55 protein-coding genes, 1 tRNA gene and 1 riboswitch are annotated in these 53520 nt (G+C 70.8%); of the genes, 33 read left to right on the top strand and 23 right to left on the bottom strand.

The features are described from left to right. Positions 1-245: 245 nt before the first annotated feature. Positions 246-830 carry an isochorismatase family protein gene (locus ACIQVL_RS43030; protein ID WP_403434675.1) on the bottom strand — a complete coding sequence of 195 codons (585 nt, stop codon included), beginning with the start codon at positions 828-830 and terminating at the stop codon, positions 246-248. 149 nt (positions 831-979) lie between these two features. After that, positions 980-2326, bottom strand: coding sequence for a nicotinate phosphoribosyltransferase (locus ACIQVL_RS43035; RefSeq protein WP_403434674.1), 1347 nt, complete (start codon positions 2324-2326; stop codon positions 980-982). Positions 2327-2489: 163 nt separating this feature from the next. On the opposite strand from ACIQVL_RS43035, the gene clpS reads away from it, so the two are divergent. The 9 genes from clpS (at position 2490) to ACIQVL_RS43080 (ending at position 10547) form a co-directional block, all read left to right on the top strand. Beyond that, positions 2490-2807: an ATP-dependent Clp protease adapter ClpS gene (gene clpS / locus ACIQVL_RS43040; RefSeq protein ID WP_351958189.1), complete on the top strand. Its 318-nt coding sequence runs from the start codon at positions 2490-2492 to the stop codon at positions 2805-2807. Positions 2808-2857: 50 nt separating this feature from the next. Next, positions 2858-3463 (top strand): DUF2017 domain-containing protein, encoded by a 606-nt coding sequence (locus ACIQVL_RS43045; protein ID WP_403434673.1) that lies wholly within the window; start codon positions 2858-2860, stop codon positions 3461-3463. 505 nt (positions 3464-3968) lie between these two features. Next, positions 3969-5417, top strand: a complete 1449-nt coding sequence (locus ACIQVL_RS43050) for an amino acid permease (RefSeq protein ID WP_403478197.1) — start codon at positions 3969-3971, stop codon at positions 5415-5417. Between the two features lie 132 nt (positions 5418-5549). Beyond that, positions 5550-5972: a Mov34/MPN/PAD-1 family protein gene (locus tag ACIQVL_RS43055; RefSeq protein ID WP_403434669.1), complete on the top strand. Its 423-nt coding sequence runs from the start codon at positions 5550-5552 to the stop codon at positions 5970-5972. 237 nt (positions 5973-6209) lie between these two features. Beyond that, positions 6210-6305 carry a putative leader peptide gene (locus tag ACIQVL_RS43060; RefSeq protein WP_403434667.1) on the top strand — a complete coding sequence of 32 codons (96 nt, stop codon included), beginning with the start codon at positions 6210-6212 and terminating at the stop codon, positions 6303-6305. A gap of 88 nt (positions 6306-6393) precedes the next feature. After that, positions 6394-6672: a MoaD/ThiS family protein gene (locus ACIQVL_RS43065; protein ID WP_089106666.1), complete on the top strand. Its 279-nt coding sequence runs from the start codon at positions 6394-6396 to the stop codon at positions 6670-6672. A 7-nt stretch (positions 6673-6679) separates the two neighbouring features. Further along, entirely contained in the window at positions 6680-7630 is a 951-nt protein-coding gene (locus tag ACIQVL_RS43070; protein ID WP_403478198.1) for a PLP-dependent cysteine synthase family protein, read from the top strand. 245 nt (positions 7631-7875) lie between these two features. Further along, on the top strand, positions 7876-9948 hold the full coding sequence (locus tag ACIQVL_RS43075) for a putative Ig domain-containing protein (RefSeq protein ID WP_403434663.1): 2073 nt from the start codon (positions 7876-7878) through the stop codon (positions 9946-9948). A 122-nt stretch (positions 9949-10070) separates the two neighbouring features. Further along, the gene (locus ACIQVL_RS43080; protein WP_403478199.1) at positions 10071-10547 is read left to right on the top strand and encodes a hypothetical protein; all 477 of its coding nucleotides are present in this window, start codon (positions 10071-10073) and stop codon (positions 10545-10547) included. Between the two features lie 15 nt (positions 10548-10562). Here ACIQVL_RS43080 and ACIQVL_RS43085 read toward each other — a convergent pair whose 3' ends face one another. Next, entirely contained in the window at positions 10563-11018 is a 456-nt protein-coding gene (locus tag ACIQVL_RS43085; protein WP_403434658.1) for a type II toxin-antitoxin system PemK/MazF family toxin, read from the bottom strand. Between the two features lie 237 nt (positions 11019-11255). Between ACIQVL_RS43085 and ACIQVL_RS43090 the strand changes: the two genes are divergently transcribed. Next, the gene (locus ACIQVL_RS43090; protein WP_403434656.1) at positions 11256-12008 is read left to right on the top strand and encodes an MBL fold metallo-hydrolase; all 753 of its coding nucleotides are present in this window, start codon (positions 11256-11258) and stop codon (positions 12006-12008) included. Between the two features lie 102 nt (positions 12009-12110). On the opposite strand, the gene ACIQVL_RS43095 is transcribed toward ACIQVL_RS43090, so the two are convergent. Both ACIQVL_RS43095 and ACIQVL_RS43100 read right to left on the bottom strand, forming a co-directional pair. After that, the gene (locus tag ACIQVL_RS43095; protein WP_403478200.1) at positions 12111-13358 is read right to left on the bottom strand and encodes a PTS transporter subunit EIIC; all 1248 of its coding nucleotides are present in this window, start codon (positions 13356-13358) and stop codon (positions 12111-12113) included. A 132-nt stretch (positions 13359-13490) separates the two neighbouring features. Beyond that, entirely contained in the window at positions 13491-14711 is a 1221-nt protein-coding gene (locus ACIQVL_RS43100; protein WP_403478226.1) for a PTS transporter subunit EIIC, read from the bottom strand. A gap of 247 nt (positions 14712-14958) precedes the next feature. Here ACIQVL_RS43100 and ACIQVL_RS43105 point away from each other — a divergent pair, with 247 nt between their 5' ends. From ACIQVL_RS43105 to rdgB, 4 genes are all read left to right on the top strand, one after another. Then, positions 14959-15192, top strand: a complete 234-nt coding sequence (locus ACIQVL_RS43105) for a glucose PTS transporter subunit EIIB (RefSeq protein ID WP_089106674.1) — start codon at positions 14959-14961, stop codon at positions 15190-15192. A gap of 78 nt (positions 15193-15270) precedes the next feature. Then, on the top strand, positions 15271-16008 hold the full coding sequence (gene rph / locus ACIQVL_RS43110) for a ribonuclease PH (RefSeq protein ID WP_403434651.1): 738 nt from the start codon (positions 15271-15273) through the stop codon (positions 16006-16008). A gap of 140 nt (positions 16009-16148) precedes the next feature. Further along, complete coding sequence (locus ACIQVL_RS43115; RefSeq protein WP_403478201.1) at positions 16149-16556, top strand: hypothetical protein; 408 nt, start codon at positions 16149-16151, stop codon at positions 16554-16556. A 33-nt stretch (positions 16557-16589) separates the two neighbouring features. Beyond that, on the top strand, positions 16590-17195 hold the full coding sequence (gene rdgB / locus ACIQVL_RS43120) for an RdgB/HAM1 family non-canonical purine NTP pyrophosphatase (RefSeq protein WP_403478202.1): 606 nt from the start codon (positions 16590-16592) through the stop codon (positions 17193-17195). A gap of 55 nt (positions 17196-17250) precedes the next feature. Here the strand turns inward: rdgB and ACIQVL_RS43125 are convergent. The 4 genes from ACIQVL_RS43125 to bcp form a co-directional block, all read right to left on the bottom strand. Beyond that, positions 17251-17326, bottom strand: a tRNA-Leu gene (locus ACIQVL_RS43125). Between the two features lie 7 nt (positions 17327-17333). Next, positions 17334-18191 carry an HNH endonuclease signature motif containing protein gene (locus ACIQVL_RS43130; RefSeq protein ID WP_403434641.1) on the bottom strand — a complete coding sequence of 286 codons (858 nt, stop codon included), beginning with the start codon at positions 18189-18191 and terminating at the stop codon, positions 17334-17336. After that, positions 18188-18814: an HNH endonuclease signature motif containing protein gene (locus ACIQVL_RS43135; protein WP_403478203.1), complete on the bottom strand. Its 627-nt coding sequence runs from the start codon at positions 18812-18814 to the stop codon at positions 18188-18190. The genes ACIQVL_RS43130 and ACIQVL_RS43135 overlap by 4 nt, the downstream gene beginning before the upstream one ends. Before the next feature lie 138 nt (positions 18815-18952). Continuing rightward, positions 18953-19420 (bottom strand): thioredoxin-dependent thiol peroxidase, encoded by a 468-nt coding sequence (bcp, locus tag ACIQVL_RS43140; RefSeq protein WP_403434636.1) that lies wholly within the window; start codon positions 19418-19420, stop codon positions 18953-18955. A 103-nt stretch (positions 19421-19523) separates the two neighbouring features. Here bcp and ACIQVL_RS43145 point away from each other — a divergent pair, with 103 nt between their 5' ends. The 3 genes from ACIQVL_RS43145 to sugE all read left to right on the top strand — a co-directional run bounded on the left by ACIQVL_RS43145 (position 19524) and on the right by sugE (position 20745). Beyond that, the gene (locus ACIQVL_RS43145) at positions 19524-19856 is read left to right on the top strand and encodes a DUF3618 domain-containing protein (RefSeq protein WP_403434633.1); all 333 of its coding nucleotides are present in this window, start codon (positions 19524-19526) and stop codon (positions 19854-19856) included. Between the two features lie 24 nt (positions 19857-19880). Then, complete coding sequence (locus tag ACIQVL_RS43150) at positions 19881-20237, top strand: co-chaperone GroES (RefSeq protein ID WP_046730549.1); 357 nt, start codon at positions 19881-19883, stop codon at positions 20235-20237. Positions 20238-20305: 68 nt separating this feature from the next. Next, positions 20306-20379: riboswitch (guanidine-III (ykkC-III) riboswitch) on the top strand. Between the two features lie 45 nt (positions 20380-20424). Next, positions 20425-20745: a quaternary ammonium compound efflux SMR transporter SugE gene (gene sugE, locus ACIQVL_RS43155; protein ID WP_366357139.1), complete on the top strand. Its 321-nt coding sequence runs from the start codon at positions 20425-20427 to the stop codon at positions 20743-20745. Between the two features lie 35 nt (positions 20746-20780). Here the strand turns inward: sugE and ACIQVL_RS43160 are convergent, their stop codons facing one another. Then, positions 20781-23102, bottom strand: a complete 2322-nt coding sequence (locus ACIQVL_RS43160; protein ID WP_403434938.1) for a transglycosylase domain-containing protein — start codon at positions 23100-23102, stop codon at positions 20781-20783. Between the two features lie 785 nt (positions 23103-23887). On the opposite strand from ACIQVL_RS43160, the gene ACIQVL_RS43165 reads away from it, so the two are divergent. From ACIQVL_RS43165 to ACIQVL_RS43190, 6 genes are all read left to right on the top strand, one after another. Further along, entirely contained in the window at positions 23888-24673 is a 786-nt protein-coding gene (locus ACIQVL_RS43165; RefSeq protein ID WP_403478227.1) for an ABC transporter permease, read from the top strand. A 76-nt stretch (positions 24674-24749) separates the two neighbouring features. Next, on the top strand, positions 24750-25514 hold the full coding sequence (locus tag ACIQVL_RS43170) for an ABC transporter permease (protein WP_403478228.1): 765 nt from the start codon (positions 24750-24752) through the stop codon (positions 25512-25514). Positions 25515-25518: 4 nt separating this feature from the next. Beyond that, the gene (locus ACIQVL_RS43175) at positions 25519-26565 is read left to right on the top strand and encodes an ATP-binding cassette domain-containing protein (RefSeq protein WP_403434629.1); all 1047 of its coding nucleotides are present in this window, start codon (positions 25519-25521) and stop codon (positions 26563-26565) included. Positions 26566-26616: 51 nt separating this feature from the next. Continuing rightward, entirely contained in the window at positions 26617-27360 is a 744-nt protein-coding gene (locus ACIQVL_RS43180) for a DUF1707 domain-containing protein (protein WP_403478204.1), read from the top strand. Between the two features lie 202 nt (positions 27361-27562). Then, the gene (locus ACIQVL_RS43185; protein ID WP_403478205.1) at positions 27563-28882 is read left to right on the top strand and encodes a DUF445 domain-containing protein; all 1320 of its coding nucleotides are present in this window, start codon (positions 27563-27565) and stop codon (positions 28880-28882) included. Positions 28883-28943: 61 nt separating this feature from the next. Beyond that, positions 28944-30470 (top strand): MFS transporter, encoded by a 1527-nt coding sequence (locus ACIQVL_RS43190; protein WP_403434621.1) that lies wholly within the window; start codon positions 28944-28946, stop codon positions 30468-30470. A gap of 96 nt (positions 30471-30566) precedes the next feature. Here ACIQVL_RS43190 and ACIQVL_RS43195 read toward each other — a convergent pair whose 3' ends face one another. Both ACIQVL_RS43195 and ctaD read right to left on the bottom strand, forming a co-directional pair. Further along, complete coding sequence (locus ACIQVL_RS43195) at positions 30567-30944, bottom strand: cytochrome C oxidase subunit I (protein WP_403434619.1); 378 nt, start codon at positions 30942-30944, stop codon at positions 30567-30569. Next, the gene (ctaD, locus tag ACIQVL_RS43200) at positions 30941-32635 is read right to left on the bottom strand and encodes a cytochrome c oxidase subunit I (protein WP_403478206.1); all 1695 of its coding nucleotides are present in this window, start codon (positions 32633-32635) and stop codon (positions 30941-30943) included. Before ctaD ends, ACIQVL_RS43195 begins: the two co-directional genes overlap by 4 nt. A 156-nt stretch (positions 32636-32791) precedes the next feature. Here ctaD and ACIQVL_RS43205 point away from each other — a divergent pair, with 156 nt between their 5' ends. Further along, the gene (locus ACIQVL_RS43205) at positions 32792-33412 is read left to right on the top strand and encodes a DedA family protein (RefSeq protein ID WP_403434613.1); all 621 of its coding nucleotides are present in this window, start codon (positions 32792-32794) and stop codon (positions 33410-33412) included. On the opposite strand, the gene ACIQVL_RS43210 is transcribed toward ACIQVL_RS43205, so the two are convergent. Beyond that, on the bottom strand, positions 33342-34535 hold the full coding sequence (locus ACIQVL_RS43210; protein ID WP_403478229.1) for an MFS transporter: 1194 nt from the start codon (positions 34533-34535) through the stop codon (positions 33342-33344). The two genes, ACIQVL_RS43205 and ACIQVL_RS43210, sit on opposite strands and share 71 nt — an antisense overlap. 275 nt (positions 34536-34810) lie before the next feature. On the opposite strand from ACIQVL_RS43210, the gene ACIQVL_RS43215 reads away from it, so the two are divergent. Next, positions 34811-35305, top strand: a complete 495-nt coding sequence (locus tag ACIQVL_RS43215; RefSeq protein WP_403478207.1) for a hypothetical protein — start codon at positions 34811-34813, stop codon at positions 35303-35305. A 46-nt stretch (positions 35306-35351) separates the two neighbouring features. On the opposite strand, the gene ACIQVL_RS43220 is transcribed toward ACIQVL_RS43215, so the two are convergent. Continuing rightward, the gene (locus ACIQVL_RS43220; protein ID WP_403478208.1) at positions 35352-38003 is read right to left on the bottom strand and encodes a glycosyl hydrolase; all 2652 of its coding nucleotides are present in this window, start codon (positions 38001-38003) and stop codon (positions 35352-35354) included. A 116-nt stretch (positions 38004-38119) separates the two neighbouring features. Between ACIQVL_RS43220 and ACIQVL_RS43225 the strand changes: the two genes are divergently transcribed. Further along, positions 38120-38275: a hypothetical protein gene (locus ACIQVL_RS43225; protein WP_403478209.1), complete on the top strand. Its 156-nt coding sequence runs from the start codon at positions 38120-38122 to the stop codon at positions 38273-38275. Between the two features lie 63 nt (positions 38276-38338). Here ACIQVL_RS43225 and ACIQVL_RS43230 read toward each other — a convergent pair whose 3' ends face one another. Beyond that, complete coding sequence (locus ACIQVL_RS43230; RefSeq protein ID WP_403478210.1) at positions 38339-39832, bottom strand: alginate lyase family protein; 1494 nt, start codon at positions 39830-39832, stop codon at positions 38339-38341. A gap of 94 nt (positions 39833-39926) precedes the next feature. Further along, positions 39927-40385, bottom strand: a complete 459-nt coding sequence (locus tag ACIQVL_RS43235) for a hypothetical protein (RefSeq protein ID WP_403478211.1) — start codon at positions 40383-40385, stop codon at positions 39927-39929. 145 nt (positions 40386-40530) lie between these two features. Here ACIQVL_RS43235 and ACIQVL_RS43240 point away from each other — a divergent pair, with 145 nt between their 5' ends. Then, positions 40531-41481, top strand: a complete 951-nt coding sequence (locus tag ACIQVL_RS43240) for a GlxA family transcriptional regulator (protein ID WP_403478212.1) — start codon at positions 40531-40533, stop codon at positions 41479-41481. A gap of 29 nt (positions 41482-41510) precedes the next feature. Here the strand turns inward: ACIQVL_RS43240 and ACIQVL_RS43245 are convergent, their stop codons facing one another. Continuing rightward, entirely contained in the window at positions 41511-42068 is a 558-nt protein-coding gene (locus tag ACIQVL_RS43245) for a hypothetical protein (protein WP_403434592.1), read from the bottom strand. A 4-nt stretch (positions 42069-42072) separates the two neighbouring features. On the opposite strand from ACIQVL_RS43245, the gene ACIQVL_RS43250 reads away from it, so the two are divergent. The 3 genes from ACIQVL_RS43250 (at position 42073) to ACIQVL_RS43260 (ending at position 44286) form a co-directional block, all read left to right on the top strand. Further along, a complete protein-coding gene (locus ACIQVL_RS43250) occupies positions 42073-42240 on the top strand; it encodes a hypothetical protein (protein WP_403478213.1) in 168 nt (55 codons plus the stop codon). A 205-nt stretch (positions 42241-42445) separates the two neighbouring features. After that, complete coding sequence (locus ACIQVL_RS43255) at positions 42446-43630, top strand: sensor histidine kinase (protein WP_403478214.1); 1185 nt, start codon at positions 42446-42448, stop codon at positions 43628-43630. Continuing rightward, positions 43627-44286: a response regulator gene (locus ACIQVL_RS43260; RefSeq protein ID WP_403478215.1), complete on the top strand. Its 660-nt coding sequence runs from the start codon at positions 43627-43629 to the stop codon at positions 44284-44286. Before ACIQVL_RS43255 ends, ACIQVL_RS43260 begins: the two co-directional genes overlap by 4 nt. A 136-nt stretch (positions 44287-44422) precedes the next feature. Here ACIQVL_RS43260 and ACIQVL_RS43265 read toward each other — a convergent pair whose 3' ends face one another. The 4 genes from ACIQVL_RS43265 to ACIQVL_RS43280 form a co-directional block, all read right to left on the bottom strand. Beyond that, positions 44423-44725 (bottom strand): hypothetical protein, encoded by a 303-nt coding sequence (locus ACIQVL_RS43265; RefSeq protein WP_403434580.1) that lies wholly within the window; start codon positions 44723-44725, stop codon positions 44423-44425. 86 nt (positions 44726-44811) lie between these two features. Next, complete coding sequence (locus ACIQVL_RS43270; RefSeq protein ID WP_403478216.1) at positions 44812-46095, bottom strand: hypothetical protein; 1284 nt, start codon at positions 46093-46095, stop codon at positions 44812-44814. 29 nt (positions 46096-46124) lie between these two features. After that, positions 46125-46646, bottom strand: a complete 522-nt coding sequence (locus tag ACIQVL_RS43275; protein ID WP_403478217.1) for a SigE family RNA polymerase sigma factor — start codon at positions 46644-46646, stop codon at positions 46125-46127. A 125-nt stretch (positions 46647-46771) separates the two neighbouring features. Next, positions 46772-47329, bottom strand: a complete 558-nt coding sequence (locus ACIQVL_RS43280; RefSeq protein WP_403434930.1) for a TetR/AcrR family transcriptional regulator — start codon at positions 47327-47329, stop codon at positions 46772-46774. Positions 47330-47486: 157 nt separating this feature from the next. Between ACIQVL_RS43280 and ACIQVL_RS43285 the strand changes: the two genes are divergently transcribed. Then, a complete protein-coding gene (locus tag ACIQVL_RS43285) occupies positions 47487-48416 on the top strand; it encodes an SDR family oxidoreductase (protein WP_403478218.1) in 930 nt (309 codons plus the stop codon). Between the two features lie 126 nt (positions 48417-48542). Here the strand turns inward: ACIQVL_RS43285 and ACIQVL_RS43290 are convergent, their stop codons facing one another. After that, a complete protein-coding gene (locus ACIQVL_RS43290; protein WP_403478219.1) occupies positions 48543-49712 on the bottom strand; it encodes a serine hydrolase domain-containing protein in 1170 nt (389 codons plus the stop codon). A gap of 144 nt (positions 49713-49856) precedes the next feature. Here ACIQVL_RS43290 and ACIQVL_RS43295 point away from each other — a divergent pair, with 144 nt between their 5' ends. After that, positions 49857-50561, top strand: a complete 705-nt coding sequence (locus tag ACIQVL_RS43295; RefSeq protein WP_403478220.1) for a Clp protease N-terminal domain-containing protein — start codon at positions 49857-49859, stop codon at positions 50559-50561. A 92-nt stretch (positions 50562-50653) separates the two neighbouring features. On the opposite strand, the gene ACIQVL_RS43300 is transcribed toward ACIQVL_RS43295, so the two are convergent. Continuing rightward, on the bottom strand, positions 50654-52576 hold the full coding sequence (locus ACIQVL_RS43300; RefSeq protein WP_403478221.1) for an N-acetylmuramoyl-L-alanine amidase: 1923 nt from the start codon (positions 52574-52576) through the stop codon (positions 50654-50656). 506 nt (positions 52577-53082) lie between these two features. Here ACIQVL_RS43300 and ACIQVL_RS43305 point away from each other — a divergent pair. Then, positions 53083-53415: a hypothetical protein gene (locus ACIQVL_RS43305; protein WP_403478222.1), complete on the top strand. Its 333-nt coding sequence runs from the start codon at positions 53083-53085 to the stop codon at positions 53413-53415. Positions 53416-53520 lie beyond the last annotated feature (105 nt).

Here is a 53520-nt window from a genome sequence, read left to right on the forward strand (position 1 = left end):
AAGGAGCAGCTGCCCCAGGGGCGTGGGGTTCTTCGGCGCCGGGTGGGGCGTCCCGCTGAGGCGTGCGGGCCTCTTCGGTGCGGGGCGGGGCAGCTCACCCAGGGGCGCGGGGAACTGCGCGAGCGGCCCCCGCCGGCCCGCGGGCATCCACCGGCCGGTTCGGCGCCGCCGGGTTCCGTCGTCGTGGTGGGGCGTCGTTGCGGCGGAAAGAGGGTGACCCGCGGGAAGAGCGGGCAGGGGCGGTGTCAGACCACTGGCTTGCCGGTGAGTTCTACGCCTGCTTCGCGGAGGTCTTCCAGGGCGCGTTCGGTCGTCGCCTCGGCCACGCCTGCCGTGAGGTCGAGGAGGACCTGGGTGCGGAAGCCCTCTTTCGCGGCGTCCAGGGCGGTAGCCCGCACGCAGTGGTCGGTCGCGATGCCGACCACGTCGACCTCGTCGATCTTCCGCGCCCGCAGCCACTCCGCCAGCTTGACCCCGTTCTCGTCGACGCCCTCGAAGCCGCTGTAGGCCGCGGAGTACGCCCCCTTGCTGAACACGGCGTCCACCGCGCCGGAGGCGACCGCCGGGGCGAAGTTCGGATGGAAGCCCACCCCCTCCGTGCCGGCGACACAGTGCGCCGGCCAGCTGTGCACGTAGTCGGGGTTGTCGGCGAAGTGGCCGCCCGGCGCGATGTGGTGGTCGCGGGTCGCCACCACGTGGCGGTAGCCGGCCGGCGCCTGCCCGATCAGCTCCGTGATCGCGGCGGCCACATCGGCGCCCCCTGCCACCGCGAGGCTGCCCCCCTCGCAGAAGTCGTTCTGCACATCGACGACGATCAAGGCGCGGCGCATGGTAGATGTCCTTCGCTATCGGTAGCGGGTCCGTCGACGGGGGAGACGCGGAAAGAAGGGGTGCGGGCCCGGCCTGAACCTCCGAGCGTAGAGACTTACGGGGGCGTAGGGGAGGGGGCCTGGCAGGGCGCGTACGCGGGGCACCCGCTCTAGCTACCCGAGCGCCCCTGCACGTACTCCGTCGGAATGACCGGTTCCCCGCGCGAGAGCTGGGTCGCGGACAGCGGCAGGTTCGCCATGGCCGCCTGGTGCCGGGCCCGGGGCGCGTCCAGCGGCTCGCGGGCGACGACCTCGCCGGACTTCACCAGTTCGACCAGGAGCTGCCGGTCGACCAGGCCGGCCGGGACCTCCCCGGTGCCGACGACCTCGGCCTCCGCCACCCCGTCGGCGTCCAGCCGCCGCGCCGCCCACTTGCGCCCGCCGACGGACGTCTTGCCGCCGGTCGACTTCTTGGCCACCGGCACCAGCGGCGCCCGCGGGTCCGCGGACTCGGCGCGGGCGACCAGCTTGTAGACCATGGAGCAGGTCGGGTGCCCGGAACCGGTGACCAGCTGGGTGCCGACCCCGTACGCGTCCACGGGCGCGGCGGCCAGCGAGGCGATGGCGTACTCGTCGAGGTCGGAGGTCACGGTGATCCTGGTGCGCGTCGCGCCCAGCTCGTCCAGCTGCTGGCGCACCCGGTGGGCGACCAGCAGCAGGTCGCCGGAGTCGATGCGGACGGCGCCCAGCTCGGGCCCGGCCACCTCCACGGCCGTACGGACGGCCTCGGCGACGTCGTAGGTGTCGACGAGCAGGGTGGTGCCCCGGCCCAGCGAGTCGACCTGGGCCCGGAAGGCGTCCCGCTCGTGGTCGTGGAGCAGGGTGAAGGCGTGGGCGCTCGTCCCCACCGTCGGGATGCCGTAGCGGAACCCGGCGGCGAGGTCGGAGGTGGTGGCGAAGCCGCCGACGTAGGCGGCGCGGGAGGCGGCGACGGCGGCCAGCTCGTGGGTGCGGCGGGCGCCCATCTCGATCAGCGGGCGGTCCCCGGCGGCCGAGGACATCCGGGAGGCGGCGGCCGCGATCGCCGAGTCGTGGTTGAGGATGGAGAGGATCACGGTCTCCAGGAGCACGCACTCGGCGAACGAGCCCTCGACCCGCATGATCGGCGAGCCCGGGAAGTAGACCTCGCCCTCGGGGTAGCCCCAGATGTCGCCGCTGAACCGGTAGCCGGCGAGCCACTCCAGGGTCGGCCCGTCGACGATGTTCCGCTCCGCCAGGAAGTCGAGGACGTCCCGGTCGAAGCGGAAGTTCTCGACCGCGTCCAGGACACGCCCGGTGCCCGCCACGACGCCGTAGCGGCGCCCTTCCGGCAGCCGCCGGGTGAAGACCTCGAAGACGCTGCGCCGCTCGGCCGTACCCGCCTTCAGGGCGGCCTGCAGCATCGTCAGCTCGTACTGGTCCGTGAAGAGCGCCGTCGACGGGACGTCCACCGGCAGCCCAAGGTCCGCTACATCCACGACAGCTCTCCTAGCTATGACTCTCGGGGTGTCCCCAGGCCGGCCGGGGGTTCGGCCCGCGGCGCAGCCGCTGTTGATTGGTGCGTCCCCCGATCTATGCAGCATGGCGACAGATGCTACACCCCTTCGCGTCAGTGTGACGATTTGTGGGGCCCGTGGCAGCATGGGCCTTGTGACGTCACCCGCTCCCGTAGAGATCGAACGCACCGAGTCGGCGGAGGAGACCTTCGCCGTCCCCGAGCCCGACGTCCCGTGGATCACGCTCGTGCACAACGATCCCGTCAACCTCATGAGCTACGTGACGTATGTCTTCCAGACGTACTTCGGCTATCCCAAGGACAAGGCCACCAAGCTCATGCTGGACGTCCATCACAAGGGCCGGGCGGTCGTCTCCAGCGGCACCCGCGAGGAGATGGAACGCGACGTACAGGCGATGCACGGCTACGGCCTGTGGGCCACCCTCCAGCAGGACCGGAAGTAGCCACCCACCCGACCGGTCCCGATCAGCTCCGGAAGCAGCGAATCCCCTCCATGCCAGGAATCTTCGAACCGCTCCCCGGCGGCGGCGCGGCCGTCGCCCTCGACGACGTCGAGATCTCCATCATCCGGTCGCTGGCCGTCCAGCTCCTGGAGCTCATCGGTCCAGGACCCGCCGAGGACGCCCCCGACGACCCGCTCGCCGAGCTGTTCGCCGAGGGCCCGAGCGAGGCGCCCGCCGATCCGGTGCTGCGCCGGCTCTTCCCGGACGCCTACGGGGACCCGGAGCGGCTCCCGCAGTCCCCGCAGGAGGCCGAGGAGCAGCAGGCGCACTCCGCCGAGTTCCGCCGCTACACCGAGAACGACCTCAGGGCCGGCAAGCGGGAGAGCGCCCTCGCGGTGATCCGCTGCCTGGACGCCCTCGCTCCGGGGGAGAAGGGCGACGCGGTCCTCAAGCTGTCGCCCGCGGAGTCCCGGCAGTGGCTCGGTGCCCTCACCGACCTGCGCCTCGCGATCGGCTGCCGCCTCGACATCACCGACGAGGACGACACCGACCTCCTCTACCGGCTGCCGGACGAGGACCCGCGCAAGCCGATGGTGATGGCGTACCTGTGGCTCGGCGGCCTCCAGGAGACCCTGGTCGCCACCCTTATGCCGTAGTCCGTCCCGATTGCGTCCCGGCTTCGCGTTCGCTCAGAGGACGCTCAAATCCGGATAACGATCCCGTCACCGTTGCGGCCTGCTATGGCCGTTTCGGTCGCGTTCTGTCCGGTTCTTCCAGTGGTGTGCGCCACAATCCCTCTCGGCGGAACCCGGTGATCAGTGTTGCGGCCGTGATAAATCTTCACGACCGCCCGGCGAGCACCACCCACGTGCACGCCGGGTGCGCCACCGAACCGGCCACCACCGGTCAGGCTTAGCGGACCCGGGGAAGCCCGAGCACGCCCCCACGCCGCCCGGCACGCACTCTCGCCGCACCGGCCAAAGGCCCACGTGGCTCCGCCACGAGGGCCTTCGTCCGGCACGCCGATGGCACGCACCGAACGACGCGGGAGCGCACCCGGACTTCCCCGAGCCCGCTCGCTCCAGCAATCCGGGGGGATCGAAACCCGATCCGAGGCCGACGAGAGGCCCGGGTCGGCATGGAGAAAGGCGCACACCACACATGACCTCCGCTCAGGTCGACACGTCGGGGAATTCCGCGAATTCCGCCGAAGGCTCCGAAGAGGGGTACGAGCGCGGGCTCGGCAGCCGCCAGGTCCAGATGATCGCCATCGGCGGCGCCATCGGCGTCGGGCTCTTCCTGGGCGCCGGGGCGAACATCGCAAAGGCCGGCCCCAGCCTCATCCTCATGTACGCCCTCGCCGGCGGCATCATCTTCTTCATCATGCGGGCCCTCGGTGAGCTCCTGCTCTACCGCCCGGTCTCCGGCTCCTTCGCCGAGTACTCCCGGGAGTTCCTCGGCCCGTTCTTCGGCTACTTCACCGGCTGGACGTACTGGCTGATGTGGGTCGTCACCGGCATGGCCGAGCTGACGGCCGCCGCGATCTACGTGAACTACTGGTTCCCGCAGGTCCCGCAGTGGGTGACGGCCCTGGTCTTCCTGGTGGTCCTCTTCGGGGTCAACCTGATCTCCGTGAAGGTCTTCGGAGAGCTGGAGTTCTGGTTCTCCATGGTCAAGGTCACCGCCCTGATCGGCATGATCGTGATCGGTCTCGGCGTCCTGACCTTCGGCTTCAGCGCCGCCGGTGACACCGCGTCGGTCGCGAACCTCTACCGGTTCGACGGCTTCTTCCCCAAGGGCGTCGGCTCCTCCCTGATGACCCTGCAGGGCGTCATGTTCGCCTACCTCGCGGTCGAGCTGGTCGGCGTCACCGCCGGCGAGTCGGAGAACCCGGAGAAGACCCTCCCCAAGGCGATCAACACCCTCCCCTGGCGCATCGCCCTCTTCTACGTCGGCGCGCTCACCGTCATCCTGTGCGTCGTCAAGTGGACGGAGTTCGCCCCCGGCGTCTCCCCGTTCGTGGCCGCCTTCGCGAAGATCGGCATCCCGGCAGGCGCCGGCATCGTCAACTTCGTCGTGCTGACCGCCGCGCTGTCCTCCTGCAACTCCGGCATGTACTCCACGGGCCGCATGCTGCGGAACCTGGCCGACAGCGGCGAGGCCCCGGCCGTCTTCCGCAAGCTGTCCGCGTCGAAGACCCCGGCGTTCGGCATCACCGTCTCGGTCCTCTTCATGGGCATCGGCGTGGTCCTCAACTACGTCGTCCCGGAGAAGGCGTTCGGCTACGTCACCTCCGTCGCCACCGCGGCCGGCATCTGGACCTGGCTGATGATCCTGATCAGCCACGTCCTCTACCGCCGCGCGGTCGACGCGGGCCGCCTGCCGGCCTCCGCCTTCCCGGCACCGGGCGGCGCGAAGTGCAGCTGGATCGCCATCGTCTTCCTCCTCTTCGTGACCGGCCTGATCGCGTACGACGGCGACTCCCGGGTCTGCCTCTACGTGATGGCCGGCTGGGCCGCCGCGCTCGGCGTCGGCTGGCTGGTCCTGAAGAACCGGAACCCCGAGGTCGCCGAGCGCCGCGAGCCGGCACCCCTGGAGAAAGTGAACTGACCACCCCTCCGGGACGCCCGCCGCGGGGAGCACTCGTGGCGCCCCTCGCGGCAGCCGCTCAGGGCGTCCGGCATCCGGGCCGTCCCGTACCAGCCTTCGGTACGGGACGGCCCCTTGCTTATCCTGGCCAGCATGCTGACCATCACCCAGGCCCTCGTCGACCAGATCGTCGCCCACGCGCGCAAGGACCACCCCGACGAGGCGTGCGGCGTCGTCGCCGGCCCGGCGGGCTCGGACCGCCCCGAGCGCTTCATCCCGATGCTGAACGCGGCCATGTCGCCCACGTTCTACGAGTTCGACTCCGGCGACCTGCTCAAGCTCTACCGGGAGATGGACGACCGCGACGAGGAGCCGGTGGTCGTCTACCACTCCCACACGGCGACGGAGGCGTACCCGTCCCGGACCGACATCTCGTACGCCAACGAGCCCGGCGCCCACTACGTCCTGGTGTCGACGGCGGACACCGACGGCCTCGGCGACTTCCAGTTCCGCTCCTACCGCATCGTGGAGGGCGAGGTGACGGAGGAGGAGGTGAGCATCGTCGGGGCGTACTAGGTCTTCGGCCGGTCACCAAGATCTTTCTCCGCCGCAGCGGCGCTCAGCCGCGACGGCGGATCTCGGCGGTGCCGGACCGGCCGGTGGGCACCTGCGCGCCGGTGGGGGCCGGTCGCGCAGTTCCCCGCGCCCCTTCACGTCGGCCGGCGGGACCCTTGTCTCAAAGTGCGGTCAGAATCCGTCCACCATCCGGAATCACACTCCGGAACCGGTACCGGGAATCGATACGATGACCCCATGGTTCTGAAGGACGTGAGCGAGAAGGCGCCGGGCAGCATGCTCGTGGCGCGGCTGCACGTCGACCTGTGCAGGCTGAACAGCGCCATCTGTTGACGTTTCCCTGCCGCCGTACGGCCATGAGCCGCGGCGTGCTGCTGTGCGCGCCCAACCACCCCAGACTTCCCGACAGGAGCCCGCGATCATGGCCATCGAGGTCCGCATCCCGACCATCCTCCGCCAGTACACCGACGGTCAGAAGGCGGTGGAGGGCAGCGGTGACACCATCGCCGACCTCTTCAACGACCTCGAGACCCGGCACGCGGGCATCCACGCCCGCATCGTGGACGACGGCAAGCTGCGCCGCTTCGTGAACGTGTACCTGAACGACGAGGACGTCCGTTTCGTCGACGGCATCAACACCAAGCTCACCGACGGCGACACCGTGACGATCCTGCCGGCCGTCGCCGGCGGCATGGCCTGAGATCGGCATGCGCTACGACTCCCCGTTGGCCGCGGTAGGCAACACCCCCCTGGTGCGCCTGCCGCGGCTCTCGCCGTCCGCCGAGGTCCGGATCTGGGCCAAGCTGGAGGACCGCAACCCGACCGGCTCGGTCAAGGACCGTCCCGCCCTGCACATGATCGAGCAGGCGGAGAAGGACGGCCGGCTCACCCCGGGCTGCACCATCCTGGAGCCGACCTCGGGCAACACCGGCATCTCGCTGGCGATGGCCGCCAAGCTCAAGGGCTACCGCATGGTCTGCGTGATGCCCGAGAACACCTCGCAGGAGCGCCGGGACCTGCTGGGGATGTGGGGCGCGGAGATCATCTCCAGCCCGGCCGCGGGCGGGTCCAACACCGCGGTGCGGGTGGCGAAGGAACTGTCCGCCGAGCATCCCGACTGGGTGATGCTCTACCAGTACGGCAACCCGGACAACGCGGGTGCGCACTACGCGACCACCGGTCCTGAGATCCTCGCCGACCTGCCGTCCGTGACGCACTTCGTGGCGGGGCTGGGGACCACCGGCACGCTGATGGGTGTCGGGCGGTACCTGCGGGAGCACAAGCCCGACGTCAGGATCGTCGCCGCCGAACCCCGGTACGACGACCTCGTCTACGGGCTCAGGAACCTCGACGAGGGCTTCGTGCCCGAGCTGTACGACGCCTCCGTGCTCACCACCCGGTACTCCGTCGGCTCCGCGGACGCCGTGACCCGGACCCGGGACCTCCTCCAGCAGGAGGGCATCTTCGCGGGCATCTCCACCGGCGCCGCGCTGCACGCCGCGATCGGCGTCGGGAAGAAGGCCGTACAGGCCGGCGAGAGCGCGGACATCGTGTTCGTCGTCGCCGACGGCGGCTGGAAGTACCTGTCGACCGGCGTGTACACCGCCGCGACGACCGAGGAAGCCATCGAGACCCTGCAGGGTCAGCTCTGGGCATAGCGCTCATCATGTACGCGCCAACCCCCCTCTATGAGGGGGCTAAGCGCTGCCTATGGCGGAGCAAAGATCTTCGCCGGGGGGAACCGGTCCCCGGCGAACCCGGCTAGGTTCCTCACCGTCCTGTCATGCCACGCTCATCGGCATACCAGGGTGTTCGAAGTGTCATGCTCATGACGCCGCACTCTGCCGCCGCTACGCGCGTCACGGGCCTGCCTTGTAACCCCACCGATGGAGGCAGTACCCCCATGCGTGAATCACGACGGAGCCTGCGAAGACTTCTGGCCTTCGCCTTCCCCGCCCTCGCCCTCGCCGTCTCCGGATTCGTCGCGGCACCGGCCGCACAGGCACAGGCACACACCACCACCCCCCAGGCCACCGCCCAGACCACCCGGGCCGCCCAGAACGCCAAGGCCCTCACCGACCCCGCCCGGCAGGCCGTGCACAGCACCGGCAAGGCCGGGCAGAAGGTGCCCACCACGCACCTGTGCGCCACCGTCTCCAAGCCCGGTGAGGTCAACTGCTTCGCGCAGCGCCGCACCGACATCAAGCAGCAGCTGTCCGCCGCGCTCGCCGCCGCCCCCTCCGGCCTGAGCCCGACCAACCTGCACAGCGCCTACAACCTGCCCTCCACGGGCGGTTCCGGCCTGACGGTCGCCGTGGTCGACGCCTACAACGACCCCAACGCGGCCTCCGACCTGGCCACCTACCGCTCCACGTACGGCCTGTCGGCGTGCACCGTCGCCAACGGCTGCTTCAAGCAGGTCAGCCAGACCGGTTCGACGACCTCGCTGCCCACGAACGACTCCGGCTGGGCCGGCGAGGAAGCGCTCGACATCGACATGGTCAGCGCCGTCTGCCCCAACTGCAACATCATCCTCGTCGAGGCCAGCTCCGCCACCGACTCCGACCTCGGCACCGCCGAGAACGAGGCCGTCGCGCTCGGCGCCAAGTTCGTCTCCAACAGCTGGGGCGGCTCCGAGTCCTCCTCCCAGACCAGCGAGGACACCTCCTACTTCAAGCACCCGGGCGTGGCGATCACCGTCTCCGCCGGTGACGAGGACTACGGCGCCGAGTACCCGGCGACCTCCCAGTACGTGACCGCCGTCGGCGGCACCGCGCTCTCCACCTCCTCCTCCACCCGCGGCTGGACCGAGTCCGTGTGGAAGACCAGCTCCTCCGAGGGCACCGGCTCCGGCTGCTCCGCCTACGACGCGAAGCCGAGCTGGCAGACCGACACCGGCTGCACCAAGCGCATGGAGTCCGACGTCTCCGCGGTCGCCGACCCGGCCACCGGCGTGGCCGTCTACGACACCTACGGCGGCTCCGGCTGGGCGGTCTACGGCGGCACCAGCGCCTCCTCGCCGATCATCGCCGGCGTCTACGCCCTCGCGGGCACCCCGGGCTCCAGCGACTACCCGGCGAAGTACCCGTACTCGCACACCAGCAACCTGTACGACGTCACCAGCGGCAACAACGGCTCCTGCTCCACCTCGTACTTCTGCACCGCCGGCACCGGCTACGACGGCCCGACCGGCTGGGGCACCCCGAACGGCACCACCGCCTTCACCTCCGGCACCAGCACCGGCAACACGGTGACCGTCACCAACCCCGGCAGCCAGTCCACCGCGACCGGCAGCTCGGTGAGCCTGCAGATCTCGGCCTCGGACAGCGCGGGCGCGACCCTCACCTACAGCGCCTCCGGCCTGCCCACCGGCCTGTCCATCTCCAGCTCCACCGGCCTGATCTCCGGCACGGCGTCCACCGCGGGCACCTACAGCACCACCGTCACCGCGACCGACTCCACCGGGGCCTCCGGCTCGGCCTCCTTCACCTGGACCGTCAGCACCAGCGGCGGCGGCACCTGCACTTCCTCGCAGCTGCTGGGCAACCCGGGCTTCGAGTCGGGCAACACGACCTGGACCGCGAGCAGCGGTGTCATCACCAGCGACAGTGGTGAGGCGGCCCACGCCGGCTCCTACAAGGCATGGCTCGACGGCTACGGCTCCACCCACACCGACACGCTGTCCCAGTCGGTGACGATCCCGTCCGGCTGCACCGCGACCACGTTCACCTTCTACCTGCACGTCGACACGGCCGAGACCACGACCAGCACCCAGTACGACAAGCTGACGGTCACCGCCGGTTCGACCACCCTGGCCACGTACTCCAACCTCAACGCGGCCTCCGGGTACGTGCAGAAGTCCTTCAGCCTCGGGTCCTACGCGGGCTCGACCGTCACCCTGAAGTTCAGCGGTGTCGAGGACTCCTCGCTCCAGACCAGCTTCGTCGTCGACGACACCGCCGTCACGACCGGCTGACCCCGCCCGTGAACTGACCGGATCCCGCACCCGGAAGCCGTCCGGGTGCGGGATCCGTACGAGGGGCGGATACGTCATATCGGCACCCAGGGTCCGTTCCCCGACGGAAAGGCGGACACCCCATGCGCCGTACGACGTTCCACCGCACGTCGCTCGCCGCGGCGAGCCTGCTCCTGCTCGCGGCCTGCGGCTCACAGAGCGGGAGCGAGAACAGCGGGGACAAGGGCAGCGGCACGGTGTCCACCTCGCCGAGCGCGTCCTCGCCCGGTGTCTCCACCCGCTGCGTCAGCGCCGGCGATCTCACCGCCGCGGACAACGGCAGCACCTACTGCATGGCGGTCGGCGGACAGCTCCGGCTCAGCCTCGACGGCACCCGGCAGCGCCCCTGGAAGGCCGTCACCGCCAGCGGCTCCGCACTGCGCGCCGCCAACGCCGGGATCGTGCTCCAGCCGGGCGACGCCTCCGCCGCCTACGAAGCGGTCGCCCCCGGCACCGTCACCCTCTCCTCCACCCGCCCCCTGTGCGCCCAGCCCACCGCGCCCGGCGGGGTCTCCTGCAAGGGGATCCAGGAGTGGCAGGTCACCGTGCGGGTGAGCTGAGCCCGCCTCGCGCCGCTACGCGAGGTGCCGCACCTGGTCCCACAGCACCGGGTCGACCACGCCCACCCGGCGCCGGAACTCCCACACCGCGATCTCGCGCAGCTCGTCGGTCTCCAGGAAGCTCGGCCGGCCCTGGGCGTCCCCGACCGAGCCCGGCGGCAGCGGGATCACCCCGGCGCGCTCGTCGTGGTACTTGCTGGTGATCTTCGCGACCGTCGCCCGGTTGCCGTGCACGGCCAGCACCAGGCAGGGCCGGTCCTTGGCGCCGGGACCGTCCTCGTAGGGCACGTTGGCCCACCAGATGTCCCCCGGATGGGGCCGTCCGGTCTGCGTGCGCGTTCCCCGCGGATGCCCCGGGGGGCGGGTGCGGTGCCCGCGCGACCGGTGGCCCCTGCCCCAGCCGTCGACGAGCGTGGCGACCAGCGCCAGCAGAACGACTGCCGCGAGCGCGAGCCACCATGACGTGTCCATACGACGACGTTACCGGCGCGAGATAATCAATGCGCGCCCTTGCGCGATCCTCATGCGCCCCCAGTCCAGCCGAACCGGTGACACCACAGGTGAGTTCGCCCACAACGGCCCCTGGCAGAGGAGCGACCGGCTCTTTTGCGCCTTACGCTCGACAAACCGCACGACCCCCGTCATGCCCTTTTTCCCGACTCCGGTTCCCAGCGCATCTGGGTTTCCGCCAACGGAGGTTTCTGCTTCATGAAGCTCACCGTCGTCGGCTGCTCGGGGTCGTTCCCGTCCGCGGAATCGGCCTGCTCGAGCTACCTCGTAGAGGCCGACGGCTTCCGGCTGCTCCTCGACATGGGCAACGGCGCCCTGGGCGAGCTGCAGCGCCACTGCGGTCTCTACGACCTCGACGCGATCTTCCTGAGCCATCTGCACGCCGACCACTGCATCGACATGTGCGCCTACTTCGTGGCGCGCTACTACCGCCACGACGGCGGCCCGTGTCCCCCGATCCCGGTCTACGGTCCCGAGGGCACCGAGCACCGCCTCACCACCGCCTACGCCGACACCCCCACCGCCTCCTCGATGAGCGAGGTCTTCGACTTCCACACGGTCAAGCCGTCCACGTTCGACGTCGGCCCCTTCACGGTCCACACCGAGCGGGTCCGGCACCCCGTGGAGGCGTACGGCATCCGCGTCGAGCACGCCGGGGCGTCCCTGACGTACTCCGGCGACACCGGCGTCACCCCGGCGCTGGAGGACCTGGCCCGGGACACCGACCTGTTCCTGTGCGAGGCCGCCTTCACGCACGGCAAGGAGAACATCCCGGACCTGCACCTCAACGGCCGCGAGGCCGGCGAGACCGCCGCCCGCGCCGGCGCCCGCCGCCTGGTCCTCACCCACATCCCGCCGTGGACCGATCCCGCCGTCAACCTCGCCCACGCCCGCGAGGCCTTCGACGGCCCGGTGGATCTCGCGGCACCGCGGGCGACGTACGAGATCTGACGCGGGTACGGCGTTCAGGGCCGTACGACGAGAAGGCGCCCGTACGACGAGAAGGCCCCCGCCGCGGCGGGGGCCTTCGTCATGTGTGCTGCCGGAGGGGTCTCACGCCTTCGTGAGGTCCTCGATCTCCTCCTCGGGCTCGCGGCCCGGGGTGGGGAGGTTGAAGCGGACGATGGCGAAGCGGAAGACGAAGTAGTAGATCGCTCCGAACACCAGGCCGATCGGGATGATCAGCCAGGGCTTGGTCGCCAGGTTCCAGTTGAGTATGTAGTCGATCACGCCCGCGGAGAAGGTGAAGCCCGCGTGCACCCCGAGCGCCCAGGTGATCGCCATGGACAGGGCGGTGAGCACCGCGTGGATCGCGTACAGCAGCGGCGCGATGAACATGAACGTGAACTCGATCGGCTCGGTCACACCGGTCACGAAGGAGGTCAGCGCCATCGACATCATCATGCCCATCACGGCGGCGCGGCGCTCGGGGCGGGCGGTGTGCGCGATGGCCAGGGCGGCGGCCGGGAGGCCGAACATCATGATGGGGAAGAAGCCGGACATGAACTGACCGGCCGTCGGGTCACCGGCGAAGAAGCGGGTGAGGTCACCGTGGACGATCGTGCCGGACGCGGTCTTGTAGTCGCCGATCTGGAACCAGGAGACGGTGTTCACGAACTGGTGCATGCCGACCGGGATCAGCGCGCGGTTGATCAGACCGAACAGACCGGCACCGAGGGCGCCGAGGCCGGTGATCCACTTGCCGAAGTCGGAGATGCCGTCACCGATGGGCTTCCAGACCAGGCCGAAGAAGACACCCATGATCGTGCCGACGAAGGCCATGATGATCGGGACGAGCCGGCGGCCGTTGAAGAAGCCGAGCCAGTCCACCAGCCTGGTCCGGTGGAAGCGCTGCCAGACCACCGCACTGAGCAGACCCATCACCAGGCCGCCGAGCACGCCGGGGTTGTTGTAGGTCGCCGCGATGTCCGCGCCCGCCTGGACCTTCGCGTCGGTGACGGGGAACGCGGTGAGGACGTTCTTGTAGACCAGGAAGCCGACCAGGGCGGCCAGCGCCGTGGAGCCGTCCGCCTTCTTGGCGAAGCCGATCGCGACACCGACGCAGAAGAGCAGCGGGAGGTTGTCGAAGATCGCGCCGCCCGCCGTGGCGAAGACCGCCGTGACCTTGTCCGGCAGGTGCAGCTTGTCGTGGATGTCCTGCTGGCCGAAGCGGAGCAACAGGCCCGCCGCCGGCAGCACGGCGATGGGCAGCTGAAGGCTGCGGCCGATCTTCTGCAGGCCCTGGAAAAGACCGGATCCCCACTTCTTTGTGGGGGCCGCCGTCGCGGTGGCGGTTGTCATACTTCCTCCATCGGTGGTGGTCTACACCACTCAGTGGTGTAGACCTGTTGTACACGATGGGGGCGGTATAAGGAACCCGTCAATTCCGCAACCGGAGCACTACGCGGCGTATGCCGTTCGGCCACAGCCTGCTCAGGCCTCCGTGACGTCCTCCACCTCGTCCTCCGGCTCCCTTCCCGGGGTCTTCAGATCGAACCGCGTGATCGCGAACCGGAAGATCACGTAGTAGACCGCCGCGAAGCACAACCCGATCGGAACGATCGCCCAAGGCCGTGTCGCCAGCTTCCAGTTGATGACGTAGTCGATGAGCCCCGCCGAGAAACTGAACCCGTCGTGCACCCCGAGACCCCACGTCACCGCCATCGACACCCCCGTCAGCACCGCGTGCACCCCGTACAGCAACGGCGCGACGAACATGAACGAGTACTCCAGCGGCTCCGTGATGCCCGTCACGAACGACGTCAGCGCCACCGACAGCATCAGACCGCCGATCTCCTTGCGCCGGTGCGGCTTCGCGCAGTGCGTGATCGCCAGCGCGGCGGCCGGCAGCGCGAACATCATGACCGGGAAGAACCCCGACGTGAACTGACCCGCGTCCGGGTCACCCGCCAGGAACATGTTGATGTCACCGTGCACCGTCTGCCCGTCCGGCGTCGTGTAACTGCCGAACTGGAACCAGATGGGCACGTTCAGGAACTGGTGCAGCCCCACCACCAGCAACGCCCGGTTCGCAAGCCCGAACACCCCCGCACCCCACGCCCCCGCCTCCCGCAGCCAGTGACCGAAACTCTCCAGACCGCCACCGACCGGCGGCCAGACCCACAGACACACCCCGGCGAACGCGATGGCCACGAACGACATGATGATCGGGACCAGCCGCCGCCCGTTGAAGAACCCCAGCCAGTCCACCAGCCTCGTCCGGTGGTACCGCGCCCAGAAGAACGCCGTCAGCAACCCCAGCGCGATCCCGCCGAACACCCCCGGATTCTGGAACGTGAACGCCGACACCGACCCGCCCCGCACCTGGCACCCGATCCCCGGCAACACCCTCGACCCGACCGGACAGTCCTCCGGGAACTGGTGCAGCACCCCGTAATAGACGAGAAAGCCCGCCACCGCCGCCAGCGCCGTCGAACCGTCCGCCTTCCGCGCCATCCCGATCGCGACCCCCACGCAGAACAGCAACGGCAACCCGACCGAACCGTCCAGCAGCGCCCCGCCCGCCCCCTTCATCACCTTCGAGACCGCGGTCCAGCCCAGCCTCTGGTCCCCGAACACGTCCGGCTGGCCCAGCCGGTTCAGGATCCCCGCCGCCGGCAGCACCGCGATCGGCAGCTGCAGACTCCGGCCCATCTTCTGCAACCCCTGGAAGAGGGAGTTCCACCGCTCCCGCGCGGGACCGGACGCACTGTCCGCGCTCTCGGCACTCACGGGCGCCTCCTCCGGGGTTTGTCGACCGCCCACCAGCTGGTGTAGACCAGTCGACAGACGGTTCCGCCGCGCTGCTCGCCATCATTCGGCACACGCGGTACGGCCGCTCGCAAAGATGGGCCAACTGTGGGTTACTGCGACAAAGCGGTTCGGATCAGGGAGAAGGAACATGGCCAGCAAGGCTGAGAAGATCGTCGCCGGCCTCGGCGGAATCGAGAACATCGACGAGATCGAAGGCTGCATCACCCGGCTGCGCACCGAGGTCCACGACGCCTCGCTGGTCGACGATGCCGCCCTCAAGGCAGCCGGCGCCCACGGCGTCGTCAAGATGGGCACCGCCATCCAGGTCGTCATCGGCACCGACGCCGACCCGATCGCCGCGGAGATCGAGGACATGATGTGAGCCACCGCGGCTCACCGGAAAGGGGCTCTTCCCACCTGGGGAAGAGCCCCTTCGCGCGCTCCCGATAGGCTCGTCGCCATGTCTCGAATCGACGGCCGCACCCCCGAACAACTCCGCCCGGTCACCATCGAACGCGGCTGGAGCAAGCACGCCGAGGGCTCCGTCCTCGTCTCCTTCGGCGACACCAAGGTCTTCTGCACCGCCTCCGTCACCGAAGGCGTCCCCCGCTGGCGCAAGGGCAGCGGCGAGGGCTGGGTCACCGCGGAGTACGCCATGCTCCCCCGCGCCACCAACACCCGCGGCGACCGCGAGTCCGTCAAGGGCAAGATCGGCGGCCGCACCCACGAGATCTCCCGCCTCATCGGCCGCTCCCTGCGCGCCGTCATCGACTACAAGGCCCTCGGCGAAAACACGGTCGTCCTCGACTGCGACGTCCTCCAGGCCGACGGCGGCACCCGCACCGCGGCCATCACCGGCGCCTACGTCGCCCTCGCCGACGCCGTCACCTGGGCCAAGGAACGCAAGCTCGTCAAGGCCGGCCGCCAGCCCCTCACCGGCACCGTCTCCGCCGTCTCGGTGGGCATCGTCGGCGGAGTCCCGCTGCTCGACCTCTGCTACGAGGAGGACGTCAAGGCCGAGACCGACATGAACGTCGTCTGCACCGGCGACGGCCGCTTCGTCGAGGTCCAGGGCACCGCCGAGGCCGAGCCCTTCGCCCGCGACGAACTCAACGCCCTCCTCGACCTCGCCGTAGCCGGCTGCACCGACCTGGCCACGATCCAGCAGGCGGCACTCGACGAGGCACTCAAGAAGTAGCGGAAGAAGTAAAGGGAAGGGAAAAACCCGAGGTACGAAAGGGCAACCCCGGCGGCCGGGCCCGCGTCCCTATGGATACGGGCGCACGGCACGTACAACCGTGCGCCCGGCCAGCCGTACCACGGGGAGGGAACACCACCATGGCCGCCAGCCGACGCCGAGGACGCCGTCGCGTCACCACCATCGCCGCCGTGACCGCGACCGCCGCACTCACCGCCGCCCTCCTCGCCGGCTGCGACTCCGTCAACACCGCACTGGACTGCGTCCGCACCGCCGACTCCATCGCCGACAGCGTCACCGCCCTCCAGCAGGCCGTGGAGGACGCCGCGAACGACCCCACCCGCACCGAGGCCTCCCTCGACTCCATCCAGCAGAACCTCAGGAAGATCGGCGACAAGACCGACGACGCCGACGTCAACAAGGCGGTCGACCACCTCCAGCAGGCCGTGGACAACGTCCGCACGGCCGTCAAGAACGGCGACTCCACCCCCGACGTCACCCCGGTCACCGACGCGGCCGGCGAACTGACCAAGGTCTGCACGCCGTAGGGCGCCGCCCCGGCACTTGCGATACTGCTGGGCATGACGACCCGCCTGATCCTCGCCACCCGCAACGCCGGAAAGATCACCGAGCTGCACTCGATCCTCGCCGCGGCGGGGCTGCCCCACGAACTGGTGGGCGCCGATGCGTTCCCCGACATCCCGGACGTCAAGGAAACGGGCGTCACCTTCGCCGAGAACGCGTTGCTGAAGGCCCACGCCCTCGCCCAGGCCACCGGCCTCCCGGCCGTCGCCGACGACTCCGGCCTCTGCGTCGACGTCCTGGGCGGCGCCCCCGGCATCTTCTCCGCCCGCTGGTCAGGCAAGCACGGCGACGACAAGGCCAACCTCGACCTGTTGCTCGCCCAGCTCACGGACATCGCCGAGGAACACCGCGGCGCCCACTTCGCCTGCGCGGCGGCCCTCGCGCTGCCCGACGGGCGCGAGCGGGTGGTCGAGGGCCAACTCCGGGGCGTCCTGCGCCACACCCCCACCGGCACGAACGGCTTCGGCTACGACCCGATCCTCCAGCCGGAGGGGGAGACCCGGACCTGCGCCGAACTGACCCCCACCGAGAAGAACGCGATCAGCCACCGGGGGAAGGCGTTCCGGGCGTTGGTGCCGGTGGTGCGGGAGTTGTTGGGCTGAGGCGACGGAAAGACCCCGCACCTTTGAATCCAAGGTGCGGGGTCGCGATTTGCTGTGGGCCCGGTGGGACTCGAACCCACGACACACCGGACCTAAACCGGCGCCCTCTTGGCCAGCTGGGGTACGGACCCGTCGTGCTTACTGTACTGTGCGCGGCGATGGGGCCGTACGGGGAGATCGATTCGCGAAGGTTTTCGTCTGGCTGTGGCACGACGGGCACAGGTACCGCAGGTTCTCCCGACGGTTGTCCAGCCGGTCTCCATTGATGTGGTCGATCTCCAGGACGAGACGCTTGCCTTGCCAGACGTCCCCGACACCGCAGATGCCACAGGCGTGGAGAACGCCGAGGTCGTCGAGTGCGCGTCTCAGCAGCGTCGTTTTCGTGCGGAAGGCTCCCGGCTCAAGTCGCACGAGGGTCTCGGCTGCTGACTTGCGGTTCTTGGAGGGAACACCGAGGCGGTGTCCCTGACCTACGAAATGGTCGATCGACAGGCCGTGCGCATCTGCACTTCGTTTGATCCGTGCGCGTGCCGCCCCATTGTCGACGATACCGAGTTGCTTCAGGAGGTCCGCGATGCTCCGGGAAGAGGCGACCGCAGGAGCGAGTCGGTCGAACGGCAGGATGCCTGGTCCGTATCTGCGCCCGTTCGTGAAGTGCGAAGTGTCGATCCCGAACTGGTCGAGCTTCTTGCGAACGTGGCCGTAAGGGCTGTCGCGAGGATCGAGGCCCATGTGCTCCAGCATCTCTCGAACGCTGTAAGAACAGGCTGCCGCCTCCTGCAAAACCTCCTTCGAGTAGCTTCGCCGTTCTCGTGCGGGCAGCGGTTCGTCGAGGAAGTGCGAGATGTCGATGCCGTAGTGCTTGAGCCGCGTGAGCAGGTAACGGCGCGGGCCGCTCCCCAACGGCGCGTTCAGCCTGCGCATCAGGTCGACCAGGCTGGTGGAGGCAGCGGCGGCGCGAACGAGCAGGTCGTAGGTGTACTTCGGGGCGCTCATGCCCGGGCCCTTTTCCTGCGGCCCCGGTAGGTATCCGTAACCGCATGGCAGTTGGGGCAGAGCAACTGGAGGTTCTCGGGCCGGTTGTCCCACCAGTCTCCGTTGATGTGATCCACTTCGAGCCGGAGAGGCTGACCGTTCCGTTGCGGGCCTGTGCCGCACATCGCGCAAAGTTCCTCGACTCCGAGACGGAGCAGCGCGCGGCGCAGACGTTCCCCCGGGACTCGCCCGTCCTCAGGGTTGCGGACGCAGAGAGGTCCCCCGAGCGAACCTTTCGCGCGACCCCGCCGTGCCGGGCTGAAATGACTCGTGTCGATCCCGAGCTTGGCGATGCGGCGGCTGATGTGGGTCTGGTTGCCGCCGACCTGGCTGATCCCAAGGTGGCGTACGACGTCTTTGAAGCTTGTCGATGCCGCCACGGCCTCGCGTAACCGCGTTTCAGTGTGCCGAACTTGCTTCGTCTCGAAGTGCGAGACGTCGATGCCTTCCTTCGCCAGTTTCTGGCGCAGATAACGCCTGCTGCCAGGTGTGGAGTGGCCGCCGCACCAGCGCACCGCGTCGCCGATGTTTTTCGTCCGGCGAGCCGCCTCCTCAAGTAGCTCGCGGGTGTACCGAACGGTCATCACGTCCCCCTCCGTCTCCGGCCGCGCGTTCGCAGCCCGTACGGAGTAACGAACCGGTTATCGGACAGTCACGCACGGACATGGAAAACGGCTCGCACCCGGGGTGCGAGCCGTCGGTGTCGGCGGATCGGGTGGGTCTCAGATACCCAGATCCTTGATGATCTTGGCCACGTGGCCGGTGGCGCGGACGTTGTAGAGGGCCTTCTCGACCTTGCCCTCCTCGTCCACGATGATCGTGGAGCGGATGACGCCCAGGTAGGTCTTGCCGTAGTTCGTCTTCTCGCCGAAGGCGCCGTACGCGTCGAGGACCTTCTTGTCGGGGTCGGCGAGGAGGGTGACCCTGAGGTTCTCCTTCTCGCGGAACTTGCCGAGTTTCTCCGGGGCGTCGGGGGAGATGCCGAGGACGTCGTAGCCGGCGTCGGCGAGGAGGGTGAGGTTGTCCGTGAAGTCGCAGGCCTGCTTCGTGCAGCCCGGGGTGAGGGCGGCGGGGTAGAAGTAGACGATGACCTTGCGGCCCTTGTGGGCGGAGAGGGACACCTCGTTGCCGTCGGCGTCGGGGAGGGTGAAGTCGGGGGCTACGTCCCCGGGCTGGAGTCGCTCGCTCATCGGTCTAGCGTAACGGGGGGTCCTGGCCGTGCGGCGGCGGTGAGAGCTGACAGACTGTCCAGAACAGGCAGTACGGCAGTACGCAGACTTCGGAGGGCCTACGGTGGCGGAGACGTCGGACACCAGAACCCCGGCGCAGATCGAGGCGGACATCAAGCGCCGCCGCGAGGTGCTGGCCGAGACGCTGGACGAGATCGGGGTGCGGGTGCATCCGAAGACCATCGTCGGCGATGCGAAGGCCAAGGTCGCGGCCAACGTCGATCACACACTCGGGAGGGCCTACGTCCAGGTCAACCGGGCCGTGAGCGAGGTGCGGGCCCAGTTCGTGGACGAAGAGGGCGCGCCGCGGCTGGAGCGGGTGGTACCGGTCGCGCTCGTCGCCGCGGGCGTGGTCGGGCTGCTGGTCTTCAGCGGTACCCGGCGGCGTAAGAGCTGATCAGAGGCAGGTAGGTTCACAGGCGTGAGCGCCAAGAGAGACGAGCAGAGCAGCCAGCACGACAAGCTGCCCATCCGGATGCTGCACGACCGGGTCCTGGTCAAGCAGGACACCGGGGAGGGCGAGCGGCGGTCGGGCGGGGGCATCCTGATCCCCGCCACCGCGGCCGTCGGGCGCCGGCTGGCCTGGGCCGAGGTGGTCGCGGTCGGGCAGAACGTGCGGACGGTGGAGCCCGGCGACCGGGTGCTGTACGACCCGGAGGACCGTGCCGAGGTCGAGGTGCGGGGGGTGGCGTACGTGCTGATGCGGGAGCGCGATCTGCACGCGGTGGCCGCCGACCGGTTCGAAGGCTCGGAAGACTCGACCGGCCTGTATCTCTGAGTCTCTGAGTCTCTGATTCAGAGGTTTGAAGGGCCTGGTGACTGTGGTCACCAGGCCCTTTTGTCATTCCTTTGCTACCTTCGAAGGAGCCAGCCCGACGAGACGCGCCGTACCGGGACCGTGCAGGCAAAGACGACGCACCCCCGTTGTCAGTGATACGTCAGCGAGACGTCTCGGAGGTGCCGTCATGGCCTGGGTTCTGCTTGTCGTCGCCGGTCTGCTCGAAGTCGGGTGGTCGGTGGGGATGAAGTACACCGACGGATTCACCCGGCTCGTGCCCAGTCTGCTCACCGGCGGCGGGATCGTCGCCAGCATGGTGCTGCTGTCGTACGCCGCGAAGACGCTCCCCATCGGTACCGCCTACGGCGTGTGGGTGGGGATCGGGGCGGCGGGGGCGGCGGTGTTCGGGATGGTGGTGCTCGGGGAGCCGGCCACCGCCGCCCGGATCTTCTTCGTGTGCCTGCTGCTGGTCGCCGTGGTGGGCCTCAAGGCGACCAGCGGTCATTGACGCCAGGTCATCGACGCCAGGTCATCGACGCACGGTCATTGGACGAACCCGAACCCGCCCCCGTCGCCCGCCGTCGTGCCGGTACTGGTGCCGCTGTCGGTGCCCGCCGTCGTCCCGGTACTGGTGCCGTCGGTCGTGGTCCCGGTCGAGGTGCCGGAGTCGGTGCCCGAGGTGGTCGTACCGGAGTCGGTGCCGGAGGTCGTCGTACCGGACGTGGTCGAGCCGTCCGTGGTGGAGCCGCCGGTCGTGCCGCCGTCGGTGGTGCCGGCGGTGGTGGAGCCGTCCGTCGTGCCGCCGTTGTCCTGGCCGCCGTCGGTGGTACCGCCGTTGTCCTGGTTCTCGCCGGTGGTGCCGCCGTTGTCCTGGTCGCCGGTGCCCGGGGTGACCGTGCTCTGGGTGGGCGGGGCCACGGTCTCGGCGCCGGCCTGGAGGTCCAGGTCGAAGTCGGAGGCGGTGGTGCCCTTCAGGGCGTCCTTGGTGTACTGCGCCCAGATCTCGGTCGGGGCCCCGCCGCCGTTGATGCGCTCCAGGCCGAGCGCGCCGTAGAGCGACTTGTGGGCGGCCGTGACCGGGTCCTGGCCCATCACGGAGACGACGGTGGAGAGGTCCGGGGTGTAGCCCGCGAACCAGGCGGCGGTGTCCTCCTCGGCGGTGCCGGTCTTGCCGGCGGCGGGGCGGCCCGCGGCCTGCGCGGCGGTGGCGGTGCCGTTGTCGACGACGCTCTGCAGGATGGAGGTGGTGGTGTCGGCGGCCTGCCGGCTGACGGCCTGCTTGGTCGTCGTCTGCGGCAGCCTGATGTCCTGCGTGCCGTCCCGGGTGATCTTCTCGACCATCGTGTACGTGCCGTGCTTGCCGTGGTTGGCGAGCGTGGCGTAGGCCTCCGCCATGTCCAGGACGCTGGCGGTGGCGGTGCCGAGGGCGATGGACGGGTAGGGCTGGAGGTCCTTGGTGTCGGCGGGGATGCCCAGGCCGACGGCGGTCTGCTTGACCTTGGACGGGCCGACGTCGACGGCCATCTGCGCGTACACCGAGTTCACGGAGAGGTCGGTGGCCTTGCGGACGGTGATCTGTCCGTACGACTTCTCGTCCTCGTTCTCCGGCGCGTAGGCGCCGCCGGGCCAGCCCTGGACGGTGCGCTTGTTGGTGCCGTCGTAGTAGGTGTTCGGGGTGATGGTCTGCCCGGACTGGGTGGTGGAGCCGTTGTCGACGGCGGAGGCGAAGACGAACGGCTTGAAGGTGGAGCCGACCTGGAAGTCACCGCGGGTCGCGCCGTTGGTGTACTGCTTCACGTAGTCGATGCCGCCGTACATGGCGACGACCTTGCCGGTCTTCGGGTCGACGGAGGCGCCGCCGGCCCGCACGTAGCTGTCGACCTTGTTGTTCTTGCTCAGCTTGGACATCAGCTTGTCGTCGACCGCCTTGACGAAGGCGTTCTGCCGGCTCTTCTGCAGGGTGGTGGTGATGCGGTAGCCGCCGGCCTCCAGGGCGTCCGAGTCGACGATCTTGTTCTTGATCAGGTAGTCGTTGACCGCGTTGACGATGTAGCCGCGCTGCCCGGACATGCCGGTGGAGACGGTCTGCTGCTTGGGCATCGGGAACGTCATGCCGGCCCGCTTGGACTCGCTGAGCCAGCCCTTCTTGACCATGCCGTCCAGGACGTAGTTCCAGCGGGCGACCGCGGCCGCCTTGTTCTCGGGGTGGGCGACGACGTCGTACTCGCTCGGCGCGTTGACGAGCGCGGCGAGGTAGGCGGCGCGGGCCGGGTCGAGGTCGATGGCGTCCTTGCCGTAGTAGGCCTGGGCGGCGGCCTGGATGCCGTAGGCGTTGCGGCCGAAGTAGCTGGTGTTGAGGTAGCCCTCCAGGATCTGGTCCTTGGACTCGCTGCGGTCCAGCTTGATCGAGATGAAGAACTCCTTCACCTTGCGGGTGACGGTCTGCTCCTGGGCGAGGTAGTAGTTCTTCACGTACTGCTGGGTGATGGTCGAGCCGGACTGGGTGCCCTTGCCGGTCGCGGTGTTCCAGCCGGCGCGCAGCATCGCCTTGGGGTCGACGGCGGACTCGGTGTAGAAGTCGCGGTCCTCGGCGGCGAGCACGGCGTGCTGGGCGTCCACGGAGACCTGGGAGAGGTCCACGTTCTCCCGGTTGACCTCGCCGTCCCGGGCGAGCTGGGAGCCGTCGGCGTACAGGTACACGTTGGACTGCTTGGTGGCGAACGTGTTGGCCGCCGGGATCTTCACCATCGAGTAGCCGAGGAAGAACAGGCCGATCACCAGCAGCACCCCGATGACGAAGGTGCCGAGCAGCATCCGCCAGGTCGGGATGATCCGCCGCCATCCGGTCCGCTTGGGCCGCTTCATCTTCTTCCCGCCCCCCGTCGTCTGCACGCCGGCCGCGGGTGGCTCCGTGCCGGGCGGTTCCGCGCCGGCCGTCCCGGCAGGGGCGGCAGGGGCGGCCGTGGTGACCGCCGTCGCCATCGGCGGCCTGATCGCCGCGAGCTGCCGGGTCTGCGTGTCCTGCCCGCCTTGTGCGTGCTGTGTGCTCTGCCTGTCCTGTGCGCTCCGCAGGTCCTGCGTGTTCTGGTCCTCGGCCGCAACGGGCGGTCGCGCCTTCGGCACCCTGACCGCGGCGAGCTGCCGGGTCTGCGTGTCCTCGGCCGTCGGCTTCCGCTCCGTTCTCGCCGGCCCGGGTGCCGCGGGCGGCTTCGCGCCGGGCACCTCCGGCGTCCTCTCCTCGGCCGTCACGGGCGGCTCCGGCGTCCTCGTCTCGGCCGCCTCGGCCGTCTCGGCCGCCGCGGGCGGCTCCGGCTGCTTCGTCCCGGCCGTCGGCTGCGCCGCGGTCTTCTTCTCCTCGGCCGCAGCCGGCGGCTCCGTCGGGCCTCCGCCGCCCTGGTTCGGCTGTTGCGGCTGCGGCTCGTCGCTCATGTCGTGCACGGACTCCTGTTTCGCGTCGTACATTCGTTCCCGTACGACCTCGTACGCTTCTGCGCCCCCTGGTGAAGACTCTCGCACCGCGCGTTCCGTTCCCGGATTCCGGCACGCTTCGGTCACGGAAATTGCGTGGCCTGCGATGTCGTCGGCGCAGTAGGCTCCTGCGCTTCGGTGTCGGGCGGTCCGGGAGGTCGGTTGGCGTGGGCGCGGGACGGTTGTACACGGCCGTCGCGGCGGGGGGTTTCCGACGGTACGCGACGTATCGGGCCGCCACCGCCGCCGGGGTGTTCACGAACACCGCCTTCGGAATCATCCTCGTCTACACCTACTTGGCGCTGTGGGACGAGAAACCGCACCTCGGAGGCTATGACCAGGCGCAGGCGGTGACCTATGTGTGGCTCGGGCAGTGCCTGTACGCGACGCTCGCGATCCAGGGCGGGGGCGTCGAAAAAGACCTGATGGAGCGTATCCGCACCGGCGCGATCGCGATCGACCTGTACCGTCCGGCCGATCTTCAGATGTGGTGGCTGGCGACCGATCTGGGTCGCTCGCTGTTCCAGATGCTGGGGCGGGGCGTGGTCCCCTTCCTGGTCGGCGCGGTGTTCTTCCCGATGGCGCTGCCCACGGACGCCGGCACCTGGGCCGCCTTCCTGGTCGCGCTCCTCCTCGCGATGCTCGTCAGCTTCGGCATCCGCTACCTGGTCGCGCTGAGCGCGTTCTGGCTGATGGACGGGATGGGCGTCAACCAGGTGCTGATGATCACGGGGATCTTCTTCTCGGGCATGACCCTGCCGCTGAACGTCTTCCCGGGCGCCTTCGGCGAGGTCGCCCGCGTCCTGCCGTGGGCGGCACAGATCCAGATGCCGGCGGACGTACTGCTGGGCGAGACCGGGGTGGCGGGGGCGCTCGCCTTCCAGGCCGGCTGGGCGGTGGTGCTGCTGGCGGCGGGCCGGCTGCTGCAGTCGGCGGCGACACGACGGGTGGTGGTGCAGGGTGGGTGAGCGCGTTGCGGAGGAGCGGCGCGGGGCGGGTGAGCGTGTGCGGGACGGTCTGCGGGCGTACCGGCTGATCGCCGCGATGTGGATCCGCTCCACGATGATCTACCGCACGTCCTTCGCCATCATGATGGCCGGGAACCTGCTGGTGACCGGGCTGGACTTCGCCACGATCCTGCTGATGTTCTCGCAGGTCGACTCGCTCGGCGGCTGGTCGCTGCCCGAGGTCTGCTTCCTGTACGGGCTCTCGGCGACCGCGTTCGGGGTGGCCGACCTGGTGCTGGGCTCGATGGACGTGCTGGGCACCCGGATCCGCGACGGCTCCTTCGACACGCTGCTGGTCCGGCCGGCCCCGGTGCTCGCCCAGATAGGAGCGGACCACTTCGCGCTGCGCCGCCTCGGCCGGATCACCCAGGGTGCGGTGGTGCTGGGCTGGGCGCTGGTCTCCGTGGATGTCGCGTGGACACCGGCGAAGGTGCTGCTGGTCCCGCTGATGCTGGCCGGCGGCTCGGCGATCTTCTGCGCGCTGTTCGTGGCGGGCGCGGCCTTCCAGTTCCTGGCGCAGGACGCGGCGGAGGTGCAGAACGCGTTCACGTACGGCGGTACGACGCTGCTCCAGTATCCGCCGACGGTCTTCGGGAAGGACTTCGTGCGCGGGGTGACGTTCATGCTGCCGCTGGCCTTCGTCAACTGGGTGCCGGCCGCGTACGTGCTGGGGCGGCCGTATCCGCTGCGGCTGCCGGCGTGGACGGCGTGGTCGACACCGCTGGTGGCGGTCGCGTGCTGCGTGCTGGCGGGCCTGGCATGGCGGGCCGGCCTCAGGTCGTATCGAAGTACGGGGAGCTGATCCGATGACCGGGACGCAGGGAGCGGAGCCGATGACGGACGGGACGGACAGGGCGGACGAGGTGTTCATCGAGGTCGACGGGGTCGAGAAGGTCTTCGAGGTCCGCAAGAAGGCCGGCTTCCTGAAACGGGAACGCCGGCAGGTACGGGCGGTCGACTCGCTCTCCTTCACGGTGGCGCGCGGCGAGATGGTCGGCTACATCGGCCCGAACGGCGCCGGGAAGTCGACCACGATCAAGATGCTGACGGGCATCCTCACCCCGAGCGGCGGCCGGCTCCGGGTGGCTGGCATCGACCCGTCCCGCGAACGCACCCGCCTGGCCCACCGCATCGGCGTGGTCTTCGGCCAGCGGACGACCCTGTGGTGGGACCTCCCCCTCATCGACTCCTACCGCCTGATGCACCGCATGTACCGCATCCCGGACGCCCGTTACGCCGAGAACCTGGACCGTCTGGTCGAACTCCTCTCCCTGGAAACCCTCCTGGACGTCCCGGTACGACAGCTCTCGCTGGGCCAGCGGATGCGCGGCGACATCGTGGCGGCGCTCCTGCACGACCCGGACGTCCTCTACCTCGACGAACCGACGATCGGCCTGGACGTCATCTCCAAGGCCAGGGTCCGCGACTTCCTCCGCGAACTGAACACCGAACGCGGCACCACGGTCCTGCTCACCACCCACGACCTCCAGGACATCGAGCAGTTGTGCTCCCGCGTGATGGTCATCGACCACGGGCGGCTGGTGTACGACGGTCCGCTCGCCGGCCTGCACGAGGCGGGGGAGAGCGAACGCACCCTCGTGGTCGACCTGGAGCGGGAGCTCCCGCCGATCGACGCCGGCCCGGCGGCCCGGGTGGTGCGGGTGGAGGGGCCGAGGCAGTGGCTGGCGTTCCCGGCGTCCCAGTCGGCGGCGCCGCTGGTGGCGCGGATCGCGGCGGAGTACCCGTTGGCCGACCTTTCGGTCCGGGAGCCGGACATCGAGGCGGTGATCGCGAAGATGCTGTATTCCGTGGGGGACACCCCCAAACCCCCGCCGGACCGGGCCACCGCATAGTGCCCGCAGCCCCCGTGGTCCCCGGCGCCGCGAACTCGTAGTCTGCACTCCATGACCGACGATGCCCCGGAGCTGCGCGCCTCCGACGCTGATCGTGAACGAGTCGCCGAGATCCTCCGGGACGCCCTCGCGGAGGGGCGCCTCGACATGGAGGAGTTCGAGGAGCGGCTGGAGGCGACGTACAAGGCCCGTACGTACGGTGAGCTGACGCCCATCACCAGGGACCTGCCCTCGACGCCGGCCGTGTCGCTCACCAAGCCCGCCGTGCCGAACGGGAGTTGGGGCGGCCGGATCGTCGGCGGCGAGGGCACCTCCTCCTGGGCGGTGGCCGTGATGTCCGGCTTCCAGCGCAAGGGGCGCTGGACGGTGCCGAGGCGCTTCAACTCCTTCGCGTTCTGGGGTGGCGGCGAGATCGACCTGCGCGAGGCCAACTTCGCGGACGGCGAGGTCGTGATCAACTGCATCGCGATCATGGGCGGGATGAGCGTGATCGTGCCGCCGGGCGTCGAGGTCGTGATGCGCGGCATCGGCATCATGGGCGGCTTCGACGAACGCGAGCACGACATGGCGCCGGACCCGGGCGCCCCCAGGGTGGTGGTGACGGGCTTCGCGTTCTGGGGCGGCGTCGAGGTGGCCCACAAGGTGACCAGGGCCGAACGCCAACGCCTCAAGGAGGAACGCCGCCAGGAACAACTCGACCGCAGGTCCGCCCGCCACGAACTCCACGCCGCCCGCCAGGAACGCCACCACCAACGCCGCGAGGAACGCGACCGCCGAAGGCACGGCGACCACTGACCGACCCCGCCAGAGCCGACCCAGGGGCGCTGGGGGTACCCCCCCCGCCGAATGCTGGGGGAACTGCGCGGTGAGCCGCCGCCGGCTCGCAGGCGGTCGTCGGTGGTGGGGAACTCCTGTTTCGCCCCGGGAGTAGGTCAGGTAGGGACAATGGGTGCGGGATCACCGTGAGGGTGGTGCCGGGTGCGGACGGGTGGAGCAGATGGAGGAACGTACGGAAGCGGCGGACGGGCAGGCGCCTGCCCCGTCGTACAAGTCGATGAACGCCTTCACGCCGGCCGACGAGGAGCGCCAGCGCGGGGTCCGCCGCATGAAGACCACCGCGACCGGCCTGCTGCTGCTCGTCGCCCTCGTGTACGCCCTGGCGAAGTGGGCCTCCGCCGCCGGCGCCGGCGTCTGGGCGGACTACGTCGCCGCGGCCGCCGAGGCCGGCATGGTCGGCGCGCTCGCCGACTGGTTCGCGGTGACCGCCCTGTTCCGGCACCCCCTCGGCCTGCCCATCCCGCACACCGCGATCATCCCGACGAAGAAGGACCAGCTCGGCGTCTCGCTCGGCGAGTTCGTCGGCGAGAACTTCCTCTCCCAGGACGTCGTACGGCAACGGCTGCGCGCCGTCGGCATCGGCAGCCGCCTCGGCACCTGGCTGGCCGAGCCGAAGAACGCCGACCGGGTGACCGCCGAGCTCGCGACGGCGCTCCGCGGCGCGCTCACCGTGCTGCGCGACTCCGACGTCCAGGCGGTCGTCGGCGAGGCCATCACCCGGCGCGCCGACGCCCAGGAGATCGCCCCCGGCATCGGCAAGATGCTGGAGCGGGTCGTCGCCGACGGCGGCCACAAACGCGTCGTGGACCTCGTCGTCACCCGGGCCTACGACTGGCTGGTGCTGCACGGCGACTCCGTGATGGACGCCGTCCAGGGCGGCGCCCCCGGCTGGACCCCCCGGTTCGTCGACCGGCGCGTCGGCGAACGCGTCTACAAGGAGCTGCTCCGCTTCTGCTCCGAGATGCGGGACATGCCCTCCCACCCGGCCCGCGGCGCCCTCGACCGCTTCCTCTCCGACTTCGCGAACGACCTCCAGTCCGACACCGACACCCGCGCCCGCGTCGAGCGCCTCAAGGGCGAGGTCCTGGGCCGCGGCGAGGTGCAGGACCTGATCGCGTCCGCCTGGACGGCCGTACGATCCATGATCGTCTCCGCGGCCGAGGACGAGCGCAGCGAACTGCGGCTGCGTGTCCGCGCCTCCCTGATGTCCCTGGGCGCCCGGATGGCGAACGAACCCAAGGTCCAGGACAAGGTCGACAGCTGGGTCGAGGGCGCGGCCGTGCACGTCGTGTCGACGTACCGCAAGGAGATCACCTCCCTGATCACCGACACGGTGGCCGGCTGGGACGCCGAGCACACCACCCGGAAGATCGAGGCGCACATCGGCCGCGACCTGCAGTTCATCCGGATCAATGGCACGGTGGTGGGGTCGCTGGCCGGCGTGCTGATCTTCACCGTGTCGCGGGCACTGGGCGCGTAAGGCGCCCGGAGCGGGGCACTCGGCCGCGGGTTCCGGTACTTCTCCCGGTCGAGGAGGCGCGATGGGTACGGCGGCTGCGGGTGTGGGCGCGGGCGGGATCGAGCCGGGGCCGGGCGACGGCGGCGGCCGGACGATCACCACCCGCATCCCGGCCCGCCTGGACCGGCTCCCCTGGTCCCGCTGGCACTGGACGATCGTCATCGGCCTCGGCACCGTCTGGATCCTGGACGGCCTGGAGGTCACGGTCGTCGGCAACATCGCGAGCCGCCTCTCCGAACCGGGCAGCGGCCTCGCGATCTCCTCCTCCCAGGTCACCGGCACCGCCGCGGCCCTCTACGTGGCCGGCGCCTGCACCGGCGCCCTCTTCTGGGGCCGCCTGACCGACCGCCACGGCCGCAAGAAGCTCTTCATGATCACCCTGGCGGTCTACCTGGCCGCCACCGCCCTGACCTCGATCTCCTTCGCCCCCTGGTGGTTCTTCACCTTCCGCTTCCTCACCGGCTTCGGCATCGGCGGCGAGTACGCGGCGATCAACTCGGCGATCGACGAACTGATCCCGGCGCACTACCGCGGCCGCGTCGACCTGATCATCAACGGCAGTTTCTGGGTGGGCGCGGTGGGCGGCTCGCTGCTCTCGATCCTCGCGCTGAACACGGACTTCCTCGCGAAGGACGTCGGCTGGCGGCTGACCTTCGCCCTGGGCGTCGTCCTCGGCCTGGTCATCCTGCTGGTACGCCGCAGCGTCCCGGAGAGCCCGCGCTGGCTGCTGATCCACGGCAGGGAACGGGAGGCCGAGGAGATCGTCTCCGCGATCGAGCGAGAGGTCGAGGAGGAGACCGGGAAGCCGCTCCCGGCACCGGAGAGCGAGCTGGTGATCCACCAGCGCGGGAGCGTCACCTTCGCCGAGATCGCCCGCACGGTCTTCCACGACTACCGGCGCCGCGCCGTCCTCGGCTTCTCCCTCTTCATCGGCCAGGCGTTCCTCTACAACGCGATCACCTTCGGCTTCGGCGCGATCCTCACGACCTTCTTCGACGTGCCGACCGGGGACACCGGCTACTACTTCGTCGTCATCGCGGTCGGCAACTTCCTCGGCCCGCTGCTCCTGGGCAAACTCTTCGACACGGTCGGCAGAAGGGTGATGATCTCGTCGACGTACATCCTGTCCGGCCTGCTGCTCTTCCTGACAGCCTGGCTGTTCGACCGGGGGGTGCTGACGGCGGGAACGCTGACCGCCTGCTGGTGCGCGGTCCTCTTCTTCGCCTCGGCGGGAGCGTCCAGCGCCTACCTGACCGTCTCCGAGATCTTCCCGATGGAGACGCGGGCGATGTCCATCGCGTTCTTCTACGCCCTGGGCACGGCCGCCGGCGGCATCAGCGGCCCGCTGCTCTTCGCCGACCTCACGGGGACGGGCAAGGTGGCCGACACGGTGCTGGCGTTCCAGATCGGGGCGGGCCTGATGTGCGCGGCGGGGCTGGTGGCGGCGGTGTGCGCGGTGAACGCGGAACGCCGGTCCCTGGAGGACATCGCACGTCCGCTGACGGCTGCGGCGACGGAGAAGGGCGGACCGGCGAAGGCGCCCGCATAGCGGACCCGCACAGCAGACCCGCACAGCGGCTCACCGGCCCGGCTACCGGCTACCGGCTCAACAACTCACCGGCTCAACGGCCACCGGTTCAACGGTTCACCGGCCCACCGACACGGCCGTCACCGCGCTCGCCACGAAGGCGACGCCCCCGCACACGGCCACCGCCCATCCCACGCAGCGCGCTCGCAGCACCCGGTAGCGCTGTTCGTACTCGTCCCGCAGGGACACGCACCGGGCGGCGATCCGTTCGAGGTCCTGCCGGGCGCGCCGCAGGCTGTCGTCGACGTAGTGGCGCTCGACCTCGTCGCGCTGGCCCGTGGTCAGCCAGTCCATGCGCCCGGTGAACTCCCGCGCCCGCTGCTCGGCCTCCGTGATCCTGGCCCGCCACAGCAGGTAGCCCTCCACCTCGTTGCCGAGGTCCCCGGCGGCTCCCGGCCGCGGCCCGCCGCCCACCCGGTGTCCCGGGTCGGTCATGAGTGCACGCCGTGGGCCTCGGCCTCGGCCAGGGCGATGTCGGGGTGGTGCAGGTCGAACGCCGGGGATTCGCTGCGGATCCGCGGCAGGGTGACGAAGTTGTGCCGCGGCGGCGGGCAGGACGTCGCCCACTCCAGCGAACGGCCGTAGCCCCACGGGTCGTCGACGCCGACCGGCTTGCCGTACCTGGCGGTCTTCCACACGTTGTAGAGGAACGGCAGGATCGACAGGCCGAGCAGGAACGAACCGATCGACGAGACCGTGTTCAGGGCGGTGAAACCGTCGCTCGCCAGGTAGTCGGCGTACCGGCGCGGCATGCCCTCGGCGCCCAGCCAGTGCTGGACCAGGAAGGTGGTGTGGAAGCCGATGAACAGCGTCCAGAAGGTGATCTTCCCGAGGCGCTCGTCCAGCATCTTCCCGGTGAACTTGGGCCACCAGAAGTGGAAGCCGGAGAACATCGCGAAGACGACCGTGCCGAAGACCACGTAGTGGAAGTGGGCGACGACGAAGTACGAGTCGGAGACGTGGAAGTCCAGCGGCGGCGAGGCCAGGATGACGCCGGTCAGGCCGCCGAAGAGGAACGTCACGAGGAAGCCCACCGCCCACAGCATCGGGGTCTCGAACGACACCGAGCCCTTCCACAGGGTGCCGATCCAGTTGAAGAACTTCACCCCGGTCGGGACCGCGATCAGGAAGGTCATGAAGGAGAAGAAGGGGAGGAGCACGCCGCCGGTGACGTACATGTGGTGCGCCCACACCGTCACGGACAGACCGGCGATCGCGATGGTCGCCGCCACCAGGCCCATGTAGCCGAAGACCGGCTTGCGGGAGAAGACCGGGAACACCTCGGTCACGATGCCGAAGAACGGCAGCGCGATGATGTACACCTCCGGATGGCCGAAGAACCAGAAGAGGTGCTGCCAGAGCAGCGCTCCGCCGTTCGCCGCGTCGAAGACATGCGCCCCGAATTTCCGATCCGCCTCCAGCGCGAACAGCGCCGCCGCGAGGACCGGGAAGGCGAACAGGACCAGCACGGCGGTCAGCAGCACGTTCCAGGTGAAGATCGGCATCCGGAACATCGTCATGCCGGGCGCGCGCATGCAGATGATCGTGGTGATGAAGTTGACGGCGCCGAGGATGGTGCCGAAGCCGGAGAAGGCCAGACCCATGATCCACAGGTCGGAGCCGAGGCCCGGCGAGCGGACCGCGTCCGACAGCGGCGAGTAGGCGAACCAGCCGAAGTCGGCGGCACCCTGCGGGGTGAGGAAGCCGCCCACCGCGATGGTCGAGCCGAACAGGTAGAGCCAGTAGGCGAACATGTTCAGCCGCGGGAACGCGACGTCGGGGGCACCGATCTGGAGCGGCATGATCCAGTTCGTGAAGCCGGCGAACAGCGGCGTCGCGAACATCAGCAGCATCACCGTGCCGTGCATCGTGAACGCCTGGTTGAACTGCTCGTTCGAGATGATCTGCAGGCCCGGCCGGGCCAGCTCGGCGCGCATCAGCAGCGCCATCACCCCACCGATCATGAAGAACGCGAACGACGTCGACAGGTACAGCGTGCCGATCGTCTTGTGGTCGGTGGTGGTCATCCACTTCACCACGACGTTGCCGGGCTGCCGGCCCCGCAGCGGGACCTCGCTGTCGTAATGGGGGACGGCCGCGGGCTCGGGCTCGTTGAGAACGGTCACCGGTGTGTGTCTCCAGACGCTCCATGGCGTGATCCTCCGGCCATCCTGGCGTCTGCCCACCGGGACAGAAGCCCCCGAGCCGCCCGTATACGGCCGAACGGGCGGCCAGGCCCCACGGGTGGAGCAAGCCCCCGCCCGGCCGCGTACGGTGGGGGCATGGCGCCGCCGCTGCCGGGCCCGCTGGCCCACCTGGCCCCGCTGCTCACCCACTACGGCTACTGGGCCGTCGGTGCCGTGGTCCTCGTGGAGGACTTCGGGGTCCCCGCGCCGGGAGAGACGATCCTGATCGCCGCGGGGGTCTACGCGGGGGCGGGACAGCTGAACGTCGCCGCCGTGGCGGTCATCGCGTTCGCCGCCGCCGTGGCCGGGGACAACATCGGCTACCTGATCGGCCACACCGGCGGACGGGTCTTCGTGCACCGCTGGGGCCGCTACGTGTTCGTCACCCCGGAGCGCTTCCAGAAGGCCGAGGAGTTCTTCGCCCGCCACGGCGGCAAGATCGTCGTCGTGGCCCGTTTCGTCGAAGGGCTGCGCCAGGTCAACGGCATCATCGCGGGCACCAGCGGCATGCCCTGGCCCCGCTTCCTCGTCTTCAACGCCCTCGGCGCCGCGCTGTGGGTCGGCCTGTGGACGAGCCTGGCCTATGTGACGGGCAGTCACATCACCGCCGTCTACGACGAGATCAGCCGCTACCAGCTCTACGCCCTCATCGCCCTGGGCGCCCTGGTCGCCGCACTCGTCCTCCGGCACCTGCTGCGCCGTCGGCACCCGGTCTGACCCGGAATCCGCCCAGCGCGACGACCGCGCCCAGCCCGACCAGGGCCGCGAGCGCGCCGAAGCCGTAGGTGAGCGTGGCGAGCGAGGCGACGGCGGCGACGAGCAGCGGGCCGCCCGCGTCGCCCAGTTCGCGGCCGAGTTCGGCGGCGCCCATCGTCTGGCCCAGGCGCTCGGCAGGGGTGCCGGTGGCCAGCGCGGCGAAGCCGAGCGGCGTGATCAGCCCGGTACCGGCGCCGATCAGGACCGCCCCGACGAGGATGCCGGCCAGGCCCGGCAGCATCGCGCAGGCCAGCCCCGCTGCGGTGACGGACAGTCCCACCGTCAGGCCGGTCCGGGCGGTGAGGCGGCCGTCGTCCAGCGCGCGCCCGGCCCGCGGCTGGACCAGTGCGGCGGTCGCCGCGAGCAGCGACACCGCCGCCCCGGTCGCCACGGTGCCCAGCCCCGCCGTGCGGCCGGAGACGGGCAGGAAGCCGACGCCGACCGACAGCGCGGCGGTCGCCGCCGCCAGCGCGGCCGTCGGGGCGAGGAACACCGGGTCGGCCAGCCGCCGGGCCAGATCGAGGACCGTCTGCCGGGTCTTGGGCAGCGGCGGTACGACGGGAACGGCGAGCGCGGCCCAGAGGGCGACCGTCCCGCCGAGCACCGCGAGGACCGCGAACAGCAGGCGCAGGCCGCCGGCCCACACCAGGACCCCGCCGAGCAGCGGGCCGAGGGTGTAGCCGGCCGACTTGTAGAAGCCGTAGCTGCCGAAGGCGCGGCCGTGTCCGGCGGCCGGGTTGAGGCGGGCCACCAGGGCGGAGGCGGACGGCGAGAAGGCGGAGGCCGCCGCGCCCTGGCCCAGCCGGGCGGCCCAGAGCCAGGCGGGGCTGTCGGCGACGGCGTACAGCGCGGAGGCCGCGGCGAAGGCGACGAGTCCGCCGAGCAGCACCGGGCGGGCGCCGACGCGGTCGGCCAGGGTGCCGAACACCGGCTTCAGCAGGACCTCGGCCCCGTCGTACAGCGCGAGCAGGCCGCCGAGCACCAGCAGTGAGGTGACCGCGCCCGCGGCGTCGCCGCCGAGGCTCGCGGCGATGCCGTGCGCGCCGAAGGCGGTGGTGAACCCCGCCGCGTACAGCGGCCACATCTGCCGCGCGGGGGCCGCCTGCGGGGCCGTCGCTCCCTGTGCGGTCACCGCTCCGCCTCCGGGGTCCGGCGCAGCGCGGCGCAGACCCGCTCGGTGCAGTCCGCGCAGGCGGCGGTGGACGGCGCACCGAGCCGCCGACCCGTTGGCTGCCTGCTGGACACGGGAGCAAAGGTAGCGCGTGCTGCTTGCGGCCGAGCAGGGCTGCCGGGCTGTTCTCCCGGCCGGCTCCTGCGGGGCATGCTGGCTTCTGTACGCGTCGGCCGGGAGGTGCTGGGATGCGGTGTCGGGCCGGGGTCTGGACGGTCGTCGGGGCGGCCGCGCTGGTGGCGTGCGGTACATCGGGAGGCGGTACACCGGGAGGGAGCGGTACGGGCAGCGGGTCGGCGGTGCCGTCGGCCGGGGCCTCGGCGCGCCCGTCCCCGTCCGGGCGGACCTGTGCCGCCGGACAGGCGGAGGTCACCGTCGCGCCCGGCGGGGCGGTGAAGGAGCGGCTGTGCGTGCGGCCCGGGACGGTGGTGTCCCTCGTCCTGGAGCCCCGGACGGACGACCGCAGGTGGACGGCGGTGCACAGTTCCGCACCGGCCACGGTCCTGGTCTCCGGATGGCGGGTGGACGCGGACGGCACGGCGCACGCCGTGTTGCGCTGTGCGGGCACCCGGGGCGGCACCGCCACGATCACGGCACTGGCGAAGGCGTTGGACGTGGCCGGCGCGGCGCGCGGCGCGTTCACGCTGGAGGTGACCGTGGTGCCGTACCCGCAGGAGGGGTGACCCCGGCGGACCGGGACCACCCCTCACCGTGCACGCGCGGCGTACGTCAGCGGAGATCGCGCACCCTGACGGTGTAGATGCCGCGGCCGTGGGTGGCCGCGTACAGGGTGCTGCCGTCGGGGCCCAGCTTCAGCTGGAGGACGGCGACCGCCGGGAGCGAGCCGACGCGCTGCCACGTCGTACGGCCCGGGGCACGGTAGACGACGCCGAGGTCGGTGGCGACGGCGAGGCCGCCGCTGGCGGTGACGACGGCGGAGTTGGCCGGCACGTCCGGGAGGTTCGCCGAGATGTCGGTCCAGGTGGTGCCGCCGTCCCTGGACTCGAAGACGTGGCCGACGCCCGCGCCGGGGCCCTCGGTCCAGTGCCGGGAGAAGCCGTTGACGGCGAGGAAGACGTGGTCGGCGTTCTTCGGGTCGACGGCGAAGCCGCTCAGGTAGCGGTTGGGCACGGTCCCGTCGGCGCCCGTCGCGGGCAGGGCGATGTCGTGCCACCCGGTGCCGTCCGCGTTCCCCACGGAGATGCCGCGGGCGAAGCCCTGGTTGTTGCAGGGGCCGCACCAGGCCGCGTAGACCTTGCCGCCGGAGGCCGCCACGGCGGTCGCGGTGCGGCCGGCGCCGAGGTCGTACACGCTCGTCCACTCGTCGCCGCTGCGGATGGCGTAGCCGTGGGTCTGCACCCAGACGTGCCGGCCGCCCGCGACCCACGTCGAGCTGTCCTTCAGGTCCGCCGCGAGCGGGGCGATGAAGCGGGCCTCGCCGGTGGCGTTGTCGGCCGGGGCGACGTTGTACGACGTGGCCTTGCCGGCGTCGTTGACCCAACTGCCGTCATTGACAGCGCAGTTCTGGGTCACCTGGATGGCGAGGTAGACGTATTCCTCCGCCAGGTCGCAGCCGTTGGCCGGGTCGGTGAGGGTGTCGCCGCCGTCGCCGCCGAAGTCGGAGCCCATGACGGTGTCGTTGCTGCGCAGGACGGACTGGCCGTTGTCCTGGAGGCCGCCGGTGACGGAGACACCGCCGTGGGCCAGGTCCTTGCCGATGCCCACCGAGTAGTACTGGAGGGTGTCGATGGTGCCGTCGTTCAGGGAGGTCCAGTCGGTGGCGTGGCCGGAGGCGTCCTGGGAGCCGTTGACGGGGCGCTTGTAGACGCCGCCGTCGTTGCCGACGTACACGAAGCTCTTGCCGTGGTGGCTGCCGATCGCGACGCCGTGCTGGTCGGAGTGGGTGGTCTGGCTGCAGTCGCCGGTCTGCTTCGAGGGATCGATGGACCAGCAGGGGAAGGAGAAGTTCCAGTACGGGCCGACGGTGGACCAGGTGCTGCCGCCGTCCTTGGTCTCGTAGACCTCCTCCAGGCCCGCGTAGACGTGCTCCGGGTTCGCCGGGTCGACGGTGAGGAACTGGTTGTACCAGGCCTGCACGCCCGGCATGTAGCCACTGGTCGTCAGCGCCGAGCCGTCGGCGGCCAGGCCCTGGTAGTCGGCGATCTTCGTCCAGGGGCCGGTGGGGGAACCGGACCTGGAGACGTAGATGCCCTCCAGACCGCTGTCCGGGTTGGTGTTCAGCTGCTCCGGCGACTGGTCGACGGCGTAGTAGCGGGAGCCGTCGGCGGAGCGGGCGAAGGTGACGTTGCCGACGTCGTCCGGGTCGGCCGGCAGGTCGCCGAGGCCGCCGGTGATCCGGGTCCAGGTACCGTCGGCGCCCTTGGTGTAGAAGCCGTTGTAGTCGTCGCCGCTGCGCCAGCCGACGGCCAGCACCACCTTGCCGGGGTCCTTCGGGTCGATCGCGATGTCGTTGGCGATGTTCTTGTACGCGGCCGAAGGATCGCCCGCCAGCGAACCGCCCGGCAGATAGTCGGGGTTGGGCGCGAACTCCAGTTTCCAGGCGCCCTTCAGGGTCTTCGTGGAGTGGCTCCACACGCCCTCGCTGGTGGCCGCCCACACCTTGCCGCCGCCGAAGCGCAGCTCGTGGATGGTGGTGGACTCCAGTTCGTCACCGCCGACCCGGCTGCGGGCCGAGAAGGTGCCGTGGTGCGGGTCGGACAGCACGTAGACGCCGCTGCCGAGGTAGGCGTCCGCGTTGGTGGTGGCCTCGCCGGTGCCCAGCCACAGCCGCCCAGCGCCGTCGAGCGTGAGCGCGCCGGTGGACTGCGAGGGCAGCCGGTCGCTGATGGGCCGCCAGTGTCCGCCGCCGGTGCGCGAGCGCCAGACGCCGCCGCCCGCGCTGCCCGCGTACACGTACCCGTCGTCGTCCGCGGCGATCGCGGCCATGCGGCCGGTGACGTCGCCCGAACCGCCGCTGGAGTTGGAGTCGATGTCGCGGTAGCGGGAGTCGTCGGAGTTGTACGGGAGATCGGTGATGTTGCGCCAACTGCCCCCGGTGCCGCGCAGGTTCGTCATGCCGGTCCAGGCGGCGCCGTACGCGCCGGGGGCGACGATGCCGGGTGAGGTGCGGGCCTCGGCGTACTGGTCCGCGCCCTCGGCGATCTCGTCGGCCTCGTTGCCGTCGTCGTCGTCCGCCTGCGCCTTCGGGGTGATCGCACCCAGCGACTGCTGCCGCTCGGCGGCGAGTCGGGCGAGCGCGCGGGCACCGAACGGGCTGCCGCTCCCGCCGGGCGCGGCGCCCGCGGGTATCGCGACGAGCGCGGCCGACGCGGTGATGGCCCAGATCGTGAGCCACCGTCTCTTACGGGTCGATGCTGACACCGGATCCTCCCGAATGGGCAGTCCTAAAGCCGTCGCACAGCACCCGACCACCGGCTTCAGGGGGTGTCCGGCATTTGGACAACTGTTGACCGGAACCTGCCATTACCGTCCCGGCGGTGGCGGTGGTAGCCGGGGCGGCGGCGCTCGCCTTCCGGGCCGGGTGGGCGGTGGCGCTGCCGGCGGCGGCGCCGGCCGCCTCAGCCGCCGGGCGCCCGCACGCCACGAGGAAGGCCGCCCGCGCCACACGTACCGACAGGCCCGCCTTCGTCTGACAGGCGGCCCTTCACCTGTCCGGCATCCTCGTCTGGACCCGACGCCGACCGAAGAGGCAGAACCTAGCCGTTCTGGCGCCCTCGCCTGCGGAGCAACAGCAGCCCGCCCGCCAGCGCGGTGACCCCGGTGGCCGCGGCCCATCCGACGACGTTCCCGGACCCGGTGGTGGCGAGATCGCCGCCCTTGCCGAGAGCCGAGGGGGCCGACGCGGGCGCAGACGCGGACGCGGAGGCCGAGTCCGGGGCGGCCGCCGACGCCGAGTCCGGGGCGGCCGCCGACGCCGAGTCCGACGCAGTGGCCGTCGGACCAGGGGAAGACGTCGTACCCCCCGCCGTACCCCCGCCCCCCGCGGTCACCCGGTCCCGGGTGAACGCCAATGTCCCGAAGCCCAGTTGGTCGTACCCCCCGCTGTTCGGCCCGTAGTCGCCGCCCCCGCCCTCCGGTGCCGCCTTCGCCGCGATCCGGGTGACGTACGTCGCCGGCATGCCCCGCCGCTTGGTGTAGTGGTTGGCGATCATGGCCCAGATGGGACGGATCATCGACGGATCGACGCCCGCCGCGGCCGTCACCGTCTCACTCCCGGACCACCCGCCGACCGCCCCCTTCCGCCGCGTGTTCGCGGTGAACGGCACCTGCCCGCCCAGGTTCCACTTGGCGACGTACTGCGCCCCCTTGAGGAACCGGCTGTCGTCGTAGCCGTACAGGTCGATCCCCTGGTTCCACGCCATCTCGCAGAACGTGCCCATCAGGCCCACCCCGAGAAGCGCGTGCCCCTGGTCGCGTCCCGCCTCCAGCCACTCGCCCAGCCCGTCGTCGTACACCACCGGAATCGCGTTCCGGATCGCCCCGAGCCCGGCGCCGTTCTTGAAGTAGTCGACCGCGCGGGCGACCTGGGCGCGGTCGTCGCAGAAGATGCCGGTGGCGAGGACGCAGGCCATGTTGGCGAGGTCCCAGTTGGTCCAGTAGTTGGAGATGACGGCGCCGTTGTGCCGGACGAGGAAGTCGTCGCTCATCGCGCCGAAGTTCCTGCTGAGCATCTCCTGGAAGCGGGCCAGTTCGAAGTCCCCGTGGTCCCGGACGAGTTCGGCGGCGTTGGCGAACTGGTAGCCGTACAGCCCGGCGGCCAGGAACCGGTCGGCGGAACCGTTGACCGCGGTGAGGGTGGCGGACCAGGCGTTGAGGACGGCGACCGCGGTGTCGGCGTGGGCGCTCTCGCCGGTCACGTGGTAGCGCAGGGCGTTCTGGTACGCCGCGTGGATGTCGTTGTAGAGGAGCGCGTAGTTCTCCGGGGTGCCCGACCCCCGGTACACCACGGCCTGCGGCCGCGCCTGCCAGCCGCTCTGCGCGTGCCGGTTGGCGGTGAGCCTGGCGAACCCGGCCGCGTAGGGCGCGGCGCCCGCCTTCACCTTGGCGGCCATCCGGCCGAGGTCGGTCCGGGTGTGCAGCAGGCCGGGGTGGGCGAAGGCCCCGGCCCCGGTCCCGGCGGCGGCTGCGGGAGTGCTCGTCGTGGCGATCCCGGCAGCGGTCCCCACGGCCGCGCCCGAGGCCTTCAACATGCTCCGGCGGCTGATCTGTCGAGTCATGTGCATGCCCCGGGAGACGGGCCGGCCCACCCCCCGATAACAGAAACCCCGCCGTCCGATACGCCGCTCAGGCGCCGGTCGTCGACCCCGGCCGCACGATCATCAGCACCGTCACGGCGGCCCACAGGAGGTTGAACGCCCCGGTGAACATGGCCAGTTGGACAGTCATCTGCCGGGTTCCGGCGCCCGCGCCGGCCTCCACCAGCGCACTCTGCCGGGGCAGGACCAGCGCGCCGAGGACGAGCGCGGCGACTGCGGTGAGCGCGATCGACGTGATCAGCCAGGCGCTGCCCAGCACGTGCATGTTGCTCGCCGTGGCGAACCCGAACACGGGGACGACCACGCCGATGACGGCGTACACCCGGCATATCCGGTGCAGCAGCTGGACGGTCTCGGCGGCCCGGACGTCGTCCGGCGCCTCGATGGCGCGGCGGGCGGCCGGCGGGAACATGCTGGCGGCGACGGTGACGGGACCGATCGCGACGATCGCCGCGAGGACATGGACGGCGAGGAGGAACTTGGTCACGGCGACGACCGTAGGCGGCCGGAAGATCGTACAGAAGCGGCGATACTGCCACCCTTCGACGGATTCTCGCCAGCGCACCAGCCATCAGTGTGCGGAAATCGGACCAAAGGTTGGCGACAAACCGTCGAACGACTACGTTCCTGCCATGCACACCGTCGCCGTACTCGTCCTGGACCAGGTCGTCCCGTCCGACTTCGCCGTGCCGATCGACACCTTCGGCTGGGCCCGGCTGCCCGACGGCCGGGACGCCTACCGGGTGCGGGTGTGCGGGCCGGCGGCCGAGGTGACGGCGGCGGGCGGCGCGTTCACGATCAAGGCGCCGTACGGGCTGGACGCGCTGGCCGAGGCGGACACGGTCATCGTGCCGGGCCTCGCCGACCCCACCCTCCCGCTTGCCCCCGAGGTCGCCGACGCCCTGCGCGCGGCGGCGGCGAACGGCACCCGGATCGCGTCGGTCTGCGTCGGGGCGTTCGTCCTCGCGGCCACCGGCCTGCTGGACGGCCTGCGCGCCACCACGCACTGGGCCGCGGCCGACACCCTGGCCGCGCTGCACCCGCGCGTCGACGTCGACCCGAACGTCCTGTACGTCGACAACGGCCAGTTCCTGACCTCGGCGGGCGCGGCGGCGGCCATGGACGTGTGCCTGCACATGATCCGCAAGGACCACGGCTCGGCGGTCGCCGCGCACGCCGCCCGGATGTCGGTCATGCCGCTGGAGCGGGAGGGCGGCCAGGCCCAGTTCATCGTCCACGACCAGCCGCCGGCCCCCGCCGGTGCCACCCTGGAGCCGCTGCTCGCCTGGCTGGAGGACAACTGCGACCGGGACCTGACCCTGGACGAGGTCGCGGCACAGGCCGGCATGAGCACCCGTACCCTCAACCGCCGCTTCCGCGACCAGACCGGCACGACCCCGCTGCAGTGGCTGCACCGGGCCCGGGTGCGCAGGGCCCAGCACCTGCTGGAGACCACCGCCCACCCCGTCGAACGCATCGCGAGCCAGTCCGGCTTCGGCTCCCCGACGGCCTTCCGTGAACGCTTCAGGAGAGTGGTCGGCACCAGCCCCCAGGCCTACCGACGGGCCTTTCGCAGCCCCTAGGGGCTGCGCGGTGGCTCCGACGGCGGCGGTCAACGCTGCTCGCGTCGGCTGCGGATGCTCAGGGCGATGACGGAGACGAGGAACCAGAAGGCGCCGAACGCCGAGTATCCGGCCACGGTGGACAGGCCGCTCGTCGCCGAGGCGGACGTGGCGGCGATGGTGGCACCGGCGAGGACGGACTGTCCGCCGCTGACGGCCATCGGCCACTGGGCGCCGACGGTGCGCCGGCGCCGGACCGCCACGACGAGCTGGGCGGCTCCGGAGAGGAGGGCCCAGACGCCGAACACGAGAAGGGCCCTCCCGATGGTGGAGAAGACGGCGACGATCATCCCGGCGGTGGCCGCGAGACCGAGCCCCATGTTGATGACGCCGACGCTGTTCGTGGAGCCGGTGCCGGTCAGGCGGCGCTCGACGAGCGTGGCGACCGCGTCCCACAGGGGGTAGACGACGAGCAGCACGGCCGCGATCACTGTGGGCTCGTCGGCCGACACGAGCGAGGCGGAGGTCGTGAGGAGGAGTGCCACCCAGATCAGGGAGAAGGCGACGCGGATCAGGTGGAGCGATCGGAGCCCGGAAGACGTCGTCACGGCCGTGGCCGAAGCGGTCGAAGCGGTCGAAGCGGTCGAAGCGGTCGAAGTGGCCGGAGCGGTCGAAGCGGTCGAAGTGGCCGGAGTGGCCGGAGTGGCCGGAGTGGCCGGAGTGGCCGGAGTGGCCGGAGCGGTCGAAGTGGTCGAAGTGGTCGAAGTTTCGGTGGTCTGATTCATCGGGTGTCCCGTGGTGATCGTGACGGTGTGAGACGGTCGCCTCGATGAGGAGTCTCAGCGGCCTCGGGAGGGGCCGCGTACTTCGAACGAAGTACTTCCGCCGTCTCCGTCGACCGCGGCGGCTCGGTCGTCCACATCTCTCGCGTCGTCTACATCGTTCGAAGTACACGGCCGCCGCACACGTGAACGAGAATCGGCTCATGGCCAAGGCGCAGAACAGTCAGGACGGGCCGGCCGCACCGCTGTGGGTCCGCCACCCCGAGGCGCTGCACCGGGCCGCCTATGCGGTGGCAGGGCTGGTGCTCACCGGGCAGATCGTGGCGGCGGCGGTGCGGGGGTCGGACTGGCCGACGGTCCTGGCCGTGCTCCTCGCCGGCGGCGGCGTCGCCCTCTCGTGGTGGAAGCCGTGGGCAGGACTGGTCGTGACGAGTGCGGCGTCCTTCGCCGTCACGGCCACGGGCGACGACCCCCTGTCGGTGTGGATGATGGCGGTGCTCGTGCTGTTCTCGGTCACCCTCAGGGGAAAGCAGCCGCTGGCCGGGACCGGCATCGTGGCGGCGTTCTTCCTGGGGGCGTTCATGACCGTCGGGGGGTTCCGCGGCGGTGCGGTCGTCGGAGCCGCCGCCCTCTTCTCGGCCCTGGCGGGAGGTGCGACGGGGGCCGCGCTCCGTATCCACCGGGAGCACTGGTGGACCCTGGAGGAACGGGCCGAGACCGCCATCGCCACCCGCGAGATCGAAGCCACCCGGCGGGTGACCGAGGAACGTCTCCGTATCGCCCGGGACCTCCACGACGTGATCGGCCACCAGGTCGCGATGCTGAGCATGCACCTGGGTGCGGCGGAGATCGGGCTGCCCGAGGGCGCCGAGTCCTCCCGGCAGGCCCTCGTCTCGGCCAGGTCCAGCGCCCGTACCGTCGTCGTCGAGACGCAGCGCATCCTCGCGCTGCTCCGCCTCGGGGACGACGTCTCCGGCGCCGAGGCGCTCCGGCCGACCCCGGCGCTGAGCGGCCTGGAAGGACTCGTCGCCTCCTTCGAAAGCATCGGCCTCGACGTCCGGCCCTCCATCGACATCCCGGCCGGCTTCGTGGAGCCGAGCGTCGGCGTGACGGTCTACCGGGTCGTCCAGGAAGCGCTCACGAACGCCTACCGGCACGGAGAGGGGACGGCAACGGTGGAGGTGCGCGAGGACGACGGCAGGATCCGCGTCACCGTGGAGAACCGCGTCGGTCACTCACCGCACGGCTCCGACCCGGGCAGCGGACTCGGACTCGTGGGGATGCGCGAACGCGTCGAGTCCTCCAGCGGGCGGCTGACGATCGACCGTCACGACGGGCGGTTCCGGGTCCACGCGGAGTTCAGCCCGCTGGGAGAGGTCGTCCGATGACACGGATCCTGATCGTCGACGACCAGGACGAGATCAGGGCCGGGATCCGGGCGATGCTCCGGCTCGACCCGGGTCTCGTCGTCGTGGGGGACCTCTCCGACGGGCTCCAGGTCGTCCCCTTCCTCCGGGAGCACCCCGTCGACCTGGTGCTGATGGACATCCGGATGCCCGGCATCGACGGCGTCGAAGCCACCCGCCGGATCCGCGCGGAGCATCCGCCCGAGAGGACGCGGGTGATCGTGCTGACCACGTTCGACCAGGACGACATCGTCCTCGCCGCCCTGCGCGCGGGCGCCAACGGCTTCCTGAGCAAGACCGTGAGCCCTGCTGAACTCGTCGCCGGAATCACCGAGGTCGTGGGCGGTGGCGGTGCGCTGTCGGCCGCCGCGACGGCCGCGCTCATCGGTCACATGACCGACAGCCCGCCCCCGCTGGTCGACAAGGAACTGCTGCGGCGCTTCAGCGCCCTGACCCCCAGGGAGCGGGACGTGGTCGTTCTGGTGGCAAGCGGTCTCGGCAACGACGAGATCGCGGCCCGGATGTCCGTGTCACCGCTCACCGTGAAGACGCACGCGGTCCGAGCCATGACCAAGGTCGGCGCCCGCGACCGAGCCCAACTGGTCTCCTTCACCTTCCGGGCCGGCCTCTACCCGTGAAGCGGCGGCCGCCCCGCCCACCGGGTCCCCCCGGACTCGTCGTCGGTCTTCACGACCGGCGCGGCCAGGAGGGCGGCAGGAGGGTGGCGGGAGGGCGGCAGGAGGGCGGCAGGAGGGTGGCGGGAGGGCGTTCGGGTCAGGCCCGCCGGTCCGCGACGGCCCAGGACGCCAGTGCCACCGCGCCCGCCACGCCGAGCACGGACGGCCAGGCGCCGACCTTCTTGGCCAGCGGGTGCGACCCGGCGAACGCGACGACATACGCGGCCGACAGCGCCCCGGCCGCCTTCCCGCCCGCCCGCTGCCGCCACTGCTGCGCGGCGGCGGCCCCGGCGACGGCCAGGACGGCCCCGCCCAGCGGCCGCTTCTTCGTCCACCGGGCCACGCCGTAGCCCCCGACGAGCCCACTCGCGGCGATCACCGAACTGGGAACCCTGGCCATGCCTGCCTCCTTGCGCCGTTCCTGCCGTCTTCGGCCCGGATCTCCCGAGGCTAACTCCCACCTCGCTCCGGAGGTTCCGCAGGGTTCTACGACCGCCACTTCGGGCTGAGCGCGATGGCGCGCAGCTGCTTCATGGTCAGGGCCGGGGCGGTGCGGGTCGCGGCGGTCTGCTGGGAGCCGGAGTTGAAGGCGCTGACCACCACGCGGAAGCCGTCGGTGCGCAGGGTGTCGACGGTCCACATGACGACCCCGGCGCCGCCCTTCTCCCCGGGCTGCTTCCGCTCGGCGACCAGGGTTCCGTCGGCGAGCGTCTCGGACCCGGCCCCGAACAGCTGTCCCGCGACATCGGACATGTCCGGCTGCACGTTGATCTGGACGAGACTCCGCCCCTTGCCGTCGTCGACCACGACGTAGGTGAACTGGTCGTCGTCGTCGCTCCCGTGCGCCACCACCTTCAGCCCCTTCGGGACGAGCGAGGCGAGGGTCTGCCGGATCGCCCTGCCGTCCCCCTCCGCCGCGGGCGGTTCCTGGGTCTGCCGGGGATCCTCCGGGATGGCGTCGACGACCCCGCGCCACTCCTGCGCGGCCGCCAGCTTCGTCAACTGGCCTGCGGACAGAGGCGGTTCGTCCCGGCTGACCGGCGCGCCCTTCTCGGCGGCGGCGTTCCACTCGCTGACGGAGACGTGATGGCCGTCCGGGGTGACGAGGTTCGCCGTCCAGAGCTTGGTGTCCACCCGCCGGTCGGGGTACTCGTAGCCCTTGACGACGGTGACGACGGACGCGTCGGGCAGATGGCTGGTGCGGCAACTGCCGTACGGCGTATAGACCTTGTCCGGGCACCGGACGGCCTGCCGGGCGTCGGACCCGCCCGGCAGCACCCGGTTGACGGCGACGCTGACGGCGCCGGGACCGTGCCCGTCGTCGAACACGACCTGCGCGTACGGCGCGACGAGCGGCTGGCTCGGGTCGACACCCTGCCCCACCGCCTTGCCGAACTCCCCCTCGGGCAGCAGCTTCTCCAGCATGCTGATCATGTCGTCCGAGGTCACGGCGCGGGCGGTGGGGGAAGAGGTGGGGCGCGGGGTGGTGCTCACGGAGGAGGGAGGCCGCGGCTGTCCGGAGGGCGACCCGCTCCAGGGCACCAGCAGCGCCCCGCCGACCCCGGCGAGCGCGACCCCGGCCGCGCCGCCCAGCACGGTCGTCCGGCGCCGCAGCCGTAGCCGCCGCCCCCGCGCCGCACCGCCGGCGACGAGCGCGCCCCGGTCGGCGTCGAAGGTGTCCCCGGCGTCGTGCAGCGCGGCGGAGAGCCGCACCTCGAAGGCCTGGTCGTTACTGCTGTCGCTGTCGCTGTACTGCCGCTCCACGGGCATGACGAACCACCGTCTCCACAAGGTTGATGTCAGGGCCGGGCGTACTCGGCGAGGTCCTCGCCCAGCAGCTCGCGCAACCGCCCGAGGGCGCGCACGCACCGCGTACGGACCGCGGCCGAGCTCATGTTCAGCGCGTCCGCGGTCTCGTGCACGGACCGGTCCTCCCAGTACCGCAGGACGACGACGGCCCGGTCCTTGGCGGGCAGCCGCGCCAGCGCGTCGAGGAGGGTCAGCCGCAGCGAGGGATCGGCGCCGCCGGGATCCGCACCGGTGTCGGCCAGTTCGGGGAACGACTCCCTGGCCCGCTCCCTGCTGCTGAACCGCCGCCGGTGGGCGAGGAAGGTCCGGGTGAGGACGGTCTGCGCGTACCCGGCGGGGTTCTCGGCGCGGGAGACCCGGCCCCAGTGGACGTAGATCCGCCCGAGGGCCTCCTGCACCAGGTCCTCCGCGAGGTAGGTGTCCCCGGCGGTGAGCAGGCAGGCGGACCGGTACAGATGCCCGGCCCGCGCCGCGGCGAACTCGGCGTACTCCTCCCCGGCCCTCTGACTCATCCGCAGGCTCCCCCGTCCACGTCTTCGTCCACGTCCCTGCCCCCGTCCCCGTCCCGGCGCTGTGCCGCTCACCTTGTTGATGCGGTGGGCCGGGGTGAATGTTTCGAAGAATTCTCAGGGGAGGCTCACCGGAGCGAGTCGAGCCAGTCCAGGAGCCGGGCGCCCTCTCGGGTCATGACGCCCGGGTCGCGCAGGGCGTTGGCCAGCAGCGACATGCCCTGGTAGCCGGAGACGAGGGTGAGGGCCAGGTCGTCCGGGTCGTCCGTGGCGTCCGCGTCGTCCGTGCCGGACAGCCGCAGCTCGCGGAACTGGCGTGCCGTCCAGTCCAGCAGTCGCCGGATCACCGCGCCGGCCTCCGTGTCGAGGGTCCCCTCGCCGCGCTTGCCGAGCTCGGCGGCCAGGGTGCCGGTGGGGCAGCCGTACCGGGCGGCGACGTCACGCTGCTCGACCCACGCCTCGACCAACGCCTTGAGCCGGTCGCGCGGGTCGGGCAACTGGTCGAGCCGGGCGGTGAGTTCGTCCAGGTGCGCGGTGTGTTCGTCGAGCGCGGCCCGGACCAGCTCGTCCTTGGTCTTGAAGTAGTAGTAGACGTTCCCGACCGGTACGTCGGCCTCCCGCGCGATGTCCGCGAGGGTGGTGCGCTCGACGCCCTGCTCGTGCAGGACCCGGGCAGCCGCCGCCATCAGCCGCTGCCGCTTCTGCGACGCCCGCACCCGCCGGTCCACTGAGTTGGTCACCCAACTAACTATAGACAGCGGGGGAGTCGCCCGTGCTAGCGTCTGGGTCAGCCGACTGAGTCAGTCAGCTAACTAACTTGAGTCCGACTCGTAGGGGGAACTGATGATCACCGTGACGGGCGCGACCGGCAACATCGGCCGGACGCTGGTGGACCTGCTGACCGAGGCGGGCGAGGAGGTGGTGGCGGTGTCCCGGCAGCCCCGGCAGGCCTCGTCCGCGGTCCTCGCCGTCCCCGGCGCCCCTGGCGTCTCCGGCACCCCTGGCACCTCTGGCGCCTCTGACACCCCCGGCGTCCGGTGGGCCGAGGGCCATGTCGGGGACGCGGCGAGCATGCGGGCACCCCTGACCGGCGCCCGTGCCCTGTTCATCGTCCTGGGCGGCGAACTCAACGCCTTCGGGGAGAGCCCCGAGCTGCTGCTCCGGGCGGCCGTGGACGCCGGCGTCGAACGGGTCGTCCTGGTCTCCTCCCAGGTCAGCGCCACCCGCCCGGAGGCCGCCTCGCACGCCCGCCTGCGCGAGTTCGAGGCGGCGGTACGCGCATCGGGCCTCGACTCCACGATCCTGCGCCCCGGCGGCTTCGCCTCCAACGCCTTCGCATGGGCCGACACGATCCGCACCAAGCGCACGGTCTTCGCCCCCTTCGCCGACGTGGCCCTCCCGGTCGTGGACCCGGCGGACATCGCGGCGGTGGCGGCGAAGGCGCTGCGCCCGGTCCGCGGGGACGGCAGCGGGGGCCGTAGGGGCCGCGTCTACGAGCTGACCGGCCCGGAACCGATCAGCCCCCGTCAGCAGGCGGCGGTCATCTCCGCGGCGCTGGGCGAGGAGGTGACGTTCGTGGAGCTCTCACGCGCGGAGGCCCACGCGGCCATGGCCCGCTTCATGCCGGAGGAGGCGGTCGCGGGCACCCTGGACGTCCTGGGCGCACCGCTTCCCGAGGAGTCGAGGGTCAGCACGGACGTGGCCACCGTGCTGGGCCGCCCGGCGGGCGCGTTCGCGGGATGGGCCCGGCGCAACCTGGCGGCGTTCCGGTAGACGGACGGAAGGTGTCCTGGCCGCACGGGATTCCGTGTACGGCCAGGACCCTTTCCACCCACCGAACCCGCTCCCGCCCCCGCTCCTCTTTTTTCATCTGCCTCTGCTTCTGCCGAACTCACCCGGTCACAGCGCGGCCCGCACCGCCTCGACGAGTGCCGACGCCCGCGCGTCCTCCGCGCCCTCGACGATGCTGTTCATGACGTACCCGAAGGCGATGCCGTGCTCGGGGTCGGCGAAGCCCAGCGAGCCGCCGCGCCCGGGGTGCCCGAAGGCGCGCGGACCGGTGAGCGGGTTGGTCTCGACGGGCAGCATGTACCCGGAGGCGAACCGGACCGGGAACATGATGACCTTGTCCACCCCGCCGGCCTGCTCCGCGGTCGCCGACGCGAGCGTGTCGGGGCTGAACAGCCGTACCCCGTCCACCTCCCCGATCAGCGCCGCGTACATCCGCGCGAGGCCGCGCGCGGTGCCGATGCCGTTGGAGGCGGGCAGCTCCGCGGCCTGCACCTCGGCCGAGTTGAAGTCGATCTCGGCGGGGTCCGTGATGGTGAACGCCCGGTTGCTCAACGACTCCGGATCCTGCAGCGCGGCGACGAACTCCCGCGCCTCCGGCGGCACCAGGTCCAGCGGTACGGTGCTGAGATCGACCTCCGGCTTCGGGTACACCATCCGGCTGACCCGCCCGCGCTCGGCCGCCGGCAGCCCGATGAAGAAGTCGAGGCCCAGCGGCCCGGCGACCTCCTCGGCGAAGAACCGCCCAGGGGTGCGCCCGGAGACCCGCCGTACGACCTCCCCGACCAGCCATCCGAAGGTCCGCCCGTGATACCCGTGCGCGGTCCCCGGCTCCCACTCCGGCCGTTGGGCGGCGAGCGCGTCGGCCATCGGCTGCCAGCGCAGCGCGTCCGCCAGCGGCACGGGCGGCTGCACCGTGACCACTCCGGCCCGGTGCGACAGCAGCCACCGCACCGGGATCTCCGCCTTCCCGGCCGCCCCGAACTCCGGCCAGTAGTCGGCCACCGGGGCGTCGAGGTCCAACTCCCCGCGCTGGGCCAGCAGATGGGCCACGGTGGCGGTGGCCCCCTTGGTCGCGGAGTACACCAGCTGCAAGGTGTCCCGCTCCCACTCCCGCCCGGTCTCCGGATCCGCCACCCCACCCCACAGATCCACCACGGGCCGCCCGTCCCGGTACACGCAGACGGCGGCCCCGACATCCCCCCGCTCCGCAAAGTTGGTGCGGAACGCGTCCCGCACACCTTCGAACCCGTTGGCCACTTCCCCGTGGATGGTCGTCATGTCCTCATCCTGGCACTGGGGCGTCCGGCCCCGGCCCGGGGCTCATCGGCCGTACACCGCAGGAGAGTTGGAGTCGCAGAAGACGTCGACCGAAATCGTCAATTACAGATTGACGATGAGGGATCGTCAATTTAAAGTTGACGCATGAGCCCACTCGACATCAGTCTTGCCGACCTGATCGCCCGACTCGACGAGGAACTTCCCGAAGCCAGTGAACTGGCCCGCATCAGCGAGGCCCGGCTGCGCGCCCAGACCCTGTCCGACCTCGGTGACCAGCTCATCGACCACTACGTCAGCAAGGCCAAGCAGACCGGCGCATCGTGGACCGAGATCGGCGACGCCATCGGTGTGTCGAAGCAGGCCGCCCAGCAGCGTCACGCACCCGCCCCGTTCGAGCGGTTCACCAACCTGAACCGGCACGGCATCGTGCTGGCCCAGGAGGCCGCCCGGACGCACAAGCACGACTCCATCGGCACCGAACACCTCCTGCTCGGCCTGCTCGGCGAACCGCGCGGCCTCGGGTACGAGCTGCTGCTCGCGAAAACCGAGTCCGAGCAGCCCATCCGCGACGCCGTCCGCGAAACCCTCCCGCGGGCCGGGAGGAAGGCGCCCCGAGGTCACATCCCGTTCCACGCGCAGAGCAAGGAGGTCATCGACCAGGCCCGCCGCGCGTCGTCCGACCTCGGCCACGACTGGGTCGGCACCGAACACACCCTGCTGGGCCTGATCCGCGTCACGGAGAGCCCGGCCGCGCAGATCCTCCGCAACCTCGGCTTCACGTCGGAGGAGCTGCACGAGACCGTCAAGACCGAGATCAGCAGGCGGCTCGCCGCACGCGACGGCCGCTGACGCACACGAAAGGTGCCCAGGAGGCCGGAACCTCCTGGGCACCACATGCGCGTGCGTGCGCCGGTGTGCGTCGGCGTACGTCCGACGCGCCGTCAGCCGTCCGTCGCCGTGACGTCCGAGGCGTACACCAGGGCGACCCGGTGGTTGTACTGGATGGTGTACATCGCCTTCGCCCCGGTGACGACCGTACCGCTGGACGGGAAGAAGTCGTCCGTGAGCGACGGCGCCGTGGTGGCCACGTACGCCTGACCGGCCGGCACGGTGTACATGCTCAACGCGGCCTGCGTGGAGGGCGACAGACCCGCGGGGTACTCGGCGGCGTCCGGGTAGCTGGAGCCGTACACCGCCACCGGGGAGGTCCCGGCCGCCGAGATCACCTTCACGCCGTGGGCGGGCGCGGTGTTGCAGCCGTGCGGGTTGTAGAACCACACCTTCGAGCCGCTGTACCAGACGGCGGTCCAGTCACCGTCCTGGTCCGCGACCACGAACTGCTGCCCGGCCGCGGCCGTGCTGCCCCAGTCGTTGATCCGGTCGGTGCCGGCCGCGCCCGGGTGCAGCGCCTGGTCCCCGAAGAGGGGAGCGGTCTCGCTCGGCTCGGTGCGGAGGTACACGAAGTCCGACGGCTGCTGCGTCTCGGTGCAGGCGGTGGTGGCGCCGGTCGGGTCGTCGGAGGGGCAGATCTGAACGGTCTGCAGGTTCTTCTCGAACCGCGGGGCGATGGTCACCACCGACCCGACAGGCCCGACCCCGTGCCGCCCGGTGTGCACTCCGAGCAGGTCCATGAGGTGGTTCCAGTCCCAGGACGGGCCCGGATCCCAGTGCATGCCGGAGACGAGGGACGACTTCGGCCCGGCGACGTTGTCGTGGCCGATGATGTGCTGCCGGTCCAGGGGTATGTCGAACCGGTCGGCGAGGTACTTCACCAGGTCGGCCGTGGCCTCGTACTGTGCCTCGGTGTACCAGGTGGCACCGTGCGCGGCGTAGCCCTCGTGCTCGATGCCGATCGAGTGCATGTTGGTGGAGTAGTTGCCCGCGTGGAAGGCGAGGTCCTTCGTCGGCACCATCTGCGTCACCGCGCCGTCCGAGGACCGCATGACGTAGTGCGCGGCGGACCCGCCCGGCTGCGTGAAGAGGTTGACGGCCGCGTCGTACGACGTCTCCGTGTCGTGGATGACGATGCTGTCGATCCGGATGCCGTTGGCAGGCCGATTGGACACCTGCCCGTTGGACGGCGACGCCGGCACGAACGTGCACGCGACGGTGGCCGGGCACTCGGTGTCGGTGGTCGCGGCAGCCTTCAGGTCCAGGGCCTTCAACTGCCCGCTGTCCGGGGCGACATCGCTGTCAGCCGCCAGCTTCACGCGCTCACCGTCGGCCGTCGTACGCCCGACGCCCTTCTTGATGCTGGCGAACACGCGACCGGCGAAGGCGGCGGCGCCCTGCCGCTCGGTGGCCTGGCTGTAACGGGCCACGGCCCCGTACCAGTCACCGGGATCCGCGGACACGGAACCGGCCACGGCCTTCTGATAAGACGCGAGCAGCGCCGCACCCCCACGGATGTTGGCCGCCGGGTCCTTGCGCAGTTCGTCTTCGGTCAGCCCGGTCAGCTTCGCCGCCGCCTGAACGGTGTGCAGAGCCGGACTGGCGGCCATCTCCTTCACATCGCGGCGCCCCGCCGCCCCCGCATCGCCCCCGGCCATCATCGCCGGAGTCACGTCCGTGAGATGCATCGGCCCGAACCCGCCGTCGGTGCTGTGCTGCCCGGCATGCGTGTCCCACGCCGACTCCTGGTACCCCACCGCCAGCAGCACCTGAAGCGGCACGTGGTACGCGTCGGCGGCGGCAGCGAAGTCCTGCTGCAGGGTGGACGCGGTGTCCGCGGTCCCACCGTCGGCCAGCGCCTGCACCGGCACGGCCGCCCCACCCGCAACGGCGAGCGCGGCGACGGCGGTCAACAGAGCGGGACGCCGACGCCTCGACGCATCGTCCCCACGTCTGGAATTGCTTGTGCTCATGAAAAAGTCCCCGAACCTCGGAGGATCAAATGGCGGAATGGAGGATGCATACGAAGGGCCATCGGTTCACCGACCGCACCGGCACGCGCACGGCTCCGCGCCGCACGCGGGACTCCGTCCGCCCACGCCTGGAAGCGGATGATCCCCCTCTGCGCGAAGCCGAGTCAACTTCACCACTTCAAACGGCACTTGAACGCCCGAAGGAGAACCCCGCACAACGCCGGCCACCTCCGGGCGCCCTGCCGCAGCCACCGGGGAACAGTGCACAAGCCTGCCCGAAGAAGCCCCGAAACCCTGCCCGACGAGCCTCGGAACCCTGCCCGATGGGCCTCCGGGAGGGACCGGCCGCACGTCCGGCACGAGCCATGCCCAGGACTCGCGGACCGGTTCCGAGAGGGCACGCCCATGCTCAGCGCAGTCACTGATGACGTTTCCACCCAGGACCGTCGGCGCGCGATCACCGGGGGCCATCTCGTTCCCCTGGTCGAACGAGAGAAGATGGCCGCGTGACCGAGACCCCGAGCCCCGACGGCTGCCGTAGCGGCGTGGAACTGCAGATCGAGCGGGTCATCGTCGCGTCCCTCGAACAGGCCACCGTCCACGTGCGCTGCCTCCGGGGACCGGTCCGACGCGGCGCCCGCTTCAACCGCCTGAGCGGTTCGGCACAAGCCCTCGACCTGACCCTGACACAGGCCCTCGTCTACGGGCATCGAGTGCCCGCACTCGACGCAGGCCTCACCGCCTTTGTGACGCTCCGGGGGAAAGGCGTCCAGACCCTCTTGTCGGGCACACCGGCCTCCGGCGGGCAGGTCATCCAGGGCACCAACCTGCTGCCTTGACCCCGTCACCCCTCTGACGCGTAAATAGGTGCAGGTCAGGGCGATCGTGGGCAGGGCTGGGTGCCGGGTGGCTGTGGGCCGCCGGGCGTCTGGTCTTCTGGTCTT

Origin of the sequence: Streptomyces sp. NPDC090499 (assembly GCF_044769305.1) — a bacterium.
GTDB lineage: Bacteria > Actinomycetota > Actinomycetes > Streptomycetales > Streptomycetaceae > Streptomyces.

Coding starts and splice junctions, on each gene's coding strand:
- ACIQVL_RS43030 (WP_403434675.1), bottom strand. CDS start 830: ATGCGCCGCGCCTTGATCGTCGTCGATGTGCAGAACGACTTCTGCGAG.
- clpS (WP_351958189.1), top strand. CDS start 2,490: ATGGGCCTTGTGACGTCACCCGCTCCCGTAGAGATCGAACGCACCGAG.
- ACIQVL_RS43045 (WP_403434673.1), top strand. CDS start 2,858: ATGCCAGGAATCTTCGAACCGCTCCCCGGCGGCGGCGCGGCCGTCGCC.
- ACIQVL_RS43050 (WP_403478197.1), top strand. CDS start 3,969: ATGACCTCCGCTCAGGTCGACACGTCGGGGAATTCCGCGAATTCCGCC.
- ACIQVL_RS43055 (WP_403434669.1), top strand. CDS start 5,550: ATGCTGACCATCACCCAGGCCCTCGTCGACCAGATCGTCGCCCACGCG.
- ACIQVL_RS43060 (WP_403434667.1), top strand. CDS start 6,210: ATGGTTCTGAAGGACGTGAGCGAGAAGGCGCCGGGCAGCATGCTCGTG.
- ACIQVL_RS43065 (WP_089106666.1), top strand. CDS start 6,394: ATGGCCATCGAGGTCCGCATCCCGACCATCCTCCGCCAGTACACCGAC.
- ACIQVL_RS43070 (WP_403478198.1), top strand. CDS start 6,680: ATGCGCTACGACTCCCCGTTGGCCGCGGTAGGCAACACCCCCCTGGTG.
- ACIQVL_RS43075 (WP_403434663.1), top strand. CDS start 7,876: ATGCGTGAATCACGACGGAGCCTGCGAAGACTTCTGGCCTTCGCCTTC.
- ACIQVL_RS43080 (WP_403478199.1), top strand. CDS start 10,071: ATGCGCCGTACGACGTTCCACCGCACGTCGCTCGCCGCGGCGAGCCTG.
- ACIQVL_RS43085 (WP_403434658.1), bottom strand. CDS start 11,018: ATGGACACGTCATGGTGGCTCGCGCTCGCGGCAGTCGTTCTGCTGGCG.
- ACIQVL_RS43090 (WP_403434656.1), top strand. CDS start 11,256: ATGAAGCTCACCGTCGTCGGCTGCTCGGGGTCGTTCCCGTCCGCGGAA.
- ACIQVL_RS43095 (WP_403478200.1), bottom strand. CDS start 13,358: ATGACAACCGCCACCGCGACGGCGGCCCCCACAAAGAAGTGGGGATCC.
- ACIQVL_RS43100 (WP_403478226.1), bottom strand. CDS start 14,711: ATGGGCCGGAGTCTGCAGCTGCCGATCGCGGTGCTGCCGGCGGCGGGG.
- ACIQVL_RS43105 (WP_089106674.1), top strand. CDS start 14,959: ATGGCCAGCAAGGCTGAGAAGATCGTCGCCGGCCTCGGCGGAATCGAG.
- rph (WP_403434651.1), top strand. CDS start 15,271: ATGTCTCGAATCGACGGCCGCACCCCCGAACAACTCCGCCCGGTCACC.
- ACIQVL_RS43115 (WP_403478201.1), top strand. CDS start 16,149: ATGGCCGCCAGCCGACGCCGAGGACGCCGTCGCGTCACCACCATCGCC.
- rdgB (WP_403478202.1), top strand. CDS start 16,590: ATGACGACCCGCCTGATCCTCGCCACCCGCAACGCCGGAAAGATCACC.
- ACIQVL_RS43130 (WP_403434641.1), bottom strand. CDS start 18,191: ATGAGCGCCCCGAAGTACACCTACGACCTGCTCGTTCGCGCCGCCGCT.
- ACIQVL_RS43135 (WP_403478203.1), bottom strand. CDS start 18,814: ATGACCGTTCGGTACACCCGCGAGCTACTTGAGGAGGCGGCTCGCCGG.
- bcp (WP_403434636.1), bottom strand. CDS start 19,420: ATGAGCGAGCGACTCCAGCCCGGGGACGTAGCCCCCGACTTCACCCTC.
- sugE (WP_366357139.1), top strand. CDS start 20,425: ATGGCCTGGGTTCTGCTTGTCGTCGCCGGTCTGCTCGAAGTCGGGTGG.
- ACIQVL_RS43160 (WP_403434938.1), bottom strand. CDS start 23,102: ATGAAGCGGCCCAAGCGGACCGGATGGCGGCGGATCATCCCGACCTGG.
- ACIQVL_RS43170 (WP_403478228.1), top strand. CDS start 24,750: ATGTGGATCCGCTCCACGATGATCTACCGCACGTCCTTCGCCATCATG.
- ACIQVL_RS43175 (WP_403434629.1), top strand. CDS start 25,519: ATGACCGGGACGCAGGGAGCGGAGCCGATGACGGACGGGACGGACAGG.
- ACIQVL_RS43180 (WP_403478204.1), top strand. CDS start 26,617: ATGACCGACGATGCCCCGGAGCTGCGCGCCTCCGACGCTGATCGTGAA.
- ACIQVL_RS43185 (WP_403478205.1), top strand. CDS start 27,563: ATGGAGGAACGTACGGAAGCGGCGGACGGGCAGGCGCCTGCCCCGTCG.
- ACIQVL_RS43190 (WP_403434621.1), top strand. CDS start 28,944: ATGGGTACGGCGGCTGCGGGTGTGGGCGCGGGCGGGATCGAGCCGGGG.
- ACIQVL_RS43195 (WP_403434619.1), bottom strand. CDS start 30,944: ATGACCGACCCGGGACACCGGGTGGGCGGCGGGCCGCGGCCGGGAGCC.
- ACIQVL_RS43205 (WP_403434613.1), top strand. CDS start 32,792: ATGGCGCCGCCGCTGCCGGGCCCGCTGGCCCACCTGGCCCCGCTGCTC.
- ACIQVL_RS43210 (WP_403478229.1), bottom strand. CDS start 34,535: ATGTGGCCGCTGTACGCGGCGGGGTTCACCACCGCCTTCGGCGCGCAC.
- ACIQVL_RS43215 (WP_403478207.1), top strand. CDS start 34,811: ATGCGGTGTCGGGCCGGGGTCTGGACGGTCGTCGGGGCGGCCGCGCTG.
- ACIQVL_RS43230 (WP_403478210.1), bottom strand. CDS start 39,832: ATGTTGAAGGCCTCGGGCGCGGCCGTGGGGACCGCTGCCGGGATCGCC.
- ACIQVL_RS43240 (WP_403478212.1), top strand. CDS start 40,531: ATGCACACCGTCGCCGTACTCGTCCTGGACCAGGTCGTCCCGTCCGAC.
- ACIQVL_RS43255 (WP_403478214.1), top strand. CDS start 42,446: ATGGCCAAGGCGCAGAACAGTCAGGACGGGCCGGCCGCACCGCTGTGG.
- ACIQVL_RS43260 (WP_403478215.1), top strand. CDS start 43,627: ATGACACGGATCCTGATCGTCGACGACCAGGACGAGATCAGGGCCGGG.
- ACIQVL_RS43265 (WP_403434580.1), bottom strand. CDS start 44,725: ATGGCCAGGGTTCCCAGTTCGGTGATCGCCGCGAGTGGGCTCGTCGGG.
- ACIQVL_RS43270 (WP_403478216.1), bottom strand. CDS start 46,095: ATGCCCGTGGAGCGGCAGTACAGCGACAGCGACAGCAGTAACGACCAG.
- ACIQVL_RS43275 (WP_403478217.1), bottom strand. CDS start 46,646: ATGAGTCAGAGGGCCGGGGAGGAGTACGCCGAGTTCGCCGCGGCGCGG.
- ACIQVL_RS43280 (WP_403434930.1), bottom strand. CDS start 47,329: ATGGCGGCGGCTGCCCGGGTCCTGCACGAGCAGGGCGTCGAGCGCACC.
- ACIQVL_RS43285 (WP_403478218.1), top strand. CDS start 47,487: ATGATCACCGTGACGGGCGCGACCGGCAACATCGGCCGGACGCTGGTG.
- ACIQVL_RS43290 (WP_403478219.1), bottom strand. CDS start 49,712: ATGACGACCATCCACGGGGAAGTGGCCAACGGGTTCGAAGGTGTGCGG.
- ACIQVL_RS43295 (WP_403478220.1), top strand. CDS start 49,857: ATGAGCCCACTCGACATCAGTCTTGCCGACCTGATCGCCCGACTCGAC.
- ACIQVL_RS43300 (WP_403478221.1), bottom strand. CDS start 52,576: ATGAGCACAAGCAATTCCAGACGTGGGGACGATGCGTCGAGGCGTCGG.